Origin of the sequence: Oscillibacter sp. (assembly GCF_040505565.1) — a bacterium.
Classification (GTDB): domain Bacteria; phylum Bacillota; class Clostridia; order Oscillospirales; family Oscillospiraceae; genus Oscillibacter.
The window spans coordinates 1-56,938 of sequence record NZ_JBEUWZ010000010.1 but is presented as its reverse complement, the minus strand read 5'-3'; the positions used below and the strand labels follow the sequence as shown (position 1 = coordinate 56,938).

The window sequence follows — 56,938 nt, the reverse complement described above, 5'->3', positions numbered from 1 at the left end:
GCTGGCGCAGAGGCTGATGACCACTTTGAACAAGGCTGCCCGGGATGCCATGGTGAAGTACGAGGTCCACGCCTGCACCGATGTCACGGGCTTCGGCCTGCTGGGCCACGGTTATGAGATGGCGCAGGGCAGCGATGTGGGGATGACGCTGAACGTGGACGCCATTGACCTGATTCCGGAGTCGCTGGAGCTGGCAAAAATGGGGATTCTGCCCGCTGGGATGTATCGCAACCGGACATTTGCCGAGCCGGGTGTGGATGTTGGAGATGTGGAGCTTGTCAAACAGGACCTGTTGTTTGACCCCCAGACCGCCGGCGGACTTTTGATATCCGTGGCGGAAAAGGACGCGGACGCGCTGTTCGCGGAGTTGAAGGACTGCGTACCCAGTGCCCAGCGGATCGGTGTCGTGGAGCCCTATCTGGGCGGAAAGCGCATCAAGCTGCGCTGATATTTGTCCGGGAGAGATCGGATTCTTAAATACTAAAGGAAACAAAAAGCGGGGGGAAGCGCGTGACATGAATCAGGAATTACTGCGAAACATTCCAAAGGTGGACGAACTGCTGAAGGAACCGGCCATTGCGGCGCTGATGAAAGGAATACCCGTTCAAACGGTGACCGATGCCGTTCGCGCCGCACTGGAAAGTCTCCGAAATGAGGTGCTGGCGGGAACGCGGGAAGTGCTTCCGGACAGGGCGGTGCTGTGCGCCCAAGTGGAGACGCTGGCCCACAGGGAGGTGCTGCCGTCCCTGCGAAGCGTTGTGAATGGAACCGGTGTGGTGCTGCACACGAATCTGGGGCGGGCGTGCTTGTCCGAAAGGGCGGCAGAGGCCGCGAAAAACGCTGCCCGGAATTACTGCACGCTGGAATACGACGTTGCCGCGGGCTGCCGAGGCCATCGTTGCGCCCATTTGGAGGGCCTTTTGACCAAACTTACCGGCGCGGAGAGTGCGCTGGCGGTGAACAACAATGCAGCCGCCGTTCTGCTGATTCTGTCGGCCATGGCGGCGGGAGGCGAAGTGGTGACCTCCCGGGGAGAATTGGTGGAGATCGGCGGCTCCTTCCGCATCCCGGATATCATGGAGGCCTGCGGCGCAAGGCTGCGGGAGGTGGGGACCACCAATAGGACCCATCTCGCGGACTATGAAAGGGCCATTGGGGAAGAAACCCGGGCCCTGATGAAGGTCCACACCAGCAATTTCTGCGTCTTGGGCTTCACGGAGGCCGTGCCTCTGGCGGATCTGGTGGCTTTGGGTCACGAGAGAGGACTGCCGGTGATCGAGGATTTGGGCAGTGGATCTTTGTGGGACTTGGAACAGCTGGGACTGCATGACGAGCCCACCGTCCAGATGTCTGTTGCGGCGGGAGTGGACGTGATCTCCTTCTCCGGCGACAAGCTGCTGGGTGGCCCTCAGGCGGGTATCATTGTCGGGCGGGAGAAATATCTGTCGCTTTTACGCGGGCATCCGCTCTATCGGGCCATGCGGCTGGACAAGATGACGCTGGCGGCGCTGGAAGCGACTCTGCGGGCCTACGCCGACGGTACGGCGGAGACGGAAATTCCCACCCTTGCCATGCTGGCGGCGACGCCGAAGGCGCTCCATGTGCGGGCCCATAAACTTTGCGCGCTGGCGCGGAAAGCGGGCGTGGAGGCGGAAGTGATCCAGGGGGAGGATCAGGTGGGCGGCGGCAGCGTCCCCACGCAGCTGCTGGCGACATACGCCGTGGCGGTGACGCCGAAGCACGGCAGTGTGGACGCGCTGGAGGCGGGCATGCGTCTGCGGGATAGGCCGGTCATTGGACGCATCACCCATGACCGCTATCTGCTGGATGCGCGCACCCTGCGGGAAGACGAGTTTGCCTGCATCATTCAGGCTTTGGCGGAGACTGCCCTATGAAGCATATCATCATCGGCACCGCAGGTCATGTGGACCACGGCAAGACTCTGCTCATCAAGGCTTTGACCGGTATCGACACCGACCGCCTTCAAGAGGAGAAGAAGCGGGGCATCACCATTGAGTTGGGCTTCGCCCATCTGGATTTTGGGGACGGAACGCAGGCGGGCGTCGTAGATGTGCCGGGTCATGAAAAATTTATCAAAAATATGCTGGCAGGTGCCGGCGGCATTGATTTTGCCTTGCTGGTGGTGGCCGCGGACGAGGGGTTTATGCCCCAAACGGTGGAGCATCTGGGCATTTTGACGTTGCTTGGAATTAAGGACGGTCTCTTGGTCATCACAAAAGCCGATATGGTGGACCCGGAGTGGCTGGAGATGATGCAGGAGGAGATTGTCCAAAGGGTGAGGGGGACGTTTTTGGAGGGCAAGCCCATCCACACCGTCTCCGCCTATACAGGGCAGGGAATCCCGGAGCTGAAGGAAGCCCTGCATCAGCTGGTGCTGCATGCCCGTGAGAAAAATCAGCGGGTGCCGTTCCGCTTGCCCGTGGACCGGGTGTTTTCCGTGGACGGCTTTGGCACGGTGGTCACCGGAACGCTCATTGAAGGGGCCATGCACGAGGGAGACCCGGCGGAGCTGGTGCCATCCGGCGCGAAAACCCGCATCCGGAATTTGCAGGTCCACGGCAGGGACGTGGAGACCGCTTATGCCGGGCAGCGGGTGGCGGTGAATTTGGCGGGACTGAAGAAAACAGACGTGCAGCGGGGCGACGCGGTGGCGAGGCCCGGCAGCGTCCGCATATCTCGGATGCTGGACGTCCGGCTTCAAAATTTGCGGGACTCCCAGCGGGTGATTTTAAATGATTCCCAGGTCCATCTGTACCACGGCGCGGCGGTGCTGCTGGCAAAGATCGTGCTGCTGGATCGGGACAGCCTGAACCCCGGCGAGAGCTGCTACGCGCAGCTGCGGCTGACGGAGCCCATCGCCTCGAAAAACGGGGACCGGTTCGTGATCCGCTTTCTCTCGCCGATGGAGACCATCGGCGGAGGGGTGATTCTGGACGACGCGCCGCCGAGGCACCGGCGCAATGTTTCCGCCGTGCTGGAGGCGCTGAAGATTCGGGAGAGCGGGTCCAGCGGCGAGAGGATCGTGCAGGTGACAGCGGAGTTCGGGACGTCTCTGCCTGACGGAGGCAGATTATCGGACAAGCTGGGTATGGAAGCGCCGGAGCTGGAGCTGCAGCTGCTGGAGCTGGTCGCCGTGGGCCGTCTGGTGGAACCGCTGCCAAACCGTTTTGCCGCGGCGGAGGTCATGGACGGCATGCGGGACGCCTGTGGGGCACTGCTGGAGGACTATCACCGGAAGAACCCCCTCCATGCGGGAATGAAGGCCGCCGAGCTGCGGCAGAAACTGTTTAAATCCATGGAGCAGACCACGGCGGACGCCCTTCTGGGTGAACTTTGTGCTGAGGGATATATCCGACGGGTGGCGGATCGATACGCGCTGTCGGAATTTTCCGTCCATTTTACGAAAAGACAGAACGCGATCAGGGACCGGCTGCTGGAGAGCTATCGAAGGGCGGACATCGAGCCGGCCGCCACGGAAGAGATTATGGCCCAGTTCCAGCCCAATGAGAAGGCCGACGCGAAGCAGGTGCTGGACAGCGTCCTCTCCGGTGGGGAGCTGGTGATGCTCTCACCCCAGATCTGCTATCACAAGGACGCCTATCAGCGGGTTTGCGGCGTTGTCAGAAACCATTTTGCAGAGCACGAGACCATCACGCTTGCGGAGCTGAGGGATGCGCTGGGGACCTCTCGAAAGTACGCGCTGGCGATTCTGGAATATCTGGACCGCTTCCACGTGACAAAAAAGGATGGTGACCTCCGCCGCCTTATAAACCGGCAGTTTTTAACGGAGGAATTTCAGTAGAAACCGCCAGGCGCACCTTTTCACGAGACGCGGAAGGGGTGGACGGAAAAGGTGTGCGCCCGCGCTGCAGGTTGGGGCTTGCCATTTATAGACGGACATGTTATAATGGCGCCGTCGGCCGCGAAGAACGGCGACTTTTCGTGGGAGTAGATGGGTGCTGGTGTGCCCCCCGGTCTTCAAAACCGGTGAGGGTGGTGAAGAGCTGCCCAGGTGGGTTCGATTCCCACATATTCCCGCCACAGGACGCCGCGCAGACGCGCGGCGTCCTGTTTTTGTCAGTGATTCTGATTGCGGAATGGCCCGCAGAAGGAGAAATCCATGGAGCTTCGACAATTGGAGGCGTTCTCCCGCGTGGTGGAGACAGGCAGCTTTTCAAGGGCTGCAGAGCTGCTCCGTGTCAGCCAGCCCACCATCAGCGTCCATGTGACGGCGCTGGAACGGGAACTGGGCCTGACGCTGATTGCCCGTACCACCCGCGAGGTAGGCCCAACGGAGGCTGGGCGGATCCTATTTGAATATGCACGGCAGATGTTGGACCTGCGGCAGAAGGCAAAGGAAGAGCTGTATCGGTTCGCAACGGAATTGTCGGGTACGGTTGCCGTGGCCGCTTCCTCGATTCCGGGACGGTATTTCCTGCCCAGGATAATAACGGCGTTTCAAAAGCGGTATCCCGATGTGAAGTTTGATCTGCGCATGACGGACAGCGCCGGTGCGGTGGAGCAGGTGACGGATCGGGAGGCGGAGTTGGGATTCTGCGGAACGCTCTCAGACGGCAAGTGCATTGCCCGGGAGTTTACCGACGACAATCTGGTGATGGTCGCCCCGAACATGCCGAGGTACCGGGCCTACCAGCATGAGGGCGCCTCCCTGCGGCGCATCGCCAGCGAGCCGTTTGTGGTCCGGGAGGTGGGCAGCGGTACCAGACGGGAGACGGAGCTGTTCCTGCGGGCCATGGGGGTGGACCCGGCCGGAATTCGCATCGCCGCTGAGGCATCCTCCAACGAGGAGGTGGAACGGCTGGTGGAGGAGGGAGTCGGAATCGCCGTTCTTTCCAAAAGTGCGGCGGCGGAGCGTGGAAACTTGTTGGTCATCGAACTGCCTGCGGTCAAGATCCGGCGGAAGCTCTATATCCTCCGCCGGAAAAACAGTATACTCTCCCCGTCCGCCCAGGTTTTCTATCGTTTTGCGGAACAATTTTACCATCGAAATTCTGAGCAGTGAGAATGTGATTGTGCAAAATGCAGAAAATATTTTGAAAAATTTTGAAAATAATAATGCAATGTGCTGAAGACGACCAAGAGAAGTGTGAAAAAAGCAACAAAGTCTGCTTATTTTGCGGAAAAAACAAGAAAATTTCATAAAAGCTGGACCCGTCGATTTGCCGAAGAGAATTTATATATAAAAACTATAAATTGAATTCTTTTCTTGCGTCGCATGGAAGGAGGAGATTAGAATGAAGATGTACATGGGGCAGCGTCTCCATTTGAAAAATTGAATTATGTGGATGACGGTTGCAGGAGATCTGCCCATTTTGTGGCGGGGCCGAAGGGATAAGTATCACAGCTTGCCGGCGTGGTATGAACATCTCAGGCAAAAAGGACTGCAACCCGACTACACTCTGGAAAGCGAAAGCGCCGAAGGAGCAACCCGCGACTGCGGGGAATCTCTCAGGTCAATCAACAGGGTCGGGCAATACAGGACTTGTATTGTCTGATCCTGTTTTTGCTTTTTAGAATCTACGGAAGAAAGAAGGGATGGAAAACGCTAAGCGACCGTCATTATTTGATTCTCACCAACAACCCGCTGGTAAAAACCTGCATGGAGGGGCGGTATGCCGTCCGCTTCTTTGAGGATCTGACCCTTCGGGAGATTCTGGTGAAAGCGCGGGACATGGTTTACAATGGGCATACTCTGTATACCCACCCTCTGGCGGGCAGTGTGAAGCCCAATGAGACGCCTTATAAATCCGTTGTGGTGTCTCAGAAATCCAATGAGTTTTCCCCGGAACAGGCGCAGATCATCGCGGGCAGCATCGAGGCCTGCGACAAGTTCAGCCCCCGAAACCGGACGCTCACCCAGCAGGTGCTGGAGGATTTCCAACTGATCGACTATACCCTGCTCTCCGGCGCCTTGGGCTATGACGCTGCGGCGGGTCTTAGTAACGCGACCAACAAAAAATGAAAAGGAGGTGCTCACTTTGAAATTGGAATTGGGTTTCATTCAGATCAGGGACATTCAATTTTCAAAGGAATGCAAGGTAGAAAGTGGAACGCTTTACGTCAATGCCGATGAAGTAAAGGACTTCATATTCCAGGACGACGACGTGAAGGCCTGTGTCAAGGCGGCGCACTTTGACATCGCAAAGCCCGGCGAGAGCGTGCGCATCACCCCGGTGAAGGATGTCATTGAGCCCCGCGTGAAGGTCGAGGGCCCAGGCGGAGAGTTCCCCGGCGTGATTGCAAAGGTGGATACCGTCGGCTCCGGCAAGACCCATGTCCTGCGGGGAATGGCCATCGTCACCGCGGGCAAGATCGTCGGCTTCCAGGAGGGCATCATCGACATGTCCGGCCCCGGCGCGGATTACACCCCGTTCTCAAAGCTTTTAAATCTGGTGCTGGTGTGCGAGCCCGTGGAGGGCGTCCGTCAGCATGAGTACGAGCATGCCGTCCGCATCGCCGGTCTCCGGGCCGCCACGTTCGTGGGCGAGCTGGGTCGCAACCTTACCCCCGACGAGACGCAGGAGTTCGAGACCTACGGCATCAAGGAGGGCATTGAAAAGTTCCCCGACCTTCCCCGCGTGGCCTACGTCCACATGCTCCAGAGTCAGGGTCTGCTGCACGACACGTATGTCTACGGTGTGGACGCAAAGAAGATCATCTCCACGCTGATCAATCCAACCGAGACCATGGACGGCGCCATCATCTCCGGCAACTGCGTGTCCGCCTGCGACAAGAATACCACCTATCATCATCAGAACAACCCCGTGGTGGCCGATCTGTTCGCGCAGCACGGCAAGACGCTGAATTATGTCTGCAATATCATCACCAACGAGAATGTGTATCTGGCCGACAAGCAGCGCTCCTCCGACTGGGCATCCAAGTTGGCCGGGATGCTGGATCTGGACGGCGTCATCATTTCCGAGGAGGGCTTCGGCAATCCCGACACTGACCTGATCATGAACTGCAAGAAGACGGAGCAAAAGGGTGTCAAGACGGTTCTGGTCACCGACGAGTATGCTGGTCAGGACGGCAAGTCCCAGTCCCTTGCCGACGCCGATCCGTTGGCTGACGCGGTTGTCACAGGCGGCAACGCCAACGAGGTCATCATTCTGCCCCCGATGGACAAGGTGATCGGCACGCTGGACTATGTGGATAAGATCGCCGGCGGCCACGCGGGTTCTCTGCGGCCCGACGGGTCCATCGAGGCGGAGATTCAGGTCATCACCGGCGCCACCAACGAGATAGGCTTCAACTGCCTGAGCGCAAGATAAGGAAAGGAGGACAAGAGCATGAGTTATCGTGTCGTACACTATATCAACCAGTTCTTCGCCAACATCGGCGGCGAGGAAATGGCCCACGTGCCTCCCGAGCTGCGGGAAGGCCATGTCGGTCCCGGCCTTGCCTTCAATCAGGCATGGAAGGGCGAGGCGGAAATTGTGCAGACCATCGTCTGCGGCGATTCCTATTTTGCCGAGCATGAGAAGGACGCCAAGGCGCAGGTTCTAGAGTGGGTCAAGGAGGCAAAGCCCGATCTGTTTATCGCCGGTCCCGCGTTCAACGCCGGACGTTACGGTTATGCCTGCGCCAATGTGTGCCAGGTTGTTCAGGACGAGCTGGGAATCCCGGTCCTGACCGGTATGTATGAGGAAAACCCCGGCGCGGACCTGAAGGAGAAGGTCCTGATCGTTGCCACCACCAACAGCGCCGCCGGTATGCGCAAGGCCGCCCCCACCATGGCAAAGCTGGCCATGAAGCTGATGAAGGGCGAGGCCCTCGGTGCCTCCTGCGAGGAGGGCTATATGCCCAACGGAATCCGCCGCAACTTCTTTGAGAAGGAGCGCGGGTCCAAGCGCGCCGTGGATATGCTGTTGTCAAAGCTGGCGGAAAAGCCCTTCACCACCGAGTATCCCATGCCCTCTTTCGACCGTGTGGCCCCCAATAAGGCGGTCAAGGACCTCAGCAAGGCAACGATCGCCCTTTGCACTTCCGGCGGCATCGTTCCCAAGGGCAACCCCGACCATATTGAGTCCTCCTCCGCCTCTCATTACGGTGAATACTGCATCAAGGGCGTGGAGAAGCTGACCAGCGAGACCTACGAGACCGCCCACGGCGGCTACGATCCGGTCTATGCCAACGAGAACCCCAACCGCGTCCTGCCTGTGGACGTGCTGCGGGAGCTTGAGAAGGAAGGCGTGATCGGCAAACTCCACGATCACTATTATTCCACCGTCGGAAACGGCACCGCCGTGGCTTCCGCCAAGAAGTTTGCCGCCGAGTATGCCCAAAAGCTCCTGCAGGCCAACGTAAACGCGGTCATCATGACCAGCACATGAGGTACCTGCACGCGTTGCGGTGCAACGATGGTTAAAGAGATTGAGCGCGCGGGTATCCCCGTGGTGCATATGTGCACAATTACTCCAATCTCCATGACGGTGGGCGCCAACCGGATCGTTCCCACCATTGCAATTCCCCATCCTCTCGGCAATCCCTCCCTCACTCCCGAGGAGGAGTACGCCCTTCGCAAGAAGCTGGTGATCCGCGCGCTGGAGGCGCTGACCACCGAGATTGAGGATCAGACCATTTTTGAGGTCTGATCGAACTTAAACATCGCCCCCCACGGCGGTCCGACCGGCCGCCGCGGGGGAGCGATAATAGGAGCGGTGAAGCAATGAGCAAAATCTACGACGTGATCGTGATGGGCGCGGGTCCGGCGGGACTGACTGCCGGACTGTATGCCGGGCGCAGCCGTCTGGATACCCTCATCATTGAAAAGGGCCAGGATGGCGGACAGATCGCCATCACCAATGAAATCGAAAACTATCCCGGGCAGCAGATGGAGGGCGAGACCGGTCCCTCCCTCATTGCCCGGATGACGGAACAGGCCAAAAAGTTCGGCGCGGAGCGGGTCGGTGATGTGATCAAGTCCGTGGACCTTGGCGGCGACGTGAAGAAGCTGACGGGCAACAAGGGCGAATACCTTGCAAAGACTGTAATCCTGGCCACCGGCGCGTTCCCCAGGCCCATCGGCTGTAAAAACGAGGCCAAATACATGGGCAAGGGGATTTCCTACTGCGCCACCTGCGACGCCGCGTTTTTTGAGGACTTTGAAGTTTACGTGGTGGGTGGCGGCGACGCCGCCGTGGAAGAGGCCATGTACCTCGCCAAGTTTGCCCGGAAGGTCACCGTGATCCACCGCCGCGACGAGTTGCGGGCCGCCAAGTCAATTCAGGAGAAGGCGTTCGCCAATCCCAAGATGAACTTTATGTGGGACACCGTGGTGGACGAGGCGGACGGCGACGAGATTCTCTCCAAGATGATCGTCCGAAATACCAAGACCGGCGAACTGACCACCATCGAGGCGGACGAGGAAGACGGAATGTTCGGCCTGTTTGGGTTCATTGGCCTGCTGCCCAATACAAAGCTGTTCGAAGGTCTGCTGGACATGGAAAACGGCTATATTAAGACCGACGACAATATGCATACCAACCTCCCCGGCGTGTTCGCCGCGGGGGACCTGCGGGTAAAGAGCCTGCGGCAGGTGGTCACTGCCGCCGCCGACGGCGCCATTGCCGCCATGCAGGCCGAGCATTATATCGCCAACCTGAAATAAAAGGAGAGATAGAATATGCTGGAACTGGATAAGACAAATTTTGAAGCCGAGGTGCTTCAGTCCCCCTGCAAGGTTGTTGTGGACTTCTATGGCGACGGCTGCGTTCCCTGCGCCGCCCTGATGCCCCACGTCCATGAGTTTGCGGAGAAGTACGGCGGCGACAGCCTGAAATTCTGCGCTTTGAACACCACCAAGGCCCGGCGGCTGGCCATCGGCCAGAAGATCCTGGGCCTGCCGGTCATCGCTGTGTATGAAAACGGCGAGATGATCGACTCCTGCGTGAAGGATGACGCAACGCCGGAGAACGTGGAGAACATGATCAAAAAGTACGTGTGATCTAGAGAAAACTGCGATTCACTAGGCATTTCCCCCTGACGATCCGCAAAGCGGGGAGAACAAGGGGGCGGACCCTTTGGAAATCCTAAAACAGGTAGCAGGCCGGAGAACATTTGATCCGGCTGACTATAATCTTACAGAAAAGGAGGAACAGAAACATGGGCATTTTAGCGGGTAAAAAGGTTGTCATCATCGGCGACCGTGACGGTATCCCCGGCCAGGCCATCGAGGCCTGCGCCAAGAGCGCCGGCGCTGAAGTTGTGTTTTCCTCAACGGAGTGCTTCGTCTGAACGGCCGCTGGTGCAATGGATCTGGAAAATCAGAAGCGGGTTAAGGAATTTGCCGAGCAGTATGGCCCCGAGAACGTCGTCGTTCTTCTGGGCGCAGCTGAGGGCGAGGCTTCCGGCCTTGCGGCTGAGACGGTTACCAACGGTGACCCGACCTATGCCGGTCCATTGACAGGAGTCCAGTTGGGACTCAAGGTTTATCACGTGTGCGAGCCTGAAATCAAAGTGGAATTTGATGAGGCCGTCTATGAAGAGCAGATCAGCATGATGGAAATGGTCCTGGACGTTGACGATATCGTCAACGAGATGACCACCATCCGTGAGCAGTACTGCAAGTATTGATCCGGAACACGGCGGGAGCGGCGGCAAAAGCCGCCGCTCCTCCGTTTTTCCTCGGAAAACGCCCGGCGGCCGCCGGGGAGAAGCGCGGAGAGCGGAGTTTTTCGCGCCTCTCCGCAGCGGCGGCCGAACGGCCCGGAAACAGAGCGGTGTTCCATTTTAAAATGCAGAGAGGACGGTATTTTTTCATGAAAAGTGTCATCAAAGGCGCGGGCTATATTCTGGTCCACACGCCCGACATGGTGCTGCACAACGGCACCACCCAGACCACTGAGCGGATCGTCAACCCCAACAGCGAGTATTTGAAGGAGCTGCCCAAGCACATCCGCAGCTTTGAGCAGGCACTGTCCTATTGGCCCAATCAGGTCTACATCGGCAACAAGACCCCCGGGGAGTTGGCCGCTGTGGAACAGCCTTGGTGCGACAAGACCTGCGACGTAAACGACCGGTACGGCAAGTTCGGCCAGATCATGCCGCAGGAGGAGTTTTTGCTGCTGATGCAAAGCTGCGACGTGTTCGATCTGGTGAAGTTGGACAGGGACTTTGTGGCCGCCTATAAGGGGGCGCTGGCCGCCAACCCCTTGATTGATGAAGCGATCATGGCCCGCATCAACGACGGCGTGGACGGAGCCGCGGTGGCGCGTCTGGTGGAAGAGGATCACTCCGAGGGGCTCTACGACCATGACAAGCTGGTGGGCTGCGTGAACCGCGCCCACGACATTGACGTGAATCTCTCCGCCCATGTGATACTCGAAAATCTGGTGTCTAAGGCGTCCTCCGTCCTGGCGCTGCTGTCCGTTGTGAAGAGTGCGGGAATCGACAAGACCGAGGTGGAGTACGTCATCGACTGTGCGGAGGAAGCCTGCGGCGACATGAATCAGCGCGGCGGCGGCAACTTCGCCAAGTCTGCCGCGGAAATCGCAGGCCTTTCCCGCGCCACCGGCTCCGACGTCCGGGGTTTTTGCGCCGCCCCGTCCCACGCCATGATCGAGGCCGCCGCTCTGGTCGCCTCCGGTGCGTATAAGACCGTCGTCGTCACCGCCGGCGGCTGCACCGCGAAGCTGGGCATGAACGGGAAGGACCACGTGAAGAAGGGCCTTCCCATTATGGAGGACATGGTTGGCGGTTTCGCCGTTGTGGTTACGCAGAACGACGGCGTCAACCCCGAGATCAATCTGGAGCTGCTGGGCCGCCATACCGTGGGCACCGGCTCCGCGCCTCAGGCCGTCATCTCCAGCCTCGTCACCGATCCGCTGGACCGGGCGGGATTGAAGATCACCGACATCGATAAATACTCTCCCGAAATGCAAAACCCCGACATTACAAAACCCGCCGGCGCGGGCGATGTGCCGCTGGCAAACTACAAGATGATCGCCGCTCTTGCGGTGAAGCGGGGAGAGATTGAAAAGGCGGACCTCATGAAGTTCCCGGTGGAGCACGGCCTCACCGGCTGGGCGCCCACCCAGGGCCACATCCCCTCCGGCGTGCCCTATATCGGCTTTGCCCGAGAGGACCTGCTGGCGGGCAAAATCAGCCGGGTCATGATTATCGGCAAGGGCTCGCTGTTTTTGGGCCGCATGACCAATCTGTTTGACGGCGTCTCCTTCGTCATCCAGAAAAACTCCGGCGAAGAGGCCGCTCGGGGCGGCGTCAGCGAGGGGCAGGTCAAGAGCCTGATTGCCAAGGCCATGAAGGAGTTTGCGGCGACATTGCTGTCGCAGGCGGATTGAGCGGGGTGCGGCATGAGTAATCTGGAAAAGACCATTGCCAAGACCTTTTTGGAAATGGCGGAGGGGCTGGAAAACGGGTCCTATGGCATCCGTCCCAAAATTGCCCTAACCGGCATGGGCAGCGAGCACGGCGAGGAAAACGCCATGGCCGCCGCTCAGATGGCGGCGAAGCGGGGCGTGGACGTGTATTATATCGGCACACTGGAAGCTGAGGGCGTTACGACCGTAAAGGTCTCGGACGCGGACGAGGGCCACCGCAAAATGGAGCAGATGGTGGAAAACCATGAGGTGGACGGCGCCGTGACCATGCACTTTCCTTTCCCCATCGGCGTGTCCACTGTGGGACGGGTCGTTACCCCCGGCAAAGGCAAGGAGATGTTCATCGCCAATACCACCGGCACCTCCAGCGCCGACCGAATTGAGGGTATGATCAAAAACGCGGTCTATGGCATCATTGCCGCAAAGACCGGCGGCGTGGAGAACCCCACCGTGGGCATTTTGAACGTGGACGGCGCGCGGCAGACGGAGATGGCGCTCAGACAGCTTCAGGAGGGCGGCTACGATTTTCGGTTTGCTGAGTCCGGGAGAGCGGACGGCGGCGCAGTGATGCGGGGCAACGATGTGCTTCAGGGCACGCCGGACATTCTGGTGACGGACTCCCTGACGGGCAATGTCCTCATCAAAATGCTCTCCGCCTATACCACCGGCGGCAGCTTTGAGGCCACCGGCTACGGTTACGGTCCCGGCATCGGCAAGGGCTATGAAAAGCTGATCCTGATTATCTCCCGGGCCTCCGGCGCCCCGCTGATCGCAAACGCACTGGAATTTGCCGCCCAACTGGTGCGGGGCAAGGTGTTTGACGTGGCGCAGCGGGAGTTTGACAAGGCAGAAAAGGCGGGACTGAACAGGATATTGGAGGCCCGCAAGGCATCCGCCAAGCCCGCCGCGGCAACGGAAGAGACCGTGAAGGCTCCACCCGCCGAACCAGTCACAGCCAGCATTCCCGGCATCGAGGTCATGGACCTGGAGGATGCCGTGCAGCTGCTGTGGAAGGCCGGTATCTATGCCGAAAGCGGCATGGGCTGCACCGGACCGCTGGTCATGATGAGTGAGGCAAATTACGGAAGATCACTGGAGATCCTGAAAAAAGCCGGATACGTGGGCTGAGGGAGGAACGCATGAAAGTCAACGACATCATCGAAAAGTGCGAAAAGGACCTGAGCTGGGAAAACCTGGTGGACCTGGTGGCCAACCACAACCGGCAGGTGGACCTGTTGTTCGCTGAAAAACAGACCGACGAGGACGGATATTTGAGCTGGGACGCGGAGAACTGGACCTCGGTGGACGGCAAGCGTTTCATCCGCAGCTACTCGTTGGAGGGACGGACGCTGTCCGACTATTCCGGGTACAACAAATATGATATGAAGGGCTATTTTAAGCCCGAAACGGCAAAGGAAGTGCGGCTGAACTGAGCTGCGGGCGCCCAAAAGGTTTACCGGACCTGTCGGGGCTGCATATGTTCCGGCGCAGCGCGGACTTTTAGAAGACACGGGGAAGGCGGCATTCAGCCGCCTTCCTTTTTTTGCAAAGGCCGGCGGGACGGTACAAATTCAGGCGTAAAAAGCCGTTCATAATCTCTCCGGATATAGTGGAAATAGCGGATATATTTCTACTTGCATGATGGAGAAAAACCATATATAATGTATTCGATTGTAGATTTATGTCGACCAGTCAGAAAGTAAAATTTTGGCGAGCCGACTGAAATGGAGCGAGGTGCGTGTATGATCCGTCTGAAGGACGTGGAAATGGAGTATGACAATGGGACTCAGGCTATCCGGGGCATCACCCTTACCATCGAGGACGGTGAGTTCCTGTTTCTGGTGGGTCCCTCCGGGGCTGGAAAATCCACCATTATTAAGCTTCTTACCGGAGAGGTGGAACCAAGCTGCGGCCGCATTATGATCAATGGCTTTTCCGTCAGCAATATCACCGACAAGCAGCTGCCCATCATGCGGCGGACGGTAGGCGTTATTTTTCAGGATTTCCGCCTGATCGAAAAGAAAACAGTGTATGATAACCTGGCTTTTGTCATGCGGGCCGTGGGGGCCGGCGAGAAGGAACTTCGCAAGCGCATTCCCTATGTTTTGAAGCTGGTGGGACTGGAGGAGAAGGCCACTCACTACCCCACGGAGCTGTCGGGAGGCGAGCAGCAGCGCGTGGCCATCGCCCGGGCGCTGGTGAATAACCCCACCACCATCATCGCCGACGAACCTACCGGCAATCTGGACCCGGAGCGGTCATTGGAGCTGATGCGGCTGCTGGTGAAAATCAACTCGCTGGGGACGACCGTGGTGGTCGTCACGCATGAAAAAGACTTGGTGGACCGCTTTGAAAAGCGCGTGGTCACCATCGACGGCGGCCGAATTATCAACGATTCCGTCGGCGGCTATGTGGGAGGACATATCCATGGGAAAGCATAATTTCCGTTACTTTTTTCGCGAGGGCATTTCCAATATGTTCAGCCATGGGTTCATGTCCTTCGCGGCCATCGGCATTACCGTGGCCTGTCTCCTGATAATGGGCACCTTCACACTGGTCGCGGTGAATGCCAACCAGCAGCTCAAGGACATGGAGAAGGACAACGAAATGCTGGCCTATGTGGACGAGAGCTATACCACCGAACAAGCGCGGATGCTCCAAAAGGAGATCGAGGCGCAGCCCAATGTGGCCTCTGTAACCTTTATCACCAGAGAAGAGGCAATGAAGGAGTTTCAGGAGAAATACGCCGACGAAACGCTGTTTCAGGATCTGGACCCGCAGATCCTCCGGGATCGGTACGCCGTCAAGACCGTGAATATTCAACTTACCGGCGAGACAAAAGAGGCCTTGGAGAAGGTGAAAGGGGTTGCCAGCGTCACCGCCTATGAGGAAATCTCCGACGGGCTGATCACCGTGCGGAACATTGCCACGGTGGTTTGCATGACGCTGATTGTCATCTTGCTGGTGGTGTCTGTGTTCATCATCTCCAACACCATCAAGCTCACTACCTTTGACCGGCGGGAGGAAATCGCCATCATGCGTATGGTGGGCGCCACCAACAGCTTTATTCGCTGGCCCTTTGTGTACGAGGGCTTTATGCTGGGCTTTACCGGGGCGGTGATCGCGTTCCTTTTGCAGTGGGCACTGTATGAGGCAGTGACTCGGGGCGTGGAGAGCAGCGATACGCTCCAGCTCATCAGCGTGGTGAACTTTGGACAGCTGTGGGTTCCCGTGGCGGCTACATTTTTGATTGCTGGAGTTGTGATCGGCGTGGGGGGAAGCCTCTCCGCCATCCGACGGTTCCTACAGGTATGAGCAAAGCGTTTTCGTGGTAAAGGAGAGAAAATTGATGAGACCGATGAAGCGCATTGCGGCGGGATTGATGGCCCTGATGGTGATCTGCACCGCGGCGGTGCTGCCCCAACCGGTGAGCGCGGTGACTCAGGCAGATATCGACGCCCTGAAAGGCAACGCATCCGACCTGACCGGTCAGAAAAAAGCGCTGCAGGCAAAGCTGGCGTCTCTGTCCGACGATAAGGCGGAGGTCATGCAGAAAAAGGAACTGCTGGACCAGCAGATTGCTGTACAGGTGAAGGAGATCAGCAACGTGGAGAGCCAAATATCCACGTATGCCCAGCTGATCACCCAGACCCAGGCGGAGCTGGCCGACGCGCAGGAGCGGGAGGCCGCCCAGTACGAGCTGTTCTGTCGCCGGGTGCGGGTCATGGAGGAGGAGGGAAGCGTCAGCTATTGGGCCGTTCTTTTTAAGGCCGACAACTTCACGGACCTGCTGGACCGGCTGGACGCGGTGAACGAGATTATGAACGCCGATCAGGCGGTGATCGACCAGTTAAAGGCGCTTCAGGATGAAATCTCGCAAAAAGAAGCGTCGCTGCAATCCTCCAAGGCCGACTCGGAGGCGGCGAAGGCCGATCTAGTGTCCAAAAAGTCCGCGCTCGAATCTCAGCGGAAGCAGGCCAACCAGCTGATCCAGCAGTTGGCCTCCAACCAGGATGAAACAGAGGCTGCAATCGACGGTTTGGAAGAGGAAGAAGAGGCTATCCAGAAGCGTATTCAGGATATGAGCCGGAAGCTGGCGGAGGAACAGGCCGCCGCCAATGGCGGAAAGGTCTCCAACGCGGCGCTTGGGGGATACATCTGGCCGGTGGACAGCCATTACGTCACCTCCACCTTTGGCGGACGGGCGTCCCCCGGCGGCATCGGGTCCACCAATCACAAGGGCGTGGACATCGGAAAAGTTGGCTATACCACCACGGTCCACGCCGCTAAGGCGGGTACCGTCTTGGTGGCACAGCGCTCCAGCTCTTACGGCAATTACGTGGTGATCTCCCACGGCAGCGGCAATACGACGCTGTATGGGCATATGAGCAGCCTCAGCGTCTCGGCCGGAACCAACGTGAAGCAGGGCGACGCCATCGGCATCACCGGCTCCACCGGAAACTCAACCGGTCCCCATCTCCACTTTGAGATATCAGAGAACGGTGTGCGCATCAATCCCTTGAAATATCTCACCGGCTATACGCTGGCCGGGTGATTTTTTCGCATAAGCAGCCCTCCCGTCCCATAGAAATGGGACGGGAGGGCTGCTGCGTCCGGTAACGCGGCCCGCTCCGGCGCGGGGAAGTCCGCTCCGATTTTCCCACGGGAACGCAGGGAGGTTCGCATGATTGGATTTGTGGCATGGACGGAGGAAAGAGCGCCCCGGCGGGCGGAGGAACAGGCGGTTCTGCGGATGCGGTTTCTGGGGGTGCACCTGCTGCGGCGGAAAAATACTCCCGCTGCCGTTTTGCACCGCCGGGCGGTTTCGGCGGCAAAAAAGCTTCAAAAGCTTGGGATTACTCGGGCGGTGTTTCCGGAAAATTTCCCGTATGAGGCGGTTTTTACGAAGCACGGCATTTGTCCGGTGGAGGTGATGCCGCTGTACCGGAGTCTTGCGGTGGAGTGGCTCCGGGCGGAAATTGCGGCCAAAGGACTTTCCGGCGCATCCACAGCGGCGGTCTGCGCCGACCGGCTCACCGGGGAGTTGGTGCGGGCGGTGACGGAGCTGTGCCTGCGTTATCGCTATGTGCTGTTGGATGTCCCGGACGGCGGGGAGGAGCTGGCCCGGCAGCTGCGGCGGGAATTTGGGGTGTCGCTGATTCTGCGGCCAAATGCCGGACAGCTGTCGGAGGCGGAAGCCGCGCTGCTGTTTGCCCCAAGGCCGGAGCTGCACAGCGCCGTGGCGCTGGCGCTCTATGATGGTGCGGAAGTTCCGGAAAATGTGACCTTGACACTCCCGGCATTGGAGGACCAGCTGCCCGTCGGCTGCCGCAGGGACCAGCTGTTTGCCGCGCTCTGCGGGGCGGGCGTACTGCGCGCTGCCCAGATCGAGATAAAGGTGAATTGACTGCCCGCATTTAACATGGTTTCCCTGCGGAAAAACCGCGATTCCATGTAAAAGCGTTGACTTGAATCTTCCAGCGGCGTATGATATACTCACTTTTGTATTAAAATTGGGACTTGTTTATAATAATGTATCAAGTAAATTTGGAGAAGGAGGAGAGGACATGGAGAGAATCTCCAGCAGAAAGAATCCGCTCTGCCTCCAGCTCCGAAAACTCGCGGCGGACGGCAAATACCGCCGCGAGATCGGACGCTTCCTCTGTGACAGCCCGAAGCTGACGGAGGAAGCTCTCCGCTGGGCTCCGGAGATGGTGGATGCAGTGGTGACCACGCCGGGGCAGGCTTTTGGGGAGCTGCCACCCTCTGTTCGGGCAGTGGAGGTGCCGGAGGACGTGATGGCCTCCGTCGCCCCAAGCAAAACGCCTCAGGGCGTTTTGGCCGTGTGCCGGATGCGGGAGGCCGCGCTGCCGGAAAAGCTGGACGGAAGCCGGTATGTGGTGCTGGACGGAGTGCAGGACCCCGGCAACGTGGGAACGATTCTCAGGACGGCGGACGCTTTTTGGGCGGATGGTCTGCTCCTGGTGAACGGCTGCGCCGACCTCTATCACCCCAGAACGCTGCGGGCCAGCATGGGTGCGGTGTTCCGCTGCCCGGTTTGGATCTGTGACGCCTTGGAGGCGGCCGCGCTGCTGAAGCGCAGCGGCATCCCACTGTACGGCGCGGCGCTGCGGGCCGATACGCGGGATATCCGGGAAATGGATTACACCCGAGCCGCCGCCGCCATCGGAAGCGAAGGACGGGGACTTTCAAATGAGATTTTGACACTTTGCGGCGCAACGGTCAAAATTCCCATGAATGAACGCTGCGAATCCCTGAACGCGGCGGCGGCCGCCGCCGCGCTGCTGTGGGAGATGGCCAGGGGCCGGAAGTGAAGGAGGGACGGATATGTCCATGCTGAAATACTGGGTGTGGCTATCCCGGTGCGAGGGCATCGGGAATCAGACCAGGCTTGCCCTGCTGGAGCATTTCCGCACGCCGGAAGACGTCTATTACGCCGACGAGGGTGAAATTCTGCTGACCGAGGGTATTACCCGGCAGGAGGCGGAGGTCCTGAAAAACAAGGACCTGACCAAAGCGGATCAGATTCTGGCAGACTGTGATCGTCTGGACCTTCAGCTCCTGACGCTCCACGACGCGGCGTATCCCATCCGGCTCCGGAGCATTTACGACCCGCCTTGCCTCCTGTACATCCGGGGTCGGTTTCCCGCGGTGGACGAGCTTCCCGCCATCGCCGTGGTGGGGACGCGGAAAGCGTCGCCTTACGGGATCCGATGCGCGGAGAACCTTGCCTTTGGGCTGGCGGACGGCGGGGCCGTGGTGGTCACGGGCCTTGCCCGGGGAATTGATTCCGCCGCGGCGCAGGGTGCTTTGCGGGCGGGGGGCATCGTCATCGGCGTACTGGGCGGCGGCGTCGATGTGATCTACCCCAGGGAAAACGGCTGGCTCTATGATGATGTAGCTGCCGCGGGCTGCCTGATTTCCGAGTATCCGCCGGGGACGGAGCCCCTTCCCGGCCATTTTCCCATTCGCAACCGCATCATGTCGGGGCTGAGCGTCGCCGCGCTGGTGGTGGAGGCGCCCGCGCGCAGCGGCGCGCTGATCACAGCCGGAATGGCTCTGGATCAGGGGCGCGACGTATTCGCCGTCCCCGGTCCCATTTACGCAGAGAACAGCAGGGGCTGCAACCGCCTGATCCGGGACGGCGCGGGTGTGGCTGCGGAGCCGTGGGACATCCTGCGGGATTACGAGGCCCAATTTCCGGGTAAACTTCGCGGACAGACCCGTCCCGCACCGGAACTGCTGGAGAAGCAGCCCGGTCAGCCGACGGAGGCGGCCAAGCCGGTTTTGCCGTCCCTTTCTTTGAAGGGCGCGGGACTGACCGACGATCAGATCCTTCTTCTGCGGACGCTGACCGACCAGCCCATGCCGGTGGACGACCTGATCGAGCTGACGGAGCTGCCCGCCCGGCGGGTGCTGTCGGCGCTGACCATGCTGGAGATCGACCAATATGTGACGCAGTGCAGCGGGAAGCGGTACATCCGCGCTGTGACACTTTTCGAATAAATTTACTTTGTATCCGCGCAAAGTTTTGGAGGTAACTATGGCAAAACAGAGCCTGGTCATCGTGGAATCTCCCGCGAAGGCCAAGACCATCGAAAAATATCTGGGAAAAGAGTTCCGCGTCAAGGCCTCCATGGGCCACCTGCGGGATCTGCCGAAAAGCACTCTGGGTGTGGACGTGGAGCACGACTTCGACCCGGAGTATCAGCCCATCAAGGGCAAAGAAGACATCATCAGCGATCTGAAAAAGTCCGCCAAGGCCGCCGACACGGTGTATCTCGCCACCGACCCGGACCGCGAGGGCGAGGCGATTTCTTGGCATTTGAAGCAGCTTTTGAATCTGCCGGACAGCAAAACCCACCGCGTAACGTTCAACGAGATCACAAAAAAGGTGGTGCAGGAGTCCATACAGGAGCCTAGGGACATTGACCAAAACCTGGTGGACGCCCAGCAGGCGCGGCGCATCCTGGACCGCATTGTGGGCTATCAGCTCAGCCCGCTTCTCTGGAAAAAGGTCCGTCGGGGGCTATCCGCCGGACGGGTCCAGTCTGTCGCAACTCGCATGGTGGACGACCGTGAGCGGGAGATCGAGGCATTCCAGCCGGAGGAATACTGGACGCTGGACGCCGTTCTCCGGAGCGATGACGCGAAGAAGACGGAATTTTCAGCCCACTACCACGGAAAAGACGGCAAAAAAGCGGAGCTGAAGTCTGCCGAAGAGGTGGAGGCCGTGGTGGAGGGGACCAAAAACCATGCGTTTGCCGTTTCGGCTGTAAAGCGGACAGACAAGCAGCGCAGTCCTTCCCCTCCGTTTACCACCTCCACGCTCCAGCAAGATGCGTCCCGAAAGCTGAGCATGACACCCCGGCGGACCATGGCCATCGCCCAGCAGCTCTATGAGGGTGTGGACATTGCGGGTGAGGGCACCGTGGGTCTCATCACCTATATGAGAACCGACTCCCTGCGTATCAGCGAGGAGGCCCTGGACGCCGCCAAGATCTTTATTCTGGGCCGGTACGGCAAGGATTACTACCCCGCTCAGACCCGGCACTATAAGGCCAAGGCCAATGCGCAGGATGCCCATGAGGCGATCCGCCCCAGCAGCGTGGCATTGACGCCGGAGCAGGTGAAGGGCGATTTGACCGGGGAACAGTACCGGCTGTACAAACTAATCTGGAGCCGTTTTTTGGCCAGCCAGATGGAAAACGCCGTGTATGACAGCGTATCCGTGGACATTGCAGCGGGGGAGTACATGTTCCGCGCCACCGCCTCGGGCCTAAAATTCGCGGGTTATACCGCCGTCTATGAAGAGGGCAAAGACGAGGAGAAGGAGGAAAAGGAATCTCCCCTGCCTGCTCTGAGGGAGGGAGAGCCACTGGCGCTGAAGGAGTTCCACAAGGATCAGCACTTCACCCAGCCCCCCGCCCACTACACGGACGCGACGCTCATCCGCGCTATGGAGGAACAGGGCATCGGCAGGCCTTCCACCTATGCTCCCACCGTGTCTACGATCATCGATCGGGAGTATGTCGTCAAGGAGAGCAAGTACCTGAAGATCACGAACCTGGGCCGCGTGGTGACGGAGCTGATGAAGCAGCGGTTTTCCGATATCGCCGACCTTCAGTTCACTGCCCACATGGAGCAGAAGCTGGACTTCGTGGAGGAGGGGAAGACCCCGTGGAAAGATATCCTGCGGGAGTTTTACGGGGATTTTGAAAAGAACCTCAAGGACGCGGAGGCCGCTCTGGAGGGAACCCGCATCAAAGTCCCCGACGAGGTCAGCGAGGAGATCTGCCCGGAGTGCGGGCGGAATCTGGTGGTGAAATCCGGGCGGTTTGGACGGTTTTTGGCTTGCCCGGGGTACCCGGAGTGCAGCTTTACCATGCCGCTGGTGGTGGTGATGCCGGGCCGGTGCCCCAAGTGCGGCGGACGGCTTATGAAGCGCACCGGCGTCAGCAAAAAGAGCAATAAGCAGTATAATTACTACTGCTGCGAACATCGCAATGCCAAGGATGAGACCGCGAAATGCGACTTCATGACCTGGGACGTGCCGGTCAAGGATGACTGCCCGGTGTGCGGCCAGACCATGTTCAAGAGATCGGGCCGAGGCTACAAGCGGCCCTACTGCGTGAATCCGAGCTGCTCCAATTTCCTACCCGAGGAGCAGCGGGGCTACCCGAAAAAGAAGACCGACGAGAACGGCGAGAACGGCGACGTCACAGAGACGGAGGAAGAAGCCGCCGCGAAGACGGCTGCGAAAAAAACGGCGAAGAAGCCTACAGCCAAAACTGCGGTCAAAAAAACCACGAAGGAACCTGCCGCAAAAAAGACGGCAAAAAAGCCTGCGGCCAAGGCGGCTGCAAAAAAACCCGCTGCGAAAAAGACAGCTGTAAAGAAGTCCGCGGTTAAAAAAGAGAATTGATTTGCCCGACCCGGCGCGAATTCCGTTTTATCAGGTAAGGGACATTCGAAAGGACACATTTATGAACGTATCGGTCATCGGCGCGGGTCTTGCCGGCAGCGAGGCTGCCTGGCAGCTGGCCCGGCGGGGCGTCCAAGTGACGCTCTATGAGATGAAACCGCAGAAAAGAACCCCCGCCCATGTGACGGACGACTTTGCGGAGCTGTGCTGCTCCAACTCCCTGCGCAGTGACCAGCTGGAAAACGCCGTGGGCCTTTTGAAAGAGGAACTGCGGCGGCTGGGCTCCCTGATCATGACCTGCGCGGACGCCACCCGTGTGGAGGCGGGCGGCGCGCTGGCGGTGGACCGCCACGGCTTTTCCGCCATGGTGACGGAAAAGATCAGGAGCTGTCCCAACATCACCGTGGTCCCCGGCGAGGTGAGCGACCTTCCGGAGGGCGAGGTGCTGGTTGCCTCCGGTCCCCTGACCTCCGACGCGCTGGCGGATCGGCTGCAGGAGCTGCTGGGGGCGGACACGGCCCTGCACTTTTACGACGCCGCCGCACCCCTGATCGCGTCGGACAGCGTGGATATGGATTCGGCGTGGATGGGTTCCCGCTATGGCAAGGGTACGGCGGATTATGCCAACTGTCCCATGACGGAGACGGAGTACGATGCCTTCTGGCAGGCCTTGACCACTGCCGAAGAGGCTCCGGTCCACGGATTTGAGGACCAAAAGGTGTTTGAGGGCTGTATGCCCGTGGAGGTCATGGCCCGCCGGGGCCACGACACGCTGCTCTTCGGACCGCTGAAGCCCCGGGGACTGGACGATCCCCGGACGGGGCGCTGGCCCTACGCCGTGGTGCAGCTGCGCAGGGATAACGCCGACGGCAGCGTCTACAATCTTGTGGGTTTTCAGACCCATTTGAAATTTCCGGAACAAAAGCGGGTTTTCTCCATGATTCCCGCTCTGAAAAATGCGGAGTTTCTGCGGTACGGCGTGATGCATCGGAATACGTTTCTGGACTCGCCCCGGCTGCTGGACCGGTATTATCGGATGAAGAAGGAGCCGCGTATCGCCTTTGCCGGACAGATGACCGGCGTGGAGGGGTATGTGGAGTCCTGTGCCAGCGGATATCTGGCCGCGGTGGAGCTTTCCCGGCGGCTGCGGGCTTTGCCGCCGCTGGATTTTCCAAGGCAGACGGCTATCGGGGCGCTGGGGCTGTATATCAGCGATGAGTCTGTGGTTCGGTTTCAGCCCATGAACATCAATTTCGGCATCATGCCGCCGCTGGACCACCGGGTCAAGGGAAAACGCGATAAAAACACGGAGATTTCCAGCCGATCGCTGGAAATCGTGGACAGTATGCGGGAAGAAGCGCTCCGCTAAACAGATTCTGCGAACCGCTGGGCTTCTCTGCGGGGCGCGGAGAAAGGGATGGGCTATATGAAGATCATCGTAGACGCAATGGGCGGAGATAACGCCCCTGGCGAGATCGTAAAGGGCGCGCTGGCCGCCCACAGTACTTATGGAACGGAGATCGTGCTGGTGGGCCGCGCGGCGCAGGTGCTGAAGGCCGTGGGAGACTGCGGCGAGAAGACCCTGCCTGCCGGAGTGGAGATCCGAGACGCCGCCGAGGTGGTGGAAATTGCCGACGACCCCGCCATAGCGTTCAAAAAGAAGAAGGATTCGTCCCTGACCGTGGGGCTGAACATGCTGAAAGACGGTATGGGGGACGGGTTTGTCTCCGCTGGTTCTACCGGCGCGCTGCTCTCCGGGGCCACGCTGGTGGTGAAGCGTATCCGGGGCATCCGCCGGGCGGCGCTGTGCCCCCAGATTCCTGTTCTGGGAGGAAGGGCCGTGCTGTGCGACGCAGGGGCCAACGCGGAATGCACGCCGGAATACCTGCTGCAATTCGCTTTTTTGGGGAGCTTTTATGCCCGGCGGGTCATGGGTGTGGAAAAGCCTCGGGTGGGTCTTTTGAACATCGGCGCGGAGAGCGAAAAGGGCGACACCCTGCGCCATGAGGCCCATGCAGCCCTTGAGCAGGCTGATCAGGCGGGCCGCATTCATTTTGTTGGGAATATCGAGGCGTCCGACGCCATGCTGGGCGGAGCGGATGTCATCGTGGCGGACGGCTTCACCGGGAACGTTATGCTCAAGTCTCTGGAGGGAACGGCAAAATTCATGTCCAAAGAACTGAAGGCAATGTTTCTCTCCGGCGCAAAGACAAAACTTGCGGCGCTGCTGATGAAAGAACAGATGGCCGGGTTCAAGAAGATGCTGGACCCCGGTGAAGTGGGCGGCACGCCGTTTCTTGGAATTACAAAGCCGGTGGTCAAGGCCCACGGCGGGTCCGACGCCCGCGCGATCCAGAATGCGGTGCGGCAGGCGGAGGAATTCGCAAAGAGCGGCTTCATTGCGGATGTGGAAGCCAGCATTGAACAGATGCAGTTGGATGCTGCAGAAAAAATCTGATATCCTATTGACAGAAATGCGGCGCTGCCGTATGATTACTCCAACAACGTGAGACCTGAGGAGTGACTGGTATGTCGAATGAAGAGGTATTTCAGACAATGCGAGATCTGGTGGCTGAGCAGTTTGCGCAGGAACCGGATGAAGTGACCATGGAGACTTCCTTTGAGGAGGATCTGGGAGCGGACTCCGTGGACCTGGTGGAACTGGTGATGGCCATGGAGGAAGAATTTGACGTGGGCGAGATTCAGGAGGACGACCTGAGCGATCTGAAGACCGTGGGGGACGCTGTCCGCTATATCGCCGCAAAACTAAACAGATAAGAAAGAATACCCCGCCCAGCGCGGGGTTTCCTTTTGGAGGAGTGTGAGCGTGCTTTTATGAAGGAACTGGAGGCAAAATTGAATTATACCTTCCGAGATCCGGCCTTGCTGGAGGAGGCGCTGAATCACAGCTCCTACGCCAACGAGCACCGGACCCGGCAGATGAACAGCAACGAACGACTGGAGTTTCTGGGCGATTCGGTGCTGGGCTTTGTGACGGCGGAGTTCTTGTTTTTGCAGCATCCCGACCTGCCGGAGGGGGATCTGACCCGCATTCGGGCGGCGCTGGTATGCGAGCAGAGCCTGTATGAGGTGGCGCGGAAGCTGGAACTTGGCTGTTATCTGAAGCTGGGCAGAGGAGAGGAAGCGGGGGGAGGCCGGGAACGGATCTCCATTTTGGCGGACGCCACCGAAGCGGTATTTGCCGCGGTATATCTGGACGGCGGCATCACGGCAGCCTCCGCGCTGATTCACCGGTGTCTGCTGGACGCGGAGCGGGAAGAGGCTGTGGAGGAGCGACGGCGGGACTTTAAAACGGAGCTTCAGGAGCTGGTCCAGCGCAAGGCCGATCAGGTCCTTCTTTACCGCATGGTGGGGGAGCGGGGACCGGACCATGACAAGACCTTTCTGTCGGAGGTGCTTCTTAACGGCATGGTGATCGGCGCCGGCGGCGGCCACAGCAAGAAGGAAGCGGAGCAGTCTGCCGCCAGGTCCGCCCTGGAAAAGCTGCAAAAAGACTGAAAGTAAATGTAACGGGCGGCGGGGAAACCCGCCGCCTCGACTTGCCCCAAAACTTCTGCGGACTTTCGACGGACTGGGGATGTGTAAATATGACTGGAATTTTACAGACCGCTATGGTATAATTCCAAATAGTTCCGTGAGCCGCGTAAGGATAGAATCAAAGAATACGCGGAACATCGCCGAGAGCCAACCGATCCTCGCCGCTCGCGCGGAGACCGGAAATAAAACGTTCCCGTACATAAAGGAGAGTGGAGCTTTTGTCACTGCTGACATCCATCGTCCTGGGCCTTATCCAGGGCGTTTCAGAATTTTTACCCATTTCCAGCTCCGGACATCTGGCCATCGCGGAGTATATGCTGGGGCAGACGGGGTTTGGAACCCCGCCGGACTTTTTCGACGTATTGTTACATATGGGTACGCTGGTGGCTGTGTTCGTGGCCTACTGGGCGGATATCAAAGCCATGGTCTTCGAACTCTTTCAAGGAATCGGCGACATTGCCCACCACTCCACGCCCACGCCGCTTCCCTCCGCCCGGAGGCTGATTTTCCTCATCATCGTGGGTACGCTGCCGCTGTTTGCGGTGCTGCCCTTCAAGGATCAGATCGAGGGGCTGTCGAGTAACATCTACTTTGTGGCGGTGGCCCTGCTCCTGACCGGCTGCCTGCTGTTTGCCAGCGACCGTGCGCGGAGGGGCCGTAAATCCGAGCGTACCGCCACGATGCTGGATGTACTTCTGGTGGGCGTGGGGCAGGCCGTCGCCACCTGTCCGGGCATCTCCCGCTCCGGAACCACCATCACTGCCGGGTGCTTCGTGGGCTTTGAGCGGAAATTTGCCGTGCGGTTTTCCTTTCTGCTGTCGATTCCCGCCGTGCTGGGCGCCAATATCCTGACGTTGAAGGATGCGGTGGAGACCGGTATTGAATGGGGCGAGGTGCCGGTTTATCTGGCGGGAGTTCTGGTGGCCGCGCTGGTGGGGTATGCCTGCATCCGGCTGCTGAAAATGATTGCGGATAAGGGCAAATTCGGCTGGTTTGCATACTACTGCTGGGCTGTGGGCCTTTTGACGCTGGTTCTCACCTTTGTCAAGAATACCACGGCCTGATTGATAGCTTTTACGAAAGAGCGAGTATAGGGAGGTACGACTGTGGCGAGCACCACGACAAAAGGGAGCGGAACGTCGAGAAAAACCAACGGAGGCCGGAGAAAAGCGGCTCCTCCGACGAAAAAACCCGTCCGCAGGGAGGCGGGGGGCATCATCTGCCTTGTGTTGGCGCTGTGCGCGGCGGTGAGCTATTTCGGCATTGACGCCGTCTTTATAGACTGGTTTGCCGTGCTGCTCAAGGGCCTGTTCGGGTATGGCTATTGGCTGGCGGGTCCGGCGCTGGCGCTGGCGGGGGTTGGCTTGCTGCTTCACCACGGGCGACCCGTGGCTTTGCGGATAACCTGCGCTTTGCTGACGCCGCTTTTATTCGGAGCGCTGGCCCATATGGTCCTTCTCAAGGACGGATATGAGTTTGCAAAGGGCATTTTGAAGTCCCTGTGGATTTCCGGCGGCGCGCTCAAGTCCGGCGGCGCGGTCTCCGGGATGATTGCCGTTGGAGCAGTGACGGCTTTTTCGCGGGTGGCCTCCATCATCATTTTTGTGGTATTGTTTATTACGCTGGCCATGGTTTCCCTCCATGTCTCGCCCGGCGGACTGGCAGAAAGGCACCGCAACCGTGTCCGGTACGAGCCGGAGCCGGAGAAAGCTCCGTGCCCCGCGCCGGCCATTCCCGCCGAAGCATCCCGCAACCGGGGTGAGACGCGCTCTGTCATTGATATTCCGCTGGACGGCGAGCAAAGGCTCGAGCCGGAGAAGAAACCCGGCCTGCTCAAGGGCTTTTTCCGCCAGAAATCCGACCAGCAGATCACTCCAGACCAGCTTTTGGCGGAGGAGGCGGCAAAGAACGCCCCGCAGCCTGTCCAGACCGCTCCACCGGTTGTTTCGCCGGAACCGCTTTCCATGCCCGCACCCGTGGTTGCCCCGGTGCCGGTGCCCGCAGCTCCGTCCGCGCCTATGCCTATTCCTGCTCCGGCACCGGCTGCGGTCGAGAAGCCCAAATCCGCCGCGGGTGAGGTTGCCGCTGCCACCGCCGAGGTTACGGCTCAGATTGCGCACACGATGGCGTCCGGCGAAAGCGACTATCAGTTCCCGGCCGTTACATTGCTGAACGAAAACACGGGCAGCGATTTTTCCGAGGCCGGGGCGGAGCTTCGGAACAACGCCCGCCGCCTCAGCGAGACGCTGAAGAGCTTTGGTGTGGAGGCCACGGCGGGGGAGGTAGTCCACGGGCCCACCGTCACTCGGTATGAATTTGTGCTGGACCAGGGCGTAAAGCTCTCCAAGATCACCAATTTGGCGGATGATATCGCGCTGGCTCTGGGGGCCTCCGGCGTCCGCATCGCGCCCATCCCCGATAAAATCTCCGTGGTGGGCATCGAGGTGCCCAACAAGTATGTGTCCTCCGTCCTGATCCGGGACGTGGTGGAATCCGGTACATTCGTAAACCACAAATCCTCCGTGTCCTTCGCTGTGGGCAAGGATATCGGCGGACACTGCATCGTGGGCGATATTGGAAAACTGCCCCACGTGTTGATAGCGGGAACCACCGGCTCCGGTAAGTCCGTATGTACCAACTCTCTGATCGTCAGCCTGATGTACAAGTCCGGCCCCGATAAGGTGCGCTTTATCATGGTGGACCCCAAAATGGTGGAGCTGGCCCCGTATAACGGTATCCCGCATTTGCTGATCCCTGTGGTGACGGACCCGAAAAAAGCCGCCGGGGCGCTCCAGTGGGCAGTATACGAGATGATGAAGCGGTACAAGATTTTCTCGGAGCACAACGTGAAGGACCTGAAGGGGTATAACGCCTTAGCACGGACCGGCGAGGAGCTTACGACCATGCCCTCTGTGGTGGTGGTCATCGACGAGCTGGCCGATCTGATGCTGGTGGCCGCGAAGGAGGTGGAGGAATCCATCTGCCGTGTGGCTCAGATGGGCCGTGCCGCCGGAATGCATTTGGTCATCGCCACGCAGCGTCCTTCCGCCGACGTCATCACCGGCATCATGAAGGCGAATATTCCCAGCCGCATCGCCTTTGCGGTGGCGTCCTCGCTGGAATCCCGCATCATTCTGGATACGCAGGGTGCGGAAAAGCTGGTGGGCAGAGGGGATATGCTGTATTTCCCGCTGGGCTCCGGAAAACCCACCCGTGTGCAGGGCTGCTTCATAAGCCCGGAGGAGATTGAGCGGGTGGTGGAGTTTGCCAAACAAACCGGCGAGGCCCACTACTCCGACGAGGTTATGCAGAAAATCGAGGAGAACGTTCAGCAGAAGGAGAAATCCTCGGGCGGCAAAGGCGGCGCCATGTCGGAACCGGTCGAGGACGAGGGCGACGAGCTCCTGCCCGCTGCGGTGGACGTGGTGCTGGAAACCGGACAGGCGTCCGTCTCCATGCTTCAGCGCCGACTGAAATTGGGATATTCCCGTGCTGCCCGCTTGGTGGACCAGATGGAGCAGCGGGGGATCGTGGGACCGTTTGAGGGATCCAAGCCCCGTCAGCTGCTGATTACAAAGGAGAAGTGGCAGGAACTGCAAATGGGCGGCTCCAGCGCCGCCGTACCAACACCCGATGAACCGCCTTTCGACGAGGAACTGTCAGAGGAGGAGAAGTGAGGGACGGATTGTCAACGGTTGTCTGATTTATACAATAAAGGGATGAAAACCCGAACAGTGCATTGTACAAAATGTCATGCCTTGCAGAGCGAAGCGGACGATAGGAAAGTGTTGACAACCCAGTTAAAGGCGCTTAAAATGGAAACATGGGCCAATATGCGCAGATAATTTGCGTAGGCAGTTTACAAAATAAAAAGGAGGTATCCTGTCATGAAGTTTTCGAGCAAGATCGAAAAGTGCGGTTTGTCCCCCATGCGGAAGTTCCATCCCTTTGCGGTGGCGGCGGAAGCCAAGGGACGCAAGATCTACCACCTGAATATCGGCCAGCCTGACATTGAAACCCCTGCTGTCTTTTTTGACGCGGTGAAGGACTTTAAGCAGCCCGTTCTGGCGTACGCGCCCTCTCCAGGCGTTCCCGAGTTTGTGGAGGCTGTCCGCGGTTACTATGCAAAGCTTGGCATCAAGCTGGATTCCGGCGACATTTTGGCCGCCACCGGCGGCAGCGAAGCGCTGGAGATGGTCATGGAGTGCATTTTGGACGACGGAGACGAGATCCTGATCCCAGAGCCCTTCTATCCGAACTATAACACCTTCACACGGGTTACCGGCGGCAAGATCCATCCGATTCCCACTACCCCGGAAGAGGGCTATTATTATGCCGACCGCAAGAAGATTGAGTCGGAGATTAACGAGCATACCCGCGCCATTATGGTCACCAATCCCGGCAACCCCACCGGCGTGGTCCTGACCCACGACGAAATGAAGCTGATCGTGGACATCGCCAAGGAGCATAACCTGTTTGTGATCGGCGACGAGGTGTACCGCGAATTTGTCTATGGCGGCGAGAAGCTTGCCACCATGCTGGAATTTGAGGATGCAGCCGATAATGTCATCGTGATCGACTCCGTGTCCAAGCGGTTCTCCGCCTGCGGCGCCCGCGTGGGCGTTTTGATCTCCCGCAATAAGGAACTGATGTCTCACGCCATGAAATATTGCCAGGGCCGTCTCTGCTCCGCAACGCTGGATCAGGTAGGCGCCGCCACGCTGTACAGCGTGGGACCCGAGTACTTTGCCGCTGTCCGCGACGAGTATAAGAAGCGCCGCGACACCTGCATGGCGGGTCTGAAGAAGATCCCCGGCGTGGTGTGCGAGTGCCCCAAGGGCGCGTTCTATATCATGGCAAAGCTGCCGGTGGACAACACCGATACATTCCAGCAGTGGCTGTTGGAGCATTTTGAAGACCACGGTGACACTGTCATGTTCGCGCCCGGCGAGGGCTTCTATGCCACTCCCGGTAAGGGACGCGACGAAGTTCGCCTTGCTTACGTTTTGAAGCAGGCCGATCTGGAGCGCTCCATGGAGCTGCTTGCTCTCGGCATCAAGGCTTATAACGCCCGGTAAGAGAGACCGAAGGGTCTGATGCCCCGCATGTATGCGGAGTCGTCCGCATCGGACAAAAATCAAACAGGGAATTTGGAAACCGGGAGAGGCGATTGCCTCTCCCGGTTTTTTCTGTCGTGGATGAAATTTAGATCCGGGCAACGCCGGTCCGCCTTGCCGCTTCGGCTACGGCCTTGGCCACCGCCGGACCTACTCGGGGGTCAAAGGCGGCGGGAATAATGTAGTCCTCGTTCAGCTCCTCATCGGAGATCAGGCCCGCCAGTGCCTGGGCGGCGGCAACCTTCATCTCCTCGTTGATGTCGCTGGCCCGGACGTCAAACACGCCCCGGAAAATGCCGGGGAAGGCCAAGACATTGTTAATCTGATTGGGATAGTCGCTGCGGCCGGTGGAAACCACCCGCGCTCCGGCGGCCTTGGCCTCGTCGGGGAAAATTTCCGGCGTGGGGTTGGCGCAGGCGAAGAGGATCGGGTCCTTGGCCATGGAGCGGACCATATCCTGAGAGACAGAGCCGGGGGCGGACACGCCGATAAACACATCTGCGCCCCGCATGGCATCCGACAGAGAACCCTTTAGGTTGCGGGGGTTCGTGACCTCCGCCATCTCAGTTTTGATCCAGTTCATGCCCTTCTCCCGACCTTTGTATACGATTCCCGTCCGGTCACAGAGGGTCACGTCCCTCGCGCCCGCGGAAAGAAGAAGCTTTGTGATGGCAATGGCCGCCGCACCTGCGCCGTTCACGGCGATTTTGACATTTTCCAGCTGCTTGCCCACGACCTTCAGCGCGTTCTGAAGACCTGCCAAGGTGATGACGGCGGTTCCGTGCTGGTCATCGTGGAAGATGGGAATATCGCATTTTTCCTTCAGCTTCCGCTCAATCTCAAAGCACCGTGGAGCGGCGATATCCTCCAGATTCACGCCTCCAAAGCTGCCGGAGATCAGGTAAATCGTGTTGACGATCTCGTCCACGTCCTTGCTCTTGATGCAAAGAGGGAAGGCGTCCACATTGCCAAAGGCCTTGAACAGGACGCATTTTCCCTCCATCACGGGCATACCTGCCTCCGGGCCGATGTCGCCCAGCCCCAGAACGGCACTGCCGTCGGTGACCACCAGGCACATATTGTGGCGGCGGGTCAGGTCATAGCTCTTGCCGACGTCCTTCTGAATCTCCAGGCAGGGCTGCGCCACGCCGGGTGTGTAGGCCAGACTCAGATCATCTCTGGTGGCCACCGGTACGGTTGCTACCACCTCAATTTTTCCCTTCCACTCCCCGTGCAGACGCAGGGACTCTTTTGCATAATCCATGGTATTTCCTCCTTGCCGCGCCGCTGTGGGGACGCGGGTATTTCGTTTGATACAGTGCGGCGGCACGGTTTGATGCCCCGCAGCACGGGTAACCCCATCGCCGACCACAATTTGGCGCTCGGTCACCCGCTTCGCGGATGGAACTGGCTAGATATTCTGTGGTATATAAAACACGTTTCGACCATTATACCACAATTCCGTGGAGAGCGGCAATGTCTCTTTAAATGAAATCGGGGAGTATATCCGTGAGCGCATGACCGATAGAAAGCGCAGAATACGTTTAATGACACGTCGGAAGTACTTTGGTACAGGGCAGGTGGAAGATCGCTGGAAGCCCTTTAATTTGGTAATTCTATATATAAACTGGTTGTAAAATTTTTGAGCCACAAAACATTTTTGGCGTTTTTAACAGATTCTTAACGGGTTTTCCGGCAAAACAAAGAAAAAACCGCAGGGCCCTGGAATATCTTGACGGACGACTTCCATACGAGTACAATAATTATGCAGAATGTGCATGGACCGTGTACTTCTCTGTGAAGCGCTAAATCATTAAAGTGAAAGAGGGGAAAATCAGTGGTAGAAAACAAGTACCAACCTTACGTCCCGGCGGACAAGATTATGCCAGAATTTACGGTCGTGTCCGTACTTCTTGGCTCGATTTTGGCCATTGTCTTCGGCGGCGCAAACGCGTATCTGGGACTACGCGTGGGCATGACGGTTTCCGCTTCCATTCCGGCGGCGGTTCTGTCTATGGGCATTATCCGGTTTATCCTTAAGCGTGACTCTATTCTGGAAAACAACATGGTCCAGACCATCGGCTCCGCCGGTGAGTCGGTGGCCGCGGGCGCGATCTTCACCCTGCCTGCTCTGTTTATGTGGGCCAAAGAGGGTGTGTGCGATGCGCCCTCCCTCTTAGAGATCGGCCTCATTGCCCTGGTGGGCGGCATTTTGGGCGTACTGTTCATGGTGCCCCTGCGCTCCGCCCTGATCGTGAAGGAACACGGTACGCTGGCGTATCCCGAGGGGACGGCCTGCGCCGAGGTCCTGATTGCCGGCGAGGAGGGCGGCGCGAAGGCGTCCACCGTGTTCGCGGGTCTTGGCATTGCGGCGGGGTACAAATTCATTGCCGACGGTCTGAAGGTGTTCCCCAGCGAGGTTGCCTATCAGATTCCCGGCTACAAGGGTGCAGGGATCGGCATGGATGTGCTGCCCGCACTGGCCGGCGTGGGCTACATATGCGGCGTCAAGGTCTCCTCGTACCTGTTCGCCGGCGGCGTGACGGCATGGTTTATCCTGATGCCTCTGATCGCCCTGTTTGGCGGCGATGTCATTATGTTCCCGGCCGACAAGACGGTGAGCGCCCTACTGATGGAGGGTGGCCCAGACGCCATTTGGAGCAAGTTCATTCGTTACATCGGCGCCGGCGCGGTGCTGGCGGGCGGCATTATGAGCCTCATCAGCTCCCTGCCCCTGATCGTGCGTACCTTTAAGGATGCCATCGGCGGATACGGCAAGAACGGCGTTTCCACCCTGCGCACGGAGCAGGACCTGTCCATGAAGTTCCTGATGATCGGCGTGGCCGTTCTAGCCGTGGCCCTGTGGCTGATTCCGACGATTCCCCTGAACCTGTTTGGGGCCATCCTCGTGGTGATTTTCGGCTTCTTCTTCGCAACCGTTTCCTCCCGCATGGTGGGTTTGATCGGCTCTTCCAACAACCCCGTCTCCGGCATGGCCATCGCTACGCTGCTGATCTCCACCCTGCTGCTGAAGGCCACCGGTCAGGATGGCCCTCAGGGCATGACCGCGGCGATCACCATCGGCGGCATCATCTGCGTCATCGCGGCTATCGCGGGCGATACCTCTCAGGATCTGAAGACCGGATTTTTGGTGGGCGCAACTCCCAAGAAGCAGCAGATCGGCGAGATTATCGGATGCATCGTCTCCGCTATCGCGATCGGCGCCATCATGTATCTGCTGAGCGCTGCCTGGGGCTATGGTTCTCATGAACTGCCCGCTCCTCAGGCAATGTTGATGAAGATGGTGGTGGAGGGCGTCATGGGCGGCAACCTGCCCTGGACGCTGGTGTTCACCGGCATATTTATCGCCATCGTGGTCAAGGTGCTGGGTATCCCCGTATTGCCCTTTGCCATCGGACTGTACCTGCCCATCTACCTGTCCACCCCCATCATGGCCGGTGGCCTGCTGCGGTGGTTCATGGAGAAGCGCAAGTATACCGATGAGAAGGCCAAGAACGACGCGGTCCAGTCCGGCGTGCTCTATACCTCCGGCCTGATCGCGGGCGAGGGTATTGTGGGCATTGTTCTGGCGGTGTTTGCCGTGGTGGGACTGAACGTGGATATCTCCGGGGTGTTCAGCATCGGCAGAATCGGCGCTCTGATTTGCTTCGCTGTTATCCTCTACACGATTTACGCCTATGCAAAGAAGGGCGCTAAGGCTGCGGAACAGGACGCAGTGAAATCCAGCAAGTGAGCAAGTGACAAATATATCTTGAGAAAAACCCCACCGGGCTGTATACTCCATAGTATACAGCCCGATTTGGGCAAACAGGAGCGATGCGCATGGCTAAAACGAAAGCGGAAAACTATCTGGATTACGTGCCTGTGGCCAATCCCAAAAATAATTGGGATGAGAAGGACGGTATCGTTACCATCCATATGATCCACCGGGGTTTCTACGCAAAGATCGCCCAGAAGTTTTTTCACACTCCCCGGGTCAGCAATATTGATCTGGACGGGTACGGCAGCTTCCTCTGGATGCAGATCGACGGAGAGCGGACCGTGGGCCAGATGGCGGAGCAAATGAAGGCGCGGTTCGGCCAAGACGCCGAGCCGCTGTACGACCGTCTGGTGAAGTACGTCCAGATCCTGCGGAACAATGATTTTGTTCTGTTCCGGGGAAGGGATAAGGCGTCGCAATGAGCAAGGGCATGATTGCGCTGGGCGTTGTCCTGTTTGCGATTGCAGGGGCCATCCTCTATGCGTGGGGGCTTAAAAAGTCCATGACGCAGGGAGAGGAGCTTCAGCGGATGCTGCTGAACAGATGCGGCGGCAAGGTGATCCGGTATCTCAAAAAGAACGGGACGATCTCCGAAAAGGAGATGGCGTCTGTGGTGGCAGGCGTACAGGCCGGTCAATTCTGGTCCAGGCGCCGTGCGGCGGTGCAGGACCCGCGAAAGTTCACAAAACAGCTGACGGAGTTTCTTCTGGACCAGCAATATATTGAGTCTGCAGATAAGGGACGCTACCGTCTGAGGCGGTGAACAGCTCTCCGCTTCTTAGCCATTTTGTTATAAGAAAAATGAAAGGAATGATTAATTATGGCGGTTTTGGATCAACTGGAGCCGAAGAAGGTTTTTCGATTCTTTGAGGAGATGTGCGCCATCCCCCATGGCTCCGGCAACACAAAGGCGGTCAGCGACTGGTGCGCGGACTTTGCAAAAAAACGGGGCCTTGAATACCATCAGGACGCGGCCAACAATATCATCATCATCAAAGAAGCCACCGCCGGATATGAGAAGGCGGAGCCGGTCATCCTCCAGGGCCATTTGGACATGGTCTGCGAAGAGATTCCCGAGTGCGCCAAGGACATGGCGAAGGAGGGACTTGATCTGGCTGTGGACGGCGATCTGGTTTTGGCAAAGGGGACTACGCTGGGCGGCGACGACGGCATCGCCGTGGCCATGGCTATGGCGATTCTGGACGCGGATGATCTGGCCCATCCCCGGATTGAGGCGGTGTTTACCGTGGATGAGGAGATCGGCATGCTGGGTGCGAATGCGCTGGACGTGTCGCCTTTGAAGGGCCGGAAATTCCTGAACATGGACTCTGAGGCTGAGGGTATCTTCACCGTCAGCTGCGCGGGGGGAAATATGACCAGGTGTACGCTCCCCGTCCAGCGGAGCGATTTTGACGGCTCGGCGCTCACCGTAACGGTGAGCGGCCTGATCGGCGGCCACTCAGGACAGGAGATCGACAAGGGCCGGGGAAACTCCAGCTTGCTGATGGGCCGCGCGCTGCTGGCCATGAGTCAGGTGACCGAGCTGCGGCTTGTTACGGTGAACGGCGGATTGAAGGACAATGCCATTCCCCGGGAGACGACGGCCACCGTGCTGGTTGCCGACGAGCAGAAGGCCCGTGCTGCCGCGGAGCAGCTGGACGCGGCGCTGAGGAATGAGTTCCGTGTCACTGACAAGGACGTGACTTTGACGGTGACCTCCGGCAAGGCGGCCAAGGTCCCTATGGATGCGGATTCCACCGCCCGCTGTGTGTGCTTCCTCAGCTGTGCCCCCAACGGCATTTATGCCATGAGCGCCGATATCGCCGGACTGGTGCAGACCTCTTTGAACCTGGGCATCCTCACTACCCAAGAAGATGCCATGACGGCTTCCTTCTGCGTGCGCAGCAGTGTGGGCAGTCAGAAGGAAATGCTGAAGGCCCGGCTTACCTGCCTTGCGAAGCAGTTGGGTGGAAAGACGGAGGTTTTCGGTGAGTACGACGCTTGGGAGTACCGCGCCGAGTCCCCGCTGCGGGACCTGATGGTGGAGGTCTACAAGGACCAGTACGGCAAGGCTCCGAAGATCGAGGCCATTCACGCGGGCGTGGAGTGCGGTTTGTTCTCCGGCAAGATGCCGGGGCTGGACTGCGTTTCCATCGGCCCGGACCTGACCGAGATCCACACCCCGCGGGAGCGGCTGAGCATCGCCTCCACGCAGCGGATGTGGAAATTCGTGGTGGAAGTTCTGAAGCGCTCCAAGTAAGCGAGTTCTAAATAAAGAGACGACCGGCATTCGCCGGTCGTCTCTTTATCATTCATTCGATTTCGTTTCCTCGGTAAAATCCGCATCCACCGCATTTGCCTGAGCTTCGGTATCCTTCGCCGCCTGCTTTGCAGCCTTGGAAACCTGAGCGGTGATCCAGATGTCGGACAACCCGTCGTACAGCAGGAAAAAGCCGATGATCCGCACAATGGTGGACAGGACAGTGAAGGAGTAAAAAACCAGCACCGCGCCCAGCGCCAGCGTCACAAGACCCAGGATCAGCGCCGCAGTCCAGCGGGGATAAGCGGCCCGGTTCAGTGTGACGGCGTCTCCGATGTCGCCCAAACCGTGGATGCAGATGAGAACACCGAACACCCTAGGCACCAATATGGCCACAAGCTGAGGGCTGGCAATGATCCACGCGCCCAGCGCCGCCAGAATAATACCCAGCACCAGCATACCGCCGGAATACAGACTGCCGTCCCGATGGGTGAGAAACAGGATCACGTCGATGATCCCGCATAGCAGCAAGACCGCTCCCAGCGCCAGACACAGCATGCTGGCCGAGGTGACGGGCCAGAGAATCAGTACCAGCCCGAGAACCGTGTATACAACGGCGTTCACCAGTGAATTTATCTTGATCTTTTTAAAAATACCGTTCACGTTGTTTCCTCCCAACCGTCCTTTAAAAACAGACTTAGTGTGTTCTTCTGCGATTCTGCTCTGAAAACGCGCGATGAAATCCAGAGGGGACCGCGTACCTGCTCTCCGGCTTCGTACCGTTCCCGCTCAGCGCAGCTCCGTGTACTTTGCCGCGTTTCCCCGCGCTTTCTCCACGGGGTATTTGGCCGCGTTCCTTGCGACCTTTTCGTTCACGATCTCGTCCAGGTCCAGCCCACAGACGTCCGCCATTAAATTGCAATAGCTCAGCACGTCCGCCAGTTCCTCACGAAGCTTGTCCGTCTTATCCCGACACTCCAGATCCGTGCCGCTCCACTGAAAGATTTCCAACAGCTCCGCGGCCTCCAGATTCAGAGAAATTGCCAGATCCTTGGGTGTATGAAACTGACGCCAGTCCCGGTCGTCCCGAAATTTCAGAACCCGTCGGATCGTCTCGTCTTTCAGCATGTCAGCTCCTCCTTATGCCCGGATGGCCCAGCGCAGCTTTGTGGACCGCGCCCGGGGATTCCGGAAGCACTCCTCGGCAGAGGGACGGGTGACCTCGTCGGCCACGGCGCTGTAAACGCCCTCCCGTTGATGCTGACGGAACGCCTTTTTCACCAGTCGGTCTTCGCCGGAATGGAAGGTCAGCACAGCGGCTCGCCCGCCGGGCTTTAAAACGCCGGGCAGCTTTTCAAGAAAGCTATAAAGCGATTCAAACTCGCTGTTTACGTCGATGCGCAGTGCCTGGAATGTCCGTTGGCAGGATTTTTTCGCCGCCTCCTTTCGCTCCCCGGCGGGGAGGAAGGAGAGCGTATCCTCGATGATTCCGGCCAGCTGCTTTGTGGTGTCTACCGTCCCGCCCTGCCGGAATATCTGCGTAACGGCCCGCGCAATGCGGTCGGCGTACGGTTCATCGGAATTTTCCGCCAGCATGGCGGAGAACTCCCCCTCGTCCAGCTCCCGCAGACGCTCCGCAGCGGTGACGCCGGAGGTGGGGTCCAGCCGGAGGTCCAGCGGGCCGTCGTATTTAAAGGTGAAGCCCCTCGTCGGGTCGTCGATCTGCATGGAGGAGACGCCCAGGTCCGCCAGAACAAAGTCAAAGAGAACGCCGGGGGCCACCTGGTCCAATTGAGCGAAATTCATCCGGCGAATGGTGAGAATGTCCGGCCCAAAGCCCGCGGCTTCCAACCGGACACGGGCCTTTTCGGACTCAATGGGGTCTATGTCGGTGGCATACAGATGCCCCTGGCCCTGAAGTTTCTCCAGCATCTTTCGGGAATGACCGCCGTAACCCAGAGTCGCGTCAAGACCGGTCTGCCCCGGCTGTATATCCAGAAAGTCCAGGATTTCCTCCACCATGATGGGAATGTGCATCCCGGCGGGGGTTTTTCCGCTTTGAAGCACCTTTTCAACGTCGGCGTGGTATTTATCTGGGTCCAGTTCCTTGTATTTTTCCCGGAAGCTCCGGGGATGGGTGCCCTGATAGCGCGCGCGGCGCCTGTGTTCCTGCTCCATGACGTCAACTCCTTGTCCGGCTGCGGCAGTTGGATTTGGCGATGTACCCTTCCGGCACAGCCCAGTGCGCAGGGTGGGCAATGCCGCGATAGAAACCGTTCTGCGGATATCATAGCACAGAATCGGTTAAAAGAGAAGAGGCAACTGCAGTTCCGCACAAGCCTGCCAGAGAAGAAGGAGGGACCCGGCCGAGTCGGCCGGGTCCCTGAGTATTTGTACTTACCCGTCCGCCGCGGTGCTTCAAAGCGTCAGTTATCCAGCGGCTTCATGGTGGGGAACAGGATCACGTCCCGGATGGTATCGGAATTGGTCAGCAGCATGGCGACCCGGTCCACACCAATGCCCATGCCGCCGGTGGGAGGCATACCGTATTCCAAGGCGGTGATAAAATCTTCGTCCAGCATCTCTGCCTCGTCGTCGCCCCGCTCCCGCATCTCGGCCTGTTTTTCAAAGCGCCGGCGCTGGTCGATGGGATCGTTCAGCTCGGAATAGGCATTGCCCATTTCGCTGTGGCAGATGAAGAACTCAAACCGCTCGGTAAGGCGGGGGTCCTGGGGACTGCGCTTCGTCAGCGGAGAGACCTCCACAGGGTACATGGTGATGAAGGTGGGTTGAATCAAATGCTCCTCCACCCGCTGGTCAAAGCACTGGTACAGGGCATTGCCCCAGGTTTTCTCGGCACTGTCCGCCAGCTCCACGCCCTTGGCCTTTGCGGCAGCAACAGCCTGCGCATCGTCGGAGATAGCGCCGAAATCAATACCCACGTACTGCTTTACCGCCTCGATCATGGTCAGGCGGGGCCAGCCGGGGGTCAGGTCGATCTTTTCACCCATCCACTCCGCTTCGTAAGTGCCCAGAATCTCCTTCGCGGCGGAGGAGAGCAGCCCCTCGGCCACGTCCATCATCCCATGGAAATCGGTATAGGCCTGATAGAGCTCCACGCTGGTGAACTCCGGGTTGTGCTTGGGATCCATGCCCTCGTTGCGGAAGATGCGGCCGATCTCATAGACCCGGTCCATCCCGCCCACGATCAGCCGCTTCAGCGGCAGCTCCGTGGCGATGCGCATGTACATATCGATGTCCAGAGTGTTGTGGTGGGTCACAAAAGGGCGGGCGGACGCGCCGCCGGATATGGTGTTCAGAACGGGGGTTTCCACCTCAATATAGCCCAGGTTGTCCAGATAATTGCGCATGTGCTTGATGAGTTTCGACCGGACCACAAAGGCCCGCTTGACCTCCGGATTCACGATCAGGTCCACGTACCGCTGGCGGTAGCGCAGCTCCCGATCCTGAAGTCCGTGAAATTTCTCCGGCAGGGGCAGCAGGGACTTGGACAAGAGTACAATGTCCTTTGCCCGGACGCTCATCTCACCCCGCTGGGTGCGGAACACTTCGCCATCCACGCCCACAATGTCGCCGATGTCGTATTTTTTGAACTTCTTATAAGTCTCCTCGTCCATCTCGTCCTGCCGGGCGTAGAGCTGGATGCGGCCGTCCCGGTCCTGCAAATCGCAGAAGCTGACCTTGCCCATGCCGCGCTTGCTCATGAGGCGGCCCGCAATCTTCACGGGCTTGCCCTCCATGGCGTCAAAGTTGGATTTGACCTGCTCACTGGTGGTGTCCCAGTCGAATCGGGTTCGCTGAAACGGATCCTCGCCTGCGGTCTGGAGCGCCGCCAGCTTCTCCCGGCGGACCCGAGTCTGCTCACTCAGATCCAGCTCAGGCTGCTGGCTTGTCTTCTGTTCAGCCATGTCGTTCTCCTTACCGCTCAATTTTCTGCACCACATAGGTGATGCTGCCGCTGGGAGCGTCCACGGTGACGGTCTGGCCCTCCTTTGTGCCCATGAGAGCCTTTCCGAAAGGGGATTCCTCAGAGATGATGCCGTTCATGGGATCAGACTCCTGAGAGCCGACGATCTTATAGGCGATCGGCAGTACCTTGCCCGCTCCATCCGCCACAGTAACCTTGCAGCCGATGGTGACGGCGTCGTTATCCGCCGTGTTTTCGTCCACCACCACGGCGTTCTGAAGAATCTCCTCCAGCTCCGCGATGCGGGAGTACAGCTTGCCCTGCTCGTTTTTCGCCTCGTCATATTCACTGTTCTCGCTGAGGTCGCCGAAGCCGCGGGCAATTTTGATCTGCTCCGCCACCTCGTCGCTGCGGGTGGTTTTCAAGTAATTCAGTTCCGTTTGCAGTTCGTCTAGGCGAGCCTGGCTCATTCTGTATTCGTTGCTCATCGGTACAAGTCCTTTCCGTTGTCCTATATTTTCCTTATGGGTGTCCACAAGGACTCCATCTTAGTCATGACATAACATTATAGATTTTCCCATGCGCAATGTCAAGCGGTTTGCTCGGAAACCCCAACCTGGGCACGAAAACAGACATCGTTGAGAATTGGAGACAGATGTATAATGAATAGAGACTGGCAGCGCGGATGGGTCCTGCGGGTTACGTTTTGCCCCACAGTTCCCGAAGACACGCTGCCAGCAGTCCTGCGGCAGGGGGAGCCAACCAGAGATTGCCCTTGCTTTCGTGCATCAGCCAGACAAGCCCTCCGAAGAGGAGCGCCGCACAAACGAAACCGGCAAGTCGCGCCGCCTGTTCACCCGCTGCCGGCCCAAAGCGCCACGCAACCAGCAGTTCCAGCGCCTGCCCGCCGTCCAGCGGGCGGATGGGCAGCAGATTAAAGATACCCAGCACCAGATGTGTGCCGGCTGCGGCGTAGAGCCCCGGCAAAGTGCGAGCCGGAACGGTCAGCGCGGCGGCACATAGCAGGTTGGTAAGCGGCCCCGCCAGCAGTGCCAGCAGTTCCATCCCATAGCTCAGCCCGCTTCGATCTGCCTCCATCACCGCGCCCAGCGCACCAATCCTCATGCCCCGCACCGGCGCGCCGCAGAGCCGCAGGACAATAAAGTGCCCCAATTCATGAAGAATCGCGGCAGACAGGATCAGTGCCAGCGGCCTGAACCCGCTTTCCAGCGCGAACCACGCCGATAGCAGCAGAAATCCCCCGGAGACGCGTATCGGCCCATCAAGACAGCGAGACATAATAGACGGGGTCCAGATATGTGTCCCCGGAGTGGAGCTCAAAGTGCAGGTGCGGCCCTGTGGCTTCTCCGGTCTGGCCTACCTCCCCAATTTTCTGCCCCTCCTTTACCGCGCTGCCTGAGGAGACGGTAACCCGGCTGCAATGGGCGTACAGTGTGGAAAAGTCGCCGCTGTGGTCCACAATGATGTATTTTCCATAGCTGCTGCTTTCTCCCACAGCCGCTACAGTGCCTTTGGCAAAGCAGTCGATGGCGGTTCCCTCGTCGGCGGCGATGTCCAGACCATAATGAAATTTTTCATCTCCTTCGATGGGGTGCTCCCGGTAACCAAAATTTGAGGATATGGTACCCATCACCGGCGTACAGTAATCGAAACCCAGTACTTTCTGCTCCATACTCACGTTATCCGGCAGGGTTTGTTTGGAATATAATATATAGGAGAGTTTTTGCGCACTGCCTTTCGTTGACTGCGAGGTTGCCTCCGGTGCTGCGTCCGCTTGGGCGGAGGAGGACGAAACCTCAGACAGGGTTTCAGATGAGGCATCTGATTTTGGCGTGTCCGGCAAAGGTGGAGCTGTTAGCCAGCCGTCACTGGATTTCAGCTGGCTGCGGACCGCAAGGCTTCCGGCTGTGGATTCGGCCGCGTCATTTGCCGCGTCGTTGGCCGCGTCATTGGCCGCGCCGGTGGGGACTGCGGCGGTGTCTTCCGGGTGGAACACGGACTGATACAGGTCTTCCCATCCGTCGTCTCCCTCACCGGCAAACATTCGGCCTACGGCGGAGAATACCTCTGTTACATCCACATTGCGTTCCAGCGCGCTGCCCACGTGCTGGCTGAGCCACTGGACCCGGGCGGGCAGCAGAAGCTTTACCGCCACCAGCAGCACGAAAACCGTGCCACAGACCAGAAACTGGGCCAGCCGCCGCTTTTCCGCGCCGGATAATGGCTGCGATGCTTTTCGCCTTCCTGTTTGATACCCTGTCCGATTGCTGTACATCTGGCTGATCTTCTGTCCGGTCTGCCGCGACGTCATCCGTCCCGCCTCCCCTCACGTTTTTTCCACTCTATGCGTATTTTGAGGGAAGTATGAACGATTTTGCTTGACAAATGGACAGATTTTTCCTATAATACAAACTGTTGCAGCAAAGTGAGGTTAAATCTGGCGGCGCACATGGGCTGGAACCATGGGTGTGCCTGACCACAAGCCGCAAAAACTGAATATCCGGGTGTAGCGCAGTTGGTAGCGCGCATGGTTCGGGACCATGAGGCCGTGGGTTCGAATCCCGCCACTCGGACCATGTGGAGTGTCCTTATAGGATCTGAGGATCTTATTAAGGACACTCTGCTTTTTTATGCACAAAATTAAATCAAGCGGTCTGTGCCGGGGCGTAGTTAATAACTACGCCCTTTCTTGTTTCCATGAGGATGTCGGACTCGGGGATTTTGCGGCGATCCGGCACGTCAAACGCACCGATGCAGTTGTAGAAAATTGTGACCCGCTGGGTGGTAACGCCATCCCCGTCCTTTTCGGCATGGTACACGTCGATGTGGTCGATCAGCTCCGTCACCATACGTTTTGTGACCTTTGCGGCATTGGTGTTCCGCCGGACGCTTTCAAGAAACTGGTCAACATCCATCCGCTTGCCCTCGGCCTTTTTCAGTTCCAACTTGAGCGATTTGACCTTTCCGGCGTTCTCGCCCTGTTCCTGTTCGTACCGTTTGGACATTTTGGAAAACCGGGCATCATCGATCTTGCCGCACACATTGTCCTCATACAGCCGCTCAAAAAGCGTGTCAAGCTCCTTGTCCCGCGCCAGCAGGCCGTCAAGCTCCCGCTGTTTCCGAGCCCGGTCGTTTTCAGCGACTTTTGCAGAACGCCCCATCATGGCTTTGATAAAGTCACCCTCGTACTCGTTGGCGAAACAGGCAGACGGTTGACCGCGTATAGCACCACCTGCTCCAGAAAGTCCAATCGGATATAATGGGTTGCGGAGCATTTACGAAGCCCGGAATTGTGGTTCTGACAACTGAAAAATTTGATGTTATGATTGCCCTGGTTGAAATGGAAATTGAGATTTCCACCGCACTCGGGGCATTTCAACAGGCCGGAGAACACGCTGGGCTCCTGTATGACGGACGGCCTTTTGCGGCGGGTGCCGCTTTTCAGGCTCTGCACCTTTTCCCACGTTTCCCGGTCTATCACGGCCTCATGGACATTGAGAAATATTGCCCGGTTTTCCTCCGGGTTTTCGATGCGGCGTTTTATCTTGTAAGACTTTGTCAGCGCCAGTGATAAAATGCAAGAAAACGCCGGTCAAAAAATGCAGGTTTTCAGCGGAGAGGAATGCAATATGGTACACTCGAATCTGCCTGCCGTAGAGGAGGCGGAAATGGTGTCAAAATGGAAGGAGCAAACTGGATGGATATCCGAAGCGACCGGCAAAAAGGACTGAGCTACACAGAGATCGCGCGCAAATACAACCTTGACCCGAGGACGGCAAAGAAATACGCCGAGAGCGAGACGCGGCCGGTATACAGCCTGAGCGCGGCGGGCACAGCATTGTGAGGGAGTATGTACGCAACAAAAAGGAACAGCTGGACGAGCAGGCAACGGTGCGGTTTGAGACAATACCGGGGCTGCAAGGACAGATGGACTGGGCATTTTTTGAGGATCACACCGTCTTGGAGGACGGAAAACTGAAGAAGCTGTACTGCTTTCTTTTCATTCTGGGGTACTCGCGGACGCGGTACATAGAGTTTGTGACCGACATGAGCACCAACACGCTGATTCGCTGCCATGCCAACGCGTTTCAGTATTTCGGCGGCTATCCCGAAGAAATCCTGTACGACAACATGAAGCAGGTCGTCATCAAACGGCTTCTGAAGCAGGAGGACAGCACTTTGAACCGGCAATTCGAGGACTTTGCCGGCTTCTATGGATTCAATCCTGTGCTGTGCCGGCCATACCGGGGCCAGACAAAGGGCAAGGTGGAGCGCACCGTACAGTTCGTCCGGGAAATTTCATGGTGGGCATCAAGTATAGCTCCTTGGATGACCTCAACGGTCAGGCGTTGGCCTGGTGCAACAAGGTCAACGGGAAAGTCCACGCCACAACAAATGAAATTCCCTTCGAGCGATTAAAAAAAGAGGGCCTTAACCCTCTCAAACGTGAGTACATCATAGATAAAATCAATCTGCGCCGGGTGCAAAAAGACTGCCTCATCTCGTACGGCGGTAATCAGTATTCCGTGCCATCGGAATACGCCGGCAAAGATGTGGCAGTCGTAGCGCTGGACAACCTGCTCGCCGCCTACCACGAAGGAAAGCAAATCGCCCTGTACCGGATATCCTATCAGAAAAAGGATATGGTCGTCAATGCCCATCACTACCGCAGGCTGACTGTCAAGCAGTCTTTCGACATCGAAAACACGCTGCTGGACGGCGACAACGTCATCGACTTTCCCATCCAGCCACATGATTTGCGCCGGTATGACGAGGTGCTGTTATGACGGAGCTGACGATGGAACGCCTCAGGGAGAACCTTGAAAGCCTGAAAATGAAAAACACGCTGGTGATACTGGACAATTATCTTGAGAGAGCTGTAAAGGACGAGCTTAACATTGTGGAGGTGCTTGACCATATTTTTGCCGAGGAGGCACTCAGCAAACGGTGGCGCGCCTATGAAAAACAGGTGCAGATGTCGGGCTTCCCCATTAAAAAGACGTTGGATGACTTCGACTTCAGCTTTCAACCCTCCATTGACAAGCGGCAGATCGAGGAATTGGCCACCATGCGCTTTCTGGAAAATGGATAAAATATCGTCTTCCTCGGCCCGCTTGGCGTGGGCAAAACTCAAGCTGTTGTTACCGTACCCATGCACAAGCATGGGATTGACCACGGAAACATAAAGCCCCGCATCATGGAGCGCCCATGCAATGGGAGCATGGTAATTACCCGTATACTCCATGACCACTATGGTCCACCGTCCAGGCTTTTGAGTAACTTTGCCGACTCACTTAATTCACTGTCGGTGTGATGTACCTCAAAGGGAGAGCGCACTACCTCTCCGAAGGGGCGCATGATGGCAATCATGCTTTTTTCTTTGGAAACATCAATGCCTACGGCGTTCATTTACATTCCTCCAATATTTTGATACGCAACCGGAACCAATCTTTTTCTCATTGCCCATTCAATCTATTGGGTGACACGAACTCCGCTCATCTCTGAGGTGGCTCAACCTGCTCAAATCAAACGCTACAACAAGGGGATGGCTGACAGTCTTTCAATCGGGCATAAAAGCCCAAGGACGTGATGGTCAGCCAGTTGCTCCCCTGATTGTAGCTTGGGCACGAGATGGATTGAAGCCCGGCTGGCTGCCGAGCTCCAAGTCCAAATATATTGTAATAGGACGTGACGGCGGATATGTGGCTGGTGATCAGCGGTGTGCGCTACGAAATTCTGTACATTCTGGACCCGCATTTGCAGCACGAACGGCTGGAAATCTTCTGTGAGGTGACGGCGTGAGCGTTGAAGCGGGCTTTGACCTGGGCGATCTGAACGAGCTGAACGAAAAGTTGCTGAACCTCGCAGAACAGGAATTTCCGAAGGAAGCGAAGAAATTTATCCGGCGGCAGGATTCCAAGTGTGAGACACGGCTGCGGAATGCCTACAAGACCAAAGTTTGGAAGAAAACCGGCAACCTGATCGAGGGTGTGGGCCGAGGGATGCCGCAGCAGTACGGCGGTTCCTACCAGATCCGCGTTTACAACAATGCGCCCCATGCCCATCTGATCGAACACGGCCACGTCATGTGCGACAAAAACGGGAAGCCGATTGTTGACGCGATGGGGCAGGAGCGCTGGGTGGACGGTAAGTATGTGGCGGCCTACACCGTAGAGGAGTACAAGAAAATCTACCCGGAGGAAGTGGACAAATTCGTGGATGAGATGCTGGAGAAGGGGCTGAAATGAGAACCATTATCGATGTAGTCAAGACAGTCTCTGGCCTGATTGAAACGGGATTCGGGATGCCGCCCACAACCAAGGATATCCGGGAGGGATTCTCGCGGCCATGCTTCTATGTGGAGCCGTACCAGATGCGGTGCGGGATCGCGGGAGATATGCGGGACGATGCCTTTGGCATCCGGATTTTCTATTTCAGCAAGCGGGCCGAGACGGGCTATTTGGACTTGCTGGAAAAGCAGACGGTATTGCGGACCAGCTGGACGGCCCGATTCCAATCAGCGAGGACTTCTACCTGTATCCGGAGGATCTGGACTTTGAGCTGAAACGGGATGACATGCCCCTGATCGCAAGCTTTACCGTGGAGAATGTCCAGCTGCCCGAAGAAACCGACATGAGCGAGTACATGGAGAATCTGGAAATTAACATGAGAGAGGATGAATGAAATGGGACTTCCTACGATTGACGTCGTATTTAAAAAGCTGGCGTCGACAGCGGTCACGCGGTCTACGCGCGGTGTTGAACACTGTATCCGAAGAATTCTCCATCCATACCTATGGCGCGGACAGCGTGACCGCGGGTGTGGTATTGGCGTTCAATCTGGTGGAGTTCTCTGGAAATTTTTTTTGGGAAGTCGGTCACACACAACTACGACCATCCGCACACGATGGATTTGACACTGAAAAGGATTTGATACTATGGCTTGGACTGAAAAAATGGAAAAGGAGCTGAAAAAGCGGGACAACCCAAGCATGGGTCGACTGATTGAGTGAATGGATGTTTGCGGTATCCTCGTCTTTTGAAATACTGTCAATATAAATAGGGACGCCATTATGGGTGACATTTACCGTATGTATTACTCGGATAAAATGCATTTATTAAATTGTCCTTGGGGCCTCATTGATAAGCATCAGGGGCAGTTTTGCATTTCTGTAGAGCTGTTGGGAATAAATTTTTTATAGTAAATATATCAAAAAAAGAAGTACGTAACGGTACAAATTTGTTACGTAATAAATTGTATTATCTTGCGTTTGATGGTAAAATACTATAAAATGGATTTACCGTTAATAATCTTAAGTTTGAAACGATGCAATTAGCTCCATCCCACAGGGGGGCATACAAAAGCAGTCTGTCCGAGGGCGGTCAAAAATCAGGAGGCAGTTGTTCCTGCGATGGCGATGATGTTTTTTTATGGCTTGGGCGCTTCTTCAGCAAGAGGTAACGGCTGCGAATTTCCAGATTCTGCTTTGAACGGATGACACCGAGGGCATTGTGCGAGTAGAAGCTTGATATAGGCTCCAGTTTTGTCAGATTTGGTGGTTCTCCGCTCCTTTTCCGCAGTACTGCCCTCAAAAAATATAATTCACGGAGGAAAAGCTTTAAAATGGAGACTTATGGGTTGGAAAAGCTGGGCATTGTCAATACCGCCGCTGTTTACCGTAATCTGACACCTGCACAGCTGATCGAGCATGCGCTGCGCCGTGGTGAGGGCACGCTCTCGAACAAAGGTGCGCTGGTGGTCAATACCGGCAAATACACAGGCCGCAGTGCCAATGACAAGTTTATTGTTGATAAACCATCTGTTCACGACGACATCGTATGGGGCAAAGTGAATCGCCCTATTGAGAAAGAAAAATTTGACGCCATCTATTCCAAGGTTGTCGCTTACTTACAAAACAAAGATGTATTTATTTTTGACGGCTTTGCTGGCGCGAATCCCAAATACACACAGGCATTTCGCATTGTCAATGAACTGGCCAGCCAAAATCTGTTTATCCATCAGCTTCTACGCCGTCCCACAGACAAGCAGCTAAAGAATTTCAAGGAGGATTACACCATCATTGCTGCACCCGGCTTTAAGTGTGTTCCCAAGATCGACGGTACCCGCTCCGAGGCCGCCATATTAGTGGATTACGAGTCAAAGATTGTAGTAATCTGTGGCAGTCGTTATGCGGGTGAGATTAAGAAATCCATATTTTCCATCATGAATTTTGTATTGCCCAAGATGGGCGTGTTTCCCATGCACTGTTCCGCCAACATCGGTAAGAACGGTGACTCTGCTGTGTTCTTTGGCCTGTCCGGCACCGGCAAGACCACCCTTTCCGCCGATTCTGACCGGATGCTCATCGGCGACGACGAGCACGGCTGGGCGGATGACTCCGTGTTCAACTTCGAGGGCGGCTGCTATGCCAAATGCATCAACCTCAGCCAGAAGGGTGAACCGGAGATCTACAACGCCATCAAGTTCGGTTCTTTGGTGGAGAATGTGGTCATGGATCCCGAAACCCGCGAGCTTGATTTTTCCGATGACTCTCTGGCTGTTAATTCCCGCGCGGGCTACCCCATGGAGTATATCCCTAACGCGGAGCTGTCCGGCATGAGCCCCAGTATCCCCAAGACCGTCATCTTCCTGACGGCCGATGCCTACGGTGTATTGCCCCCAATCTCTAAGCTGAATAAGAATCAGGCCATGTACTACTTTCTCTCTGGCTATACCTCCAAAGTGGCTGGCACCGAGATCGGGGTGACCGAACCGACTCCCACATTTTCAACCTGCTTCGGCGAGCCGTTTTTACCGTTGGATCCCTCCGTTTATGCAAAGATGCTGGCAGAAAAGGTGGAAAAGTCCGGTGCAAGGGTCTATCTGGTCAATACCGGCTGGAATGGCACCGGCAAGCGTATGAAGTTAAGTTACACCCGTGCCATGGTTACCGCTGCTCTAACCGGCGAGATCGAAAAGAGCAGGTTTATAACTGATCCTACCTTCGGTGTAGCAGTTCCCACCTCTATTGAGGGCGTTCCCACTGAACTGCTGATCCCCGAAAACACCTGGGCGGATAAAGTCTACTATAAGGCGAATTGCCAAAAGTTGGCCAAAAGTTTTATAGAGAACTTTAAGAGGTATTCCCACATAAGCGATGAAGTAGTGAAGGCAGGCCCAAAAATCAAATTACAAAAACAAAGGCATAGACAAGTTCTGATAGGCAGCAAAATGCCATTATAAGGAGCAGAAACTCAAGCAAACAGTTTGGGAAGTACCGAATGGGGATACAATTGAGGGCAACACCAGCCTCACCAGCAATGACAACGGCGGCGCGGTCATGCAGTGCAAGCGGAACCCCAAACTGATCACCGGCGCGTGCAGGCCAGGATATAATATGACCACGTAAGCGATGGAGGGAGGCTGTCGGGATAAAGACAACCTCTGGCGGTAAGGAGGCAGAGAATGGCAGCCTGAATCAAGGAGCACATCGCGGTGCGGAAGACCCATCCACGGAGCCGTCCTTGGCGATTTCAGCGGGTTGGAGTGAAAGCTGGCCCGCTTCCTTGACATTCCGGCTCCAGTTGGCGAGCCAGCACCCGGTTGATGATTTTCATGCCCGCCTCATGGTAATCGCGTCCGTTCGTAGACGCGCAGTACTCGCCGAGAACATCGAAGTCATAACCCTCGTCAAAGAGCGCAATTGCCGACGCTAACACGCAGGCGTCCGTATCAAAGCCGACCAGGTCGATATGGGAACACTGCCCCACCAAACGAGACAGGTCCTGATGCGGGAGCGCGTAGGTCGTTTTTTCCTCGATCACCGTCAGCAATCCCACCGGGGGATGGATCAGCAGTGAATCGGAACAGGCGTCCAGGCCACTGTAACAGTGCAGCCGGTTATATAACGGTGTCTGCGGCGTATTTTTGTAGTAGGTCAGGATGCAGTAGTCATATCTGCCGGTTTCCAATAGCTTTTGGATTTCAGGAACGCGGTCCCTAGTGGTATCCGTCAAAAATTCTTTCTGAACGTCAACGATCAGCAGCGTGTTGCGGAAAGGTTTGGTCATAACGATGCCTCCAGATCTGATTCATTCCGATATCTTGGATTAAAATGCGCGGGTGCGCGCCGTTTCATTCGTACGGACACAGGTATTTATCTACCGCGGCGGCGGGTTCGACCGAAAGCTACAGGCCGTCGGGATGGAGACGGTGGTATAGCATGCAAAAAAGTCCGCTCGGGTAATCTTCCGGGCGGACCTCTCCTTTTAAGCATGATGCGCTATTAGGAGGGAAAGGAAACCTCCCTAGAGAACGATCATATCATGTAAGGCAGGATCATCTCGATTGGAAAGGCGGTGATATCCATGCCCTCATGTCCTTCAGGAACAGAGGCGTATATCGTTCGGCCCCGAGACTCGCTGTGGCTGATCGCGCAGCGCTTCCAAAAGACCACCCAGGAAATCCTGTCGGCAAATCCCATGTTGAATAAAGATAACCTGCACATTGGACAGACGATCTGCATTCCTTCAGGACGCAGACCTCACCGTGCGGGCTCTCCGCCCCCGCCTCAGAATATCAGCAAGTCTGAGCAGACGCTGAGTAATTTAATGCGGCTGCTGTGGGAGCAGCATGTCTATTGGACGAGGCTGTTTCTTGTCAGTACGGCTTTCGGATTACCCGACACGGAGCCTGTCACAAATCGCCTTTTACGAAATCCAAAAGATTTTGAAGCAGCATTGATGCCAATTTATGGTGAAAACATTGCCGCAGCATTTGCAAAACTGTTTACAAGTCACCTCACAATTGCCGCTGAACTTGTCAGTGCAGCAAAAGCCGGTGACAGTACCGCAGCTGCTGATGCCGAAAAACGATGGTACGCAAACGCAAATGAGATTACGGCTTTCCTGAATAGTATCAATCCATATTGGTCGGTGCAGGAATGGCAAAAAATGTTGTACGATCACCTCGCAATGACAAAGGCTGAAGCTGTTGCCATCTTGACCCAAAAGTATCAAGACAGTATTGACATCTTTGAGAATATTGAGCAAGAAGCGCTTATGATGGCCGATACGATGACACGGGGACTCGTAAGACAGTTTCCTCAAAACTACAGATAAGAGTGATATAACCGGCACTGGCCGGATATATTAATAAGATACTCCCCGGGGCTTACCAGACGGTAAGCTCCGGGGAGTTTTTCAGTTCGGACATACCCGGTAGGCCATTAAGTTGAGCTTGTATTATACTTGATTGCGTCTACTTTTATATTGCTATACTCTGCGCTATCAAAATGGTATAGATTCGCATATTGTCGGCCTTTTCCTCTTACATCAAACGCTAAGTGAATCTCGATGGGCATAAATGTGCCAGAATCTTTGTCTCTGAATGATGCACGTAAAATTCCGGTTCTTGAATACTTTTTGATTAGTTCAGGGGGAACGTAGTCCTTAGTCGTTTTTTTTACAGTAGCATTAAGCAGAGTTAGGTTTTGCGGCGTTTCTCCGTAATTGACCAAATCCAACAGTTTTTCTTCTTCTGTTTGCGGCAACTCAAAAGTAACATATCCTAAAAATTCACCTGTATTTGCATCGTGAATTTCATTACTCAAATTTGTAACCGAATTATACATTGTTCCAGCTCCTTTCCTATCAGTATATTCAAAAAATCATAATTGTGGGTGTTACAATTTATCGTTTTTTGGTAATGCCGTCCAAATGTGCGCAATCCTGCCAGACTTTTCTCACTCTGCATTACAAGCTGGAGTGGCATTGCTGTTGTGGGCCTAGCGGCTGATAACTTAAAAATGCCCCGCGGGAGTTTCAGCTCTTGCGGGGGCATTTCAAGTGTTTAAAAAGTCAACCAGACCGTCTCCCTGAAGAAAAACAGGGGGGCGGCCTGGTTTATGGTGTCAATCGTTTATTCTTCTGGCTTGAAGTGGCTCTTGTCGGCGTCGCACAAAGGACAGGTGTAAGTCGTCGGGTATGGGTCCTTCGGCGGCCTCATCATAGATGAAGCCGCAAATATCGCATACATACTTCATATAAGGCTGCTTCCTATTTGCTTTTTTAATTGTCAGGGCAGGGGCTCAAAGTCTCTGGCGGGACGATGGCATATTGGGCATACAAAATCATCCGGCAAGGTTTCTCCTTCATAAATAAAGCCGCAGACCTTACATACAAAGCCCTTGGGCTTGGCCTTTTCATTACTCCCGACGAGGGCAGGCTCATCTCCCCGTACGGAAGCAGCCAGAGCCTTTGCCAATGCCTCAAGTTCCTGATCCTGACCGGGAGCCAAGGTGGACTTCAGTGTTATGGGGGCCTCCAGAACCTCTATATTCTTCATCTCGCATAGGATCTGAGACATCAGCTTTCCGCTGGACGGAGCCCAGGAGCCGTTTTGGATCAAGGCTACTTTTCGGTTTTGCAGGTTGTGGTGAGCCACGTCATGAAGCAGATTTTCCATGGAAATAAAAATGCCGTTGTTATAGGTGGTAGAGGCAAAGACAATGTGGCTGTATTTGAACAGATCAGACAGAACATAAGAGTAGTGGGTCACCGAGACATCGTACATTTCGACAGGAATGCCCAGCTCTGCCAGCCGACAGGCCAGAATGTTGGCTGCGGTTTCAGTCCCGCCGTAAACCGAGGCAAATGCAATTAAAACCCCCTGAACCTCCGGTTCGTAGGCGGCCCACTTGATATATTTGTCCAGCATATAATCCAGATTTTTTCTCCAGATCGGACCATGAAGCGGACAAATCATTCCAAGCTCCAGCTTGGCGACTTTGTTCAACAAGGAGATTACCTGGGGACCATACTTGCCCACAACGTTGGTATAGTAACGTCGGGACTCGTCCAGCCAGTTTCGGTCAAAGTTCACTTCGTCAGCGAAGAGAATGCCGTTTAGCGCCCCAAACGTACCAAAGGCATCAGCGGAAAAGAGAATCTGATCCGTGGAGTCGTAGCTGACGATCACCTCAGGCCAGTGAACCATGGGAGCGTTATAAAAGGTGAAGTGATGCCGGCCGGTGGAAAGGGCGTCCCCTTCATTGACTAAGATTACTCTCTTTGGATCGGTGCAGTGAAACTGGCGGATCATATTGACGGCCTTCCCGTTGCACACAATGGTGACTTCCGGGTGACGAAGTAATAAATCACCTAGCGTGGCGGCGTGGTCGGGCTCCATATGATGGACAAAGACATAATCAAGAGCCCGACCTTTAAGCGAGTACTCTAGATTCTCAAAGAACTGGCCTTGGACGGCGCGATCCACAGTGTCAAATAGGACGGTTTTTTCATCCAGAAGCAAGTAAGAGTTAAACGACATACCACTAGGGATGGGAAGGACCGCCTCAAAGCAAGGATGCTGGCGGTCACTGGCGCCAATCCAAAGCAAATCATCAGTTACCTTTCGGATGCAGTGCATAGTAAAGCCTCGATTTCTCAAAATGTGTTTTTGATCCGAGCAATGCGACATCATGTTAACCCGTGGAAAAGGTTGAAGAAGGAACATGTCCGCAAGAGGATGACAACTGTAATATGGATACTAGCCGAGAGTACAATGAAAGCGATTTCCTTACTCTCATTGTACTGTCCGCCACCATTTTGTCAAGTGGCAAGGGCAGTTTTATCATATTACGGTGCGATGACACTACATACCACTAAGGTTTCGCGAAGTGTTGGATATGTGTTGCCTGCCAAACCGTCGGCGGTGTGGGTGACCGCTACACCTGCCTGATTCGAGGGCAGGAGTGCTATCTTTGGCTGGAGAAGGGAAGATGTTTTGTGGCGGCAAAGGAATAACCCCTAGGTCTTGCCACCTGTCCTCAATTTTGCTATGCTAGTACAAAGAAAGTCTAAAACAATCGAAGGTGAAGTTTAAGTGGAAATCATTGCTTGTGTCGATGATAATTATGGGCTGATGTTCAACAAGCGCCGGCAAAGCAGGGATCGTATTGTAACTGACCATATTTTGCGGGATTCAAGTGGTCATCTGCTGTACATGGCTGAATATTCAGTACAGTTATTTACAGAGGCAGATCAGAGCAGGATTATGGTTAAGTCCGATTTCCTTCAATGCGCAGGCCTATAGATTTGCTGCTTTGTTGAAGAATCATCGTTGTTGCCTTATAAAAGCAAAATAGACCATATCATACTATCGCTTTTGAAACATATAGCCCTCTTGATAGTCTGGGCCGGTGCAGCGTTGCGTATGCAAATGTTTGCACCGAAACAATGCCAACAGAGGAACGCAGCGAAATCGGCCAGATAAAACCGTCTGGATGGTACACCGTTAAATACGACAATGTTGACGGAAAGTATCTATATAACCGCTGCCACCTCATCGGCTACCAGCTGACAGCTGAAAACGCCAATGAGAAGAATCTTATCACAGGCACTCAATATTTGAATGTTGAAGGTATGCTGCCATTTGAGAACATGGTTGCGGACTACGTCAAAGAAACCAGCAACCATGTCCTGTACAGGGTAACACCTGTTTTTGAAGGTAATAGTCTGGTTGCGTCTGGTGTATTAATGGAGGCAGAATCAGTGGAAGACAAGGGGGCCGGAGTTTGCTTTAATGTCTACTGCTACAACAATCAGCCAGGAGTGACCATTGACTTCGCTACGGGAGAAAGTTGGCTTACAGAAAGTGGAACGGCGAAGACTGAATCGGACGCGACGGATGCGGTTCAACCATCAGAAAAACTGATACAGGGACAACCACTGCAACAGAGCCAACTGAGCAGACTTACATACTGAACACCAGCACTCATAAATTTCATTATCCGTCTTGCTCTAGCGTAAAGCAGATGAATGACTCAAATAAGCAGACCTTTACCGGAAACCGAGATGACCTGATAGCACAGGGCTATTCACCATGCGGCCGGTGTAAGCCATAAGAAAACCGTTCCTTAAGCTCCCGCTAATAAAAGCAGTTCGTCAAATCTATCAGTGCATAAGAATTACTCCCCGGGGCTTACCAAATGGCAGGCTCCGGGGAGATTTATTTTTAGAGCCGTACCTGCTGTATATCAAGCAATTTTATATTGCTTAATTCCATGCTATCATATTTGTACAGTGGCCCATACGCACTTGCCCGTCCGCGTATATCGCAGGTTAGTCGTATTTTTATAGGAGGTTCAAAATTGGTGCCTGATATTTTAGCGTTCGCACTTATGATAACTTCCGATGGATAGTTTAAAAATTGCGTAGGGACGACGTAGTTTATTGGTAGTGCGTATGGAATCACGTCCAGTAATAGTAAAGAATCTGGAATTTGATTATAGTTCAGTAAGTTCAACAGCTTTAACTCGCCCTCAGAAGACAATGAAAACTTGGCCCTTCCGACATATTCTCTCGTTGGGGTTGCAAATACGTCTAGAGTCGTGTTTGTAATTCTGTCATACATTGTGAGACACCCCCGGTATATTGTATGCTGCGAGGGAATAAACGGCTGGTATCTGAATTGTTCTGTTTTCAAGGTACCTATATCAACGTGGCGGAGATTTCCCACGTAGCCGACGGAGAGAACCTCAAAAACTCCAACTGAATATACTGTATTGCAGCGGCTTTCACATAGGGCGCATATCTCAAGGAAAGGAGGTGTACCTTATGTGGTGTAGATGCTGTTGCCGTTGCTGGCGCTGCGGCTGGGTCTGGGACGGAAAATCCTGGCATTGCTGCTGCGGACCTATCAGAGGATAACTTATAAAAGCCCCACGGGAGCTAAGGCTCCTGTGGGGCTTTTTTTGTTTCTACCGGCCTATTGCCCGGCCGGCGGGGTAGATGGCAATACCCTAAACCGGCTGTGCAAGTATTTCAATTGCCAGTCAGGGGACTTGATGGAGTATGTTCCCGACCCTGTGACGGAGTGGCAGACGATTAATGGAGGGATATCATAGAAGTGCAGAGGGCAAACACCCAAAATGTGATAGAATC

53 protein-coding genes, 2 tRNA genes, 3 pseudogenes and 1 riboswitch (1 of these 59 cut by a window edge) are annotated in these 56,938 nt (G+C 56.5%); of the genes and pseudogenes, 43 read left to right on the top strand and 15 right to left on the bottom strand.

Translation table 11 applies throughout. The features are described 5' to 3' along the window. The 28 genes from selD to ABWQ15_RS04035 all read left to right on the top strand — a co-directional run. Positions 1-448: the end of a selenide, water dikinase SelD gene (selD, locus tag ABWQ15_RS04170; protein WP_353907568.1), read on the top strand. Its footprint begins 593 nt before the window's first position; 448 of the gene's 1,041 nt are visible here — the last part of the coding sequence; its start codon lies off the left edge, out of view; the stop codon is at positions 446-448. A 67-nt stretch (positions 449-515) separates the two neighbouring features. Further along, positions 516-1,895, top strand: a complete 1,380-nt coding sequence (gene selA / locus ABWQ15_RS04165) for an L-seryl-tRNA(Sec) selenium transferase (RefSeq protein WP_353907567.1) — start codon at positions 516-518, stop codon at positions 1,893-1,895. Beyond that, positions 1,892-3,823, top strand: a complete 1,932-nt coding sequence (gene selB / locus ABWQ15_RS04160) for a selenocysteine-specific translation elongation factor (RefSeq protein WP_353907566.1) — start codon at positions 1,892-1,894, stop codon at positions 3,821-3,823. Before selA ends, selB begins: the two co-directional genes overlap by 4 nt. A gap of 142 nt (positions 3,824-3,965) precedes the next feature. After that, positions 3,966-4,062 (top strand) — tRNA-Sec (locus tag ABWQ15_RS04155). A gap of 79 nt (positions 4,063-4,141) precedes the next feature. Then, the gene (locus tag ABWQ15_RS04150; protein WP_353907565.1) at positions 4,142-5,044 is read left to right on the top strand and encodes a selenium metabolism-associated LysR family transcriptional regulator; all 903 of its coding nucleotides are present in this window, start codon (positions 4,142-4,144) and stop codon (positions 5,042-5,044) included. A 283-nt stretch (positions 5,045-5,327) separates the two neighbouring features. Next, positions 5,328-5,436: riboswitch (glycine riboswitch) on the top strand. 169 nt (positions 5,437-5,605) lie between these two features. Further along, on the top strand, positions 5,606-6,004 hold the full coding sequence (locus ABWQ15_RS04145; protein WP_353907564.1) for a GrdX family protein: 399 nt from the start codon (positions 5,606-5,608) through the stop codon (positions 6,002-6,004). A 16-nt stretch (positions 6,005-6,020) separates the two neighbouring features. Further along, on the top strand, positions 6,021-7,313 hold the full coding sequence (locus tag ABWQ15_RS04140) for a glycine/sarcosine/betaine reductase component B subunit (protein WP_353907563.1): 1,293 nt from the start codon (positions 6,021-6,023) through the stop codon (positions 7,311-7,313). Between the two features lie 18 nt (positions 7,314-7,331). After that, entirely contained in the window at positions 7,332-8,636 is a 1,305-nt protein-coding gene (gene grdB / locus ABWQ15_RS04135) for a glycine reductase complex selenoprotein B (protein WP_353907562.1), read from the top strand. Between the two features lie 74 nt (positions 8,637-8,710). Next, on the top strand, positions 8,711-9,652 hold the full coding sequence (trxB, locus tag ABWQ15_RS04130; RefSeq protein ID WP_353907561.1) for a thioredoxin-disulfide reductase: 942 nt from the start codon (positions 8,711-8,713) through the stop codon (positions 9,650-9,652). 15 nt (positions 9,653-9,667) lie between these two features. Then, positions 9,668-9,988: a thioredoxin TrxA gene (trxA, locus tag ABWQ15_RS04125; protein WP_353907560.1), complete on the top strand. Its 321-nt coding sequence runs from the start codon at positions 9,668-9,670 to the stop codon at positions 9,986-9,988. Between the two features lie 158 nt (positions 9,989-10,146). Then, positions 10,147-10,617, top strand: a complete 471-nt coding sequence (gene grdA, locus ABWQ15_RS04120) for a glycine/sarcosine/betaine reductase complex selenoprotein A (protein ID WP_353907559.1) — start codon at positions 10,147-10,149, stop codon at positions 10,615-10,617. Positions 10,618-10,802: 185 nt separating this feature from the next. Continuing rightward, the gene (grdC, locus tag ABWQ15_RS04115) at positions 10,803-12,344 is read left to right on the top strand and encodes a glycine/sarcosine/betaine reductase complex component C subunit beta (protein ID WP_353907558.1); all 1,542 of its coding nucleotides are present in this window, start codon (positions 10,803-10,805) and stop codon (positions 12,342-12,344) included. Between the two features lie 12 nt (positions 12,345-12,356). Further along, positions 12,357-13,511, top strand: a complete 1,155-nt coding sequence (gene grdD, locus ABWQ15_RS04110) for a glycine/sarcosine/betaine reductase complex component C subunit alpha (protein ID WP_353907557.1) — start codon at positions 12,357-12,359, stop codon at positions 13,509-13,511. 11 nt (positions 13,512-13,522) lie between these two features. Beyond that, positions 13,523-13,816 carry a hypothetical protein gene (locus ABWQ15_RS04105; protein WP_353907556.1) on the top strand — a complete coding sequence of 98 codons (294 nt, stop codon included), beginning with the start codon at positions 13,523-13,525 and terminating at the stop codon, positions 13,814-13,816. 309 nt (positions 13,817-14,125) lie between these two features. Further along, entirely contained in the window at positions 14,126-14,824 is a 699-nt protein-coding gene (gene ftsE / locus ABWQ15_RS04100; RefSeq protein WP_353907555.1) for a cell division ATP-binding protein FtsE, read from the top strand. After that, on the top strand, positions 14,811-15,698 hold the full coding sequence (gene ftsX, locus ABWQ15_RS04095; protein WP_353907554.1) for a permease-like cell division protein FtsX: 888 nt from the start codon (positions 14,811-14,813) through the stop codon (positions 15,696-15,698). The genes ftsE and ftsX overlap by 14 nt, the downstream gene beginning before the upstream one ends. A gap of 34 nt (positions 15,699-15,732) precedes the next feature. Next, on the top strand, positions 15,733-16,938 hold the full coding sequence (locus ABWQ15_RS04090; RefSeq protein WP_353907553.1) for a murein hydrolase activator EnvC family protein: 1,206 nt from the start codon (positions 15,733-15,735) through the stop codon (positions 16,936-16,938). A 129-nt stretch (positions 16,939-17,067) separates the two neighbouring features. Beyond that, positions 17,068-17,790, top strand: a complete 723-nt coding sequence (locus ABWQ15_RS04085; RefSeq protein ID WP_353907552.1) for a hypothetical protein — start codon at positions 17,068-17,070, stop codon at positions 17,788-17,790. Between the two features lie 160 nt (positions 17,791-17,950). Beyond that, entirely contained in the window at positions 17,951-18,718 is a 768-nt protein-coding gene (locus tag ABWQ15_RS04080) for a TrmH family RNA methyltransferase (RefSeq protein WP_353907551.1), read from the top strand. Between the two features lie 13 nt (positions 18,719-18,731). Further along, the gene (gene dprA / locus ABWQ15_RS04075; protein ID WP_353907550.1) at positions 18,732-19,910 is read left to right on the top strand and encodes a DNA-processing protein DprA; all 1,179 of its coding nucleotides are present in this window, start codon (positions 18,732-18,734) and stop codon (positions 19,908-19,910) included. Between the two features lie 37 nt (positions 19,911-19,947). Continuing rightward, positions 19,948-22,329: a type I DNA topoisomerase gene (gene topA, locus ABWQ15_RS04070; RefSeq protein WP_353907549.1), complete on the top strand. Its 2,382-nt coding sequence runs from the start codon at positions 19,948-19,950 to the stop codon at positions 22,327-22,329. A 61-nt stretch (positions 22,330-22,390) separates the two neighbouring features. After that, the gene (gene trmFO / locus ABWQ15_RS04065) at positions 22,391-23,698 is read left to right on the top strand and encodes a methylenetetrahydrofolate--tRNA-(uracil(54)-C(5))-methyltransferase (FADH(2)-oxidizing) TrmFO (protein WP_353907548.1); all 1,308 of its coding nucleotides are present in this window, start codon (positions 22,391-22,393) and stop codon (positions 23,696-23,698) included. A gap of 57 nt (positions 23,699-23,755) precedes the next feature. Next, the gene (gene plsX, locus ABWQ15_RS04060; protein ID WP_353907547.1) at positions 23,756-24,787 is read left to right on the top strand and encodes a phosphate acyltransferase PlsX; all 1,032 of its coding nucleotides are present in this window, start codon (positions 23,756-23,758) and stop codon (positions 24,785-24,787) included. 71 nt (positions 24,788-24,858) lie between these two features. Then, entirely contained in the window at positions 24,859-25,107 is a 249-nt protein-coding gene (acpP, locus tag ABWQ15_RS04055; RefSeq protein WP_353907546.1) for an acyl carrier protein, read from the top strand. A gap of 57 nt (positions 25,108-25,164) precedes the next feature. After that, entirely contained in the window at positions 25,165-25,848 is a 684-nt protein-coding gene (gene rnc / locus ABWQ15_RS04050) for a ribonuclease III (RefSeq protein ID WP_353907545.1), read from the top strand. A gap of 248 nt (positions 25,849-26,096) precedes the next feature. Continuing rightward, positions 26,097-26,951, top strand: a complete 855-nt coding sequence (locus ABWQ15_RS04045; RefSeq protein WP_353907544.1) for an undecaprenyl-diphosphate phosphatase — start codon at positions 26,097-26,099, stop codon at positions 26,949-26,951. 42 nt (positions 26,952-26,993) lie between these two features. Continuing rightward, a complete protein-coding gene (locus tag ABWQ15_RS04040) occupies positions 26,994-29,564 on the top strand; it encodes an FtsK/SpoIIIE family DNA translocase (protein WP_353907543.1) in 2,571 nt (856 codons plus the stop codon). 210 nt (positions 29,565-29,774) lie between these two features. After that, entirely contained in the window at positions 29,775-30,965 is a 1,191-nt protein-coding gene (locus tag ABWQ15_RS04035) for a pyridoxal phosphate-dependent aminotransferase (RefSeq protein WP_353907542.1), read from the top strand. Positions 30,966-31,092: 127 nt separating this feature from the next. On the opposite strand, the gene ABWQ15_RS04030 is transcribed toward ABWQ15_RS04035, so the two are convergent. Then, on the bottom strand, positions 31,093-32,268 hold the full coding sequence (locus ABWQ15_RS04030) for an NAD(P)-dependent malic enzyme (protein ID WP_353907541.1): 1,176 nt from the start codon (positions 32,266-32,268) through the stop codon (positions 31,093-31,095). A gap of 618 nt (positions 32,269-32,886) precedes the next feature. Between ABWQ15_RS04030 and ABWQ15_RS04025 the strand changes: the two genes are divergently transcribed. The 4 genes from ABWQ15_RS04025 to ABWQ15_RS04010 all read left to right on the top strand — a co-directional run bounded on the left by ABWQ15_RS04025 (position 32,887) and on the right by ABWQ15_RS04010 (position 37,045). Further along, the gene (locus tag ABWQ15_RS04025; protein WP_502919107.1) at positions 32,887-34,758 is read left to right on the top strand and encodes an OPT family oligopeptide transporter; all 1,872 of its coding nucleotides are present in this window, start codon (positions 32,887-32,889) and stop codon (positions 34,756-34,758) included. Positions 34,759-34,847: 89 nt separating this feature from the next. Continuing rightward, positions 34,848-35,207 (top strand): PqqD family protein, encoded by a 360-nt coding sequence (locus ABWQ15_RS04020; RefSeq protein ID WP_353907539.1) that lies wholly within the window; start codon positions 34,848-34,850, stop codon positions 35,205-35,207. Next, positions 35,204-35,548, top strand: a complete 345-nt coding sequence (locus ABWQ15_RS04015; protein WP_353907538.1) for a hypothetical protein — start codon at positions 35,204-35,206, stop codon at positions 35,546-35,548. Before ABWQ15_RS04020 ends, ABWQ15_RS04015 begins: the two co-directional genes overlap by 4 nt. A 57-nt stretch (positions 35,549-35,605) precedes the next feature. Continuing rightward, positions 35,606-37,045, top strand: coding sequence for an aminoacyl-histidine dipeptidase (locus ABWQ15_RS04010; RefSeq protein WP_353907537.1), 1,440 nt, complete (start codon positions 35,606-35,608; stop codon positions 37,043-37,045). Positions 37,046-37,093: 48 nt separating this feature from the next. Here ABWQ15_RS04010 and ABWQ15_RS04005 read toward each other — a convergent pair whose 3' ends face one another. The 7 genes from ABWQ15_RS04005 to ABWQ15_RS03975 all read right to left on the bottom strand — a co-directional run bounded on the left by ABWQ15_RS04005 (position 37,094) and on the right by ABWQ15_RS03975 (position 43,305). Next, on the bottom strand, positions 37,094-37,708 hold the full coding sequence (locus ABWQ15_RS04005; RefSeq protein ID WP_353907536.1) for an HdeD family acid-resistance protein: 615 nt from the start codon (positions 37,706-37,708) through the stop codon (positions 37,094-37,096). 126 nt (positions 37,709-37,834) lie between these two features. Next, positions 37,835-38,173 carry a nucleotide pyrophosphohydrolase gene (locus tag ABWQ15_RS04000; protein WP_353907535.1) on the bottom strand — a complete coding sequence of 113 codons (339 nt, stop codon included), beginning with the start codon at positions 38,171-38,173 and terminating at the stop codon, positions 37,835-37,837. Between the two features lie 12 nt (positions 38,174-38,185). Beyond that, a complete protein-coding gene (gene rsmH / locus ABWQ15_RS03995; RefSeq protein ID WP_353907534.1) occupies positions 38,186-39,223 on the bottom strand; it encodes a 16S rRNA (cytosine(1402)-N(4))-methyltransferase RsmH in 1,038 nt (345 codons plus the stop codon). Between the two features lie 248 nt (positions 39,224-39,471). Beyond that, complete coding sequence (lysS, locus tag ABWQ15_RS03990; protein ID WP_353907533.1) at positions 39,472-40,974, bottom strand: lysine--tRNA ligase; 1,503 nt, start codon at positions 40,972-40,974, stop codon at positions 39,472-39,474. A 10-nt stretch (positions 40,975-40,984) separates the two neighbouring features. Beyond that, positions 40,985-41,461: a transcription elongation factor GreA gene (gene greA / locus ABWQ15_RS03985; protein WP_353907532.1), complete on the bottom strand. Its 477-nt coding sequence runs from the start codon at positions 41,459-41,461 to the stop codon at positions 40,985-40,987. Between the two features lie 211 nt (positions 41,462-41,672). After that, positions 41,673-42,272, bottom strand: a complete 600-nt coding sequence (locus ABWQ15_RS03980) for a site-2 protease family protein (RefSeq protein WP_353907531.1) — start codon at positions 42,270-42,272, stop codon at positions 41,673-41,675. Next, positions 42,256-43,305 carry a M23 family metallopeptidase gene (locus tag ABWQ15_RS03975; RefSeq protein WP_353907530.1) on the bottom strand — a complete coding sequence of 350 codons (1,050 nt, stop codon included), beginning with the start codon at positions 43,303-43,305 and terminating at the stop codon, positions 42,256-42,258. The genes ABWQ15_RS03980 and ABWQ15_RS03975 overlap by 17 nt, the downstream gene beginning before the upstream one ends. Before the next feature lie 189 nt (positions 43,306-43,494). Here ABWQ15_RS03975 and ABWQ15_RS03970 point away from each other — a divergent pair. Beyond that, positions 43,495-43,570: transfer RNA gene (locus ABWQ15_RS03970), tRNA-Pro, on the top strand. A 69-nt stretch (positions 43,571-43,639) separates the two neighbouring features. On the opposite strand, the gene ABWQ15_RS03965 is transcribed toward ABWQ15_RS03970, so the two are convergent. Beyond that, on the bottom strand, positions 43,640-44,158 hold the full coding sequence (locus ABWQ15_RS03965; protein WP_353907529.1) for a DUF4368 domain-containing protein: 519 nt from the start codon (positions 44,156-44,158) through the stop codon (positions 43,640-43,642). Then, positions 44,155-44,499 carry a recombinase zinc beta ribbon domain-containing protein gene (locus ABWQ15_RS03960; RefSeq protein WP_353907705.1) on the bottom strand — a complete coding sequence of 115 codons (345 nt, stop codon included), beginning with the start codon at positions 44,497-44,499 and terminating at the stop codon, positions 44,155-44,157. Before ABWQ15_RS03960 ends, ABWQ15_RS03965 begins: the two co-directional genes overlap by 4 nt. 192 nt (positions 44,500-44,691) lie before the next feature. Here ABWQ15_RS03960 and ABWQ15_RS03955 point away from each other — a divergent pair, with 192 nt between their 5' ends. The 4 genes and pseudogenes from ABWQ15_RS03955 to ABWQ15_RS03940 form a co-directional block, all read left to right on the top strand. After that, entirely contained in the window at positions 44,692-44,838 is a 147-nt protein-coding gene (locus ABWQ15_RS03955) for a hypothetical protein (RefSeq protein ID WP_353907528.1), read from the top strand. Further along, positions 44,835-45,413, top strand: a complete 579-nt coding sequence (gene istA / locus ABWQ15_RS03950; protein ID WP_353907527.1) for an IS21 family transposase — start codon at positions 44,835-44,837, stop codon at positions 45,411-45,413. Before ABWQ15_RS03955 ends, istA begins: the two co-directional genes overlap by 4 nt. Beyond that, a complete protein-coding gene (locus tag ABWQ15_RS03945; RefSeq protein WP_353907711.1) occupies positions 45,296-45,781 on the top strand; it encodes a Mu transposase domain-containing protein in 486 nt (161 codons plus the stop codon). The genes istA and ABWQ15_RS03945 overlap by 118 nt, the downstream gene beginning before the upstream one ends. After that, positions 45,778-46,149, top strand: a pseudogene (locus ABWQ15_RS03940) (ATP-binding protein); the annotation flags it as partial. The gene ABWQ15_RS03945 and the pseudogene ABWQ15_RS03940, both read left to right, overlap by 4 nt. On the opposite strand, the pseudogene ABWQ15_RS03935 reads toward ABWQ15_RS03940, so the two are convergent. Then, positions 46,099-46,403, bottom strand: a pseudogene (locus ABWQ15_RS03935) (IS110 family transposase); the annotation flags it as partial. The pseudogenes ABWQ15_RS03940 and ABWQ15_RS03935 sit on opposite strands and share 51 nt — an antisense overlap. A gap of 389 nt (positions 46,404-46,792) precedes the next feature. Between ABWQ15_RS03935 and ABWQ15_RS03930 the strand changes: the two are divergent. Further along, a complete protein-coding gene (locus tag ABWQ15_RS03930) occupies positions 46,793-47,242 on the top strand; it encodes an HK97 gp10 family phage protein (protein WP_353907526.1) in 450 nt (149 codons plus the stop codon). Beyond that, the gene (locus tag ABWQ15_RS03925; protein WP_353907525.1) at positions 47,239-47,559 is read left to right on the top strand and encodes a phage tail terminator family protein; all 321 of its coding nucleotides are present in this window, start codon (positions 47,239-47,241) and stop codon (positions 47,557-47,559) included. The genes ABWQ15_RS03930 and ABWQ15_RS03925 overlap by 4 nt, the downstream gene beginning before the upstream one ends. Before the next feature lie 312 nt (positions 47,560-47,871). Here the strand turns inward: ABWQ15_RS03925 and ABWQ15_RS03920 are convergent, their stop codons facing one another. Then, a complete protein-coding gene (locus tag ABWQ15_RS03920; protein ID WP_353907524.1) occupies positions 47,872-48,108 on the bottom strand; it encodes a small, acid-soluble spore protein, H family in 237 nt (78 codons plus the stop codon). A gap of 509 nt (positions 48,109-48,617) precedes the next feature. On the opposite strand from ABWQ15_RS03920, the gene pckA reads away from it, so the two are divergent. Further along, positions 48,618-50,237 (top strand): phosphoenolpyruvate carboxykinase (ATP), encoded by a 1,620-nt coding sequence (gene pckA / locus ABWQ15_RS03915; RefSeq protein ID WP_353907523.1) that lies wholly within the window; start codon positions 48,618-48,620, stop codon positions 50,235-50,237. A 290-nt stretch (positions 50,238-50,527) separates the two neighbouring features. On the opposite strand, the gene ABWQ15_RS03910 is transcribed toward pckA, so the two are convergent. Beyond that, positions 50,528-51,064, bottom strand: a complete 537-nt coding sequence (locus ABWQ15_RS03910; RefSeq protein WP_353907522.1) for an isochorismatase family protein — start codon at positions 51,062-51,064, stop codon at positions 50,528-50,530. A 297-nt stretch (positions 51,065-51,361) separates the two neighbouring features. Here ABWQ15_RS03910 and ABWQ15_RS03905 point away from each other — a divergent pair, with 297 nt between their 5' ends. After that, the gene (locus tag ABWQ15_RS03905; RefSeq protein ID WP_353907521.1) at positions 51,362-52,114 is read left to right on the top strand and encodes a LysM peptidoglycan-binding domain-containing protein; all 753 of its coding nucleotides are present in this window, start codon (positions 51,362-51,364) and stop codon (positions 52,112-52,114) included. A 107-nt stretch (positions 52,115-52,221) separates the two neighbouring features. On the opposite strand, the gene ABWQ15_RS03900 is transcribed toward ABWQ15_RS03905, so the two are convergent. Together ABWQ15_RS03900 and ABWQ15_RS03895 are read right to left on the bottom strand one after the other, a co-directional pair. Further along, a complete protein-coding gene (locus ABWQ15_RS03900) occupies positions 52,222-52,626 on the bottom strand; it encodes a hypothetical protein (RefSeq protein ID WP_353907520.1) in 405 nt (134 codons plus the stop codon). 443 nt (positions 52,627-53,069) lie between these two features. Next, a complete protein-coding gene (locus ABWQ15_RS03895; RefSeq protein ID WP_353907519.1) occupies positions 53,070-54,422 on the bottom strand; it encodes an oxygen-binding di-iron domain-containing protein in 1,353 nt (450 codons plus the stop codon). 728 nt (positions 54,423-55,150) lie between these two features. Between ABWQ15_RS03895 and ABWQ15_RS03890 the strand changes: the two are divergent. Further along, a pseudogene (locus ABWQ15_RS03890) lies at positions 55,151-55,899 on the top strand (DNA/RNA non-specific endonuclease); the annotation flags it as partial. 723 nt (positions 55,900-56,622) lie between these two features. Next, entirely contained in the window at positions 56,623-56,901 is a 279-nt protein-coding gene (locus ABWQ15_RS03885) for a helix-turn-helix domain-containing protein (RefSeq protein WP_353907518.1), read from the top strand. Positions 56,902-56,938 lie beyond the last annotated feature (37 nt).

Excerpts from the sequence above, each read along its gene's own strand:
- selA (WP_353907567.1), top strand. The coding sequence starts at position 516 with ATGAATCAGGAATTACTGCGAAACATTCCAAAGGTGGACGAACTGCTG.
- selB (WP_353907566.1), top strand. The coding sequence starts at position 1,892 with ATGAAGCATATCATCATCGGCACCGCAGGTCATGTGGACCACGGCAAG.
- ABWQ15_RS04150 (WP_353907565.1), top strand. The coding sequence starts at position 4,142 with ATGGAGCTTCGACAATTGGAGGCGTTCTCCCGCGTGGTGGAGACAGGC.
- trxB (WP_353907561.1), top strand. The coding sequence starts at position 8,711 with ATGAGCAAAATCTACGACGTGATCGTGATGGGCGCGGGTCCGGCGGGA.
- trxA (WP_353907560.1), top strand. The coding sequence starts at position 9,668 with ATGCTGGAACTGGATAAGACAAATTTTGAAGCCGAGGTGCTTCAGTCC.
- grdC (WP_353907558.1), top strand. The coding sequence starts at position 10,803 with ATGAAAAGTGTCATCAAAGGCGCGGGCTATATTCTGGTCCACACGCCC.
- grdD (WP_353907557.1), top strand. The coding sequence starts at position 12,357 with ATGAGTAATCTGGAAAAGACCATTGCCAAGACCTTTTTGGAAATGGCG.
- ABWQ15_RS04105 (WP_353907556.1), top strand. The coding sequence starts at position 13,523 with ATGAAAGTCAACGACATCATCGAAAAGTGCGAAAAGGACCTGAGCTGG.
- ftsE (WP_353907555.1), top strand. The coding sequence starts at position 14,126 with ATGATCCGTCTGAAGGACGTGGAAATGGAGTATGACAATGGGACTCAG.
- ftsX (WP_353907554.1), top strand. The coding sequence starts at position 14,811 with ATGGGAAAGCATAATTTCCGTTACTTTTTTCGCGAGGGCATTTCCAAT.
- ABWQ15_RS04090 (WP_353907553.1), top strand. The coding sequence starts at position 15,733 with ATGAGACCGATGAAGCGCATTGCGGCGGGATTGATGGCCCTGATGGTG.
- ABWQ15_RS04085 (WP_353907552.1), top strand. The coding sequence starts at position 17,068 with ATGATTGGATTTGTGGCATGGACGGAGGAAAGAGCGCCCCGGCGGGCG.
- ABWQ15_RS04080 (WP_353907551.1), top strand. The coding sequence starts at position 17,951 with ATGGAGAGAATCTCCAGCAGAAAGAATCCGCTCTGCCTCCAGCTCCGA.
- dprA (WP_353907550.1), top strand. The coding sequence starts at position 18,732 with ATGTCCATGCTGAAATACTGGGTGTGGCTATCCCGGTGCGAGGGCATC.
- topA (WP_353907549.1), top strand. The coding sequence starts at position 19,948 with ATGGCAAAACAGAGCCTGGTCATCGTGGAATCTCCCGCGAAGGCCAAG.
- trmFO (WP_353907548.1), top strand. The coding sequence starts at position 22,391 with ATGAACGTATCGGTCATCGGCGCGGGTCTTGCCGGCAGCGAGGCTGCC.
- plsX (WP_353907547.1), top strand. The coding sequence starts at position 23,756 with ATGAAGATCATCGTAGACGCAATGGGCGGAGATAACGCCCCTGGCGAG.
- acpP (WP_353907546.1), top strand. The coding sequence starts at position 24,859 with ATGTCGAATGAAGAGGTATTTCAGACAATGCGAGATCTGGTGGCTGAG.
- rnc (WP_353907545.1), top strand. The coding sequence starts at position 25,165 with ATGAAGGAACTGGAGGCAAAATTGAATTATACCTTCCGAGATCCGGCC.
- ABWQ15_RS04035 (WP_353907542.1), top strand. The coding sequence starts at position 29,775 with ATGAAGTTTTCGAGCAAGATCGAAAAGTGCGGTTTGTCCCCCATGCGG.
- ABWQ15_RS04030 (WP_353907541.1), bottom strand. The coding sequence starts at position 32,268 with ATGGATTATGCAAAAGAGTCCCTGCGTCTGCACGGGGAGTGGAAGGGA.
- ABWQ15_RS04025 (WP_502919107.1), top strand. The coding sequence starts at position 32,887 with ATGCCAGAATTTACGGTCGTGTCCGTACTTCTTGGCTCGATTTTGGCC.
- ABWQ15_RS04020 (WP_353907539.1), top strand. The coding sequence starts at position 34,848 with ATGGCTAAAACGAAAGCGGAAAACTATCTGGATTACGTGCCTGTGGCC.
- ABWQ15_RS04015 (WP_353907538.1), top strand. The coding sequence starts at position 35,204 with ATGAGCAAGGGCATGATTGCGCTGGGCGTTGTCCTGTTTGCGATTGCA.
- ABWQ15_RS04010 (WP_353907537.1), top strand. The coding sequence starts at position 35,606 with ATGGCGGTTTTGGATCAACTGGAGCCGAAGAAGGTTTTTCGATTCTTT.
- ABWQ15_RS04000 (WP_353907535.1), bottom strand. The coding sequence starts at position 38,173 with ATGCTGAAAGACGAGACGATCCGACGGGTTCTGAAATTTCGGGACGAC.
- rsmH (WP_353907534.1), bottom strand. The coding sequence starts at position 39,223 with ATGGAGCAGGAACACAGGCGCCGCGCGCGCTATCAGGGCACCCATCCC.
- lysS (WP_353907533.1), bottom strand. The coding sequence starts at position 40,974 with ATGGCTGAACAGAAGACAAGCCAGCAGCCTGAGCTGGATCTGAGTGAG.
- greA (WP_353907532.1), bottom strand. The coding sequence starts at position 41,461 with ATGAGCAACGAATACAGAATGAGCCAGGCTCGCCTAGACGAACTGCAA.
- ABWQ15_RS03980 (WP_353907531.1), bottom strand. The coding sequence starts at position 42,272 with ATGTCTCGCTGTCTTGATGGGCCGATACGCGTCTCCGGGGGATTTCTG.
- ABWQ15_RS03975 (WP_353907530.1), bottom strand. The coding sequence starts at position 43,305 with ATGACGTCGCGGCAGACCGGACAGAAGATCAGCCAGATGTACAGCAAT.
- ABWQ15_RS03965 (WP_353907529.1), bottom strand. The coding sequence starts at position 44,158 with ATGATGGGGCGTTCTGCAAAAGTCGCTGAAAACGACCGGGCTCGGAAA.
- ABWQ15_RS03955 (WP_353907528.1), top strand. The coding sequence starts at position 44,692 with ATGGATATCCGAAGCGACCGGCAAAAAGGACTGAGCTACACAGAGATC.
- ABWQ15_RS03945 (WP_353907711.1), top strand. The coding sequence starts at position 45,296 with ATGGTGGGCATCAAGTATAGCTCCTTGGATGACCTCAACGGTCAGGCG.
- ABWQ15_RS03925 (WP_353907525.1), top strand. The coding sequence starts at position 47,239 with ATGAGAACCATTATCGATGTAGTCAAGACAGTCTCTGGCCTGATTGAA.
- ABWQ15_RS03920 (WP_353907524.1), bottom strand. The coding sequence starts at position 48,108 with ATGCATTTTATCCGAGTAATACATACGGTAAATGTCACCCATAATGGC.
- pckA (WP_353907523.1), top strand. The coding sequence starts at position 48,618 with ATGGAGACTTATGGGTTGGAAAAGCTGGGCATTGTCAATACCGCCGCT.
- ABWQ15_RS03910 (WP_353907522.1), bottom strand. The coding sequence starts at position 51,064 with ATGACCAAACCTTTCCGCAACACGCTGCTGATCGTTGACGTTCAGAAA.
- ABWQ15_RS03905 (WP_353907521.1), top strand. The coding sequence starts at position 51,362 with ATGCCCTCATGTCCTTCAGGAACAGAGGCGTATATCGTTCGGCCCCGA.
- ABWQ15_RS03900 (WP_353907520.1), bottom strand. The coding sequence starts at position 52,626 with ATGTATAATTCGGTTACAAATTTGAGTAATGAAATTCACGATGCAAAT.
- ABWQ15_RS03895 (WP_353907519.1), bottom strand. The coding sequence starts at position 54,422 with ATGCACTGCATCCGAAAGGTAACTGATGATTTGCTTTGGATTGGCGCC.
- ABWQ15_RS03885 (WP_353907518.1), top strand. The coding sequence starts at position 56,623 with ATGCTGTTGCCGTTGCTGGCGCTGCGGCTGGGTCTGGGACGGAAAATC.